The organism is Thermobaculum sp. T2p (genome assembly GCF_059335935.1).
This window is the reverse complement of the sequence record NZ_JANZYQ010000020.1, coordinates 1-57,671: the sequence shown is the minus strand read 5'-3', so window position 1 is coordinate 57,671 and position 57,671 is coordinate 1. Positions and strand designations below refer to the sequence as shown.

Here is a 57,671-nt window from a genome sequence, read left to right as displayed (position 1 = left end):
CCGCGCCATAGGTTTTAGGCCTTCTCCTAACCTCCCAAAGAAGAACGATAAGCATCAGATTCCTCCTACAGTAGTTGATGGCGATGGTCTATTTGCCTTAGCTTCTCAGGATAGCTGGTGGGTATCCACTCCTCAGGTCCAAATCCTTACACCTCATCCTGGGGAGATGGCGCGACTTGTAAATAAGCCTGTTTCTGAGGTCGAGTCTGATAGGTTTGGGCTGTCTGTATCTTCTTCTAAAGAGTGGGATAAGGTGGTGCTTTTGAAGGGTGCTTATCCATTGATTGCAAAACCTGATGGTGAAGTATACCTGCTAATCGAATCTCATCCAGAAGTCTCAAGCGCAGGTACAGGAGATGTGTTAGCAGGACTATGTGGATTCTTTCTTTCTCTAGGCTATCCTGCTGCTGATGCGGCTCAAGCCGCACTGGTGTTAGGATCTAGGGCAGCTAGTATAGCGAGCGAAACAGTTTCTAAAAATTGTGTTGGTGCTACGGACTTGATAGATGCTCTTCCCGCTGCAAGAATGTCTTTGTAATTGATTAGGAGAGCTTAGGCGCTATGCTAGCCGAGAGAGTTAAGGTAGCAAAAGGGCCCACATGGGTAGAGGTGGATTTGAATGCTGTAAGGCATAATCTTAGACTCTACTTAGATAAATGCCCAGGGTCGAGAATAATCGCCGTGGTTAAGGGCGATGCCTATGGGCATGGGATTGTAGAAATCTCAAAGGTCGTACTAGATGCTGGTGCGTGGGGGCTAGGAGTTGCACGAGTAAGCGAGGGCCTGTTGCTAAGATCTAGTGGCATAGATGCTCCCATAATAGTTTTGGGCTATTCTAGTGAGCAGGAGATACACCAGGCTGTGGCTTCAGATCTTGCTCTCAGCGTCTCCAACGAAAAAATGCTCGATTGGATTCTAGCAACTGTTAGAGAGATTGGTAGGACCCCACGCATTCATCTTGAAGTAGATACTGGTATGCGTCGGTTGGGGGTCAAGTTTGAAGATGCTGCCCAAATAGTCCACTATATTCACAACACGAATAGTGTCTACCTAGAAGGTATCTTCACTCATTTCGCTAGCGCCGATGACCCTGAGGGGTTTTTGTTTAGGCGCCAACTTAGTATGTTTCAAGACCTTATACACCTTATCAGGGAGAGAGGCGAGCTTCCTCCCATAGTGCATGCTGCCAATAGTGCGGCTGCTCTCTACGCTCCAGAGAGCCACTTTGATGCCGTCAGAATTGGTATTGGGCTGTACGGTGTTCAACCTCTACAATTCAAGACTTATCCTCTTAGACCTGCTATGGCTCTTCGCTCAATAGTTGCCAGGGTGCTTGACGTACATGCAGGTGAAGGGGTAAGCTACGGACATACGTATATTGCCAAGGAAAGCCATAAGGCAGCAGTCATACCTTGCGGTTATGCTGATGGCTATCCGAGGATTCTAAGCAACAGGGGAGAAGTCATCGTAAGCGGTGTGAGGTGTCCGGTTATAGGTAGAGTCTGTATGGATAACCTTATAGTGAGACTACCTGAGGGGGTTGATACTAGAGTTGGTGACGCAGTAACGCTCATCGGGAGTCAAGGGGACGAGACGGTTGACGCAGGCTACTTGGCAAGACTTGCAGGAACTATACCTTATGAGATCCTTTGTGGGATAGGGCGAAGGCCAGAGAAGATATATATAAATTGAACAGGAGGTAGTATTTCATGCTTCGACGTAGAGATCTAAAAGGTACTGAGGAAGGTAACCAACAGCAAACTTCACAGACCGAAGCTCAGAACCAAGAAACCACTCAGCAGCCTCAGGCTCAGTCAGCATCTTCGAATATTAGTCCCAGTGGGCTCTCTTGGCGGCCGATGAGACAGACCAATGAGGATTGGCGTCCTCAACGTGCAGGTACACCTACAGGTGATGAGAGCGTCATCGGCCCTGATGACTTCTTCAGCGGCAACTACAAGTCTGAGAGGGGAGTAAGAGTCCAGGGTAGAGTAGAGGGTTCTATTGAATCCAAAGGGCATATATTCATAGAAGAGCAAGCTCAGGTCAATGCCGATCTAGTTGCAGAAGATATAACAGTTGCCGGAAGATACAATGGTAAGGTTGAATGCAGGCGCCGTTTCGAGATCACTCCAACAGGTATAGTAACGGGCGAGATAAATACTGACCTTCTAGTAGTACAAGAGGGTGGTTACTTTGATGGTAAGCTGAAGATGAAGGATAGATCAGGTCGTGTGGCTCAGGCTCAGAAGCAACAAGCTCAGGGTGCTGTTCAGAGACAGGCGCAGAAAACAGATGACCAATCTCCGGCACAAGTTTAGGTATTGCAAGATTGGATTGCAATAGACTGGATGTATAATCTCTTATGAAGAGCAGTAGAGATCTATTATTACCTTTCGTTGTCTTCACAGCAGGCGCGACTGTCATGGCAACTGAGATGGGAGCATCGCGCCTGCTTGCCCCGTATTTCGGCGACTCCCTGATAATCTGGGCTAATCTTATAGGCATGATCCTTATATATTTGACCCTGGGTTATGCTCTGGGTGGAAGGTTCGCCGATAGGTATCCTTACAAGTCAGGTCTTTACAAACTTACAGCTTGGTCTGGTTTTCTAATCATACTTATACCTATACTATCTCGTCCCTTGCTAAGGTGGTCCACTGAGGGATTTGCTGAGCTATCGGCAGGTATATTCTTTGGATCTTTATTTTCCATACTTTTATTGTTTGCACTGCCGATTACCATGCTGGGAGCAGTGTCTCCTTATGCAATGAGGGTTAAGATAGAGTCGGTATCAGAAGCCGGACACACTGCTGGCTACCTATATGCAATCAGCACCTTGGGATCTATCTTTGGCACATTTGTACCTGTACTTCTCTTGCAGCCTTGGATTGGCACAACAAGGTCCATCTGGATATTTGGGTTCGTTCTACTAGCAGTTTCCTTACTAGGTTTGGCTAAGGAGCTAGGGAGGAGGTCTATCCCATATGCAGTCATGCTTGCTCTTTCTATTTTTTTGATGGTTCTCTTCGACACTAGCAGGATAAAGGCTGCAGAGATGGGCCAGCTCCTCTACGAAGGGGAGTCAATGTACAACTACATACAAGTTGTAAGAGATGATAATGGTTGGGTCGATTTAATCCTCAACGAAGGTCATGCTACTCACTCTAGATATAATCCTAACCAGATACTGACTGGTGGGCCTTGGGATTACTTCATGCTTGCTCCTCTCTTCAGGCCTGAAGGGTTGGATACGCCCGTGCGCGATGCCTTAATGATAGGTCTTGCTGCTGGGACCATGCCTAGACAATATTCAATTGTCTATCCTGATACACACATAGATGGCGTGGAAATAGACGGTCGTATTGTGGAAGTTGGGCGCAAGTATTTTGATATGAACGAACCTCAACTCAATGTAATAGTTGATGACGGTAGATATTTCCTTAGGCGTACAGATAAGAAATACGACATAATTGCAATTGACGCATATAGGCAGCCTTATATACCCTTCCATCTTACTACCCACGAATTTTTCGAGGAAGTTAGGCAGCATCTCAAGCCCAACGGTATAGTGGTTATAAATGCTGGTAGAGCCCCAGGGGATTACAGGTTGGTAAATGCATTAGCCAGTACTATGAAGTCGGTTTACCCAAACGTTTTTGCAATCGACACGGCTGCGTATCTAAACACTCTGATATACGCAACCAACCAGCCGATGACTATTCAACAGTTCTGGAATAATGCTGAGAAGGTGAGGGATCCTTACCTTACTACTATTCTCGAATGGGTAAGATCCAGTGGGAATATGCGAGAGTTATCTATGACTGAGAGACCGTTTACCGATGACTGGGCTCCGGTCGAACGTGTCATAGACCAGATGATATACAAGTATGCTATAACTCAGGGTAAGGAATGAAAGCCTTACTCTCCTTCCAATAGCTTCGTTTCCTGGATAATGATCTGTGCTGTCTATCTTTATAAATACGACTGTGCCTGTTTTTATTATAGTGCTTGCGGGGATGGTAGCTGCTCGTTATGGGGTTATGCACGCTCAATCCCTTGCGAGACTGTCTCTATATGTTCTTAGCCCCGCCTTAGTGTTTACTAGCCTGGTTAACACATCGGTTACCCTATCGAACATCCTAAGAATAGGTTTATCTCTGTTGATACTTGCTATCTTCACTTATCTATTGGGTACTTTGGTTTGTGAATTACTGGATGTTGAGCCCTACACCAAGTCTAGCTACCTTTTATCTACGATTCTGATGAATTCTAGTAATTTTGGATTACCGGTGATTCTATTTGCTTTTGGTGAAGATGGACTCGCAGTAGCGTCGATCTATTTCGTTGTTCAGTCCCTGCTTACTAATACCTTGGGGGTCTATATTGCCTCTAGGGGAATGGCAGACCCAAAATCTGCTTTGATGAACACTTTCAAGCTACCGACATTATATGCAATAATTGTATCCTTACCCTTCCTGATCTTTCATTTCCCTTTGCCACAAGTAGTTAATAGGCCAATAGATCTCCTAGGTAATGCTGCAATACCTATATTGCTTCTAATGTTGGGTGCTCAGCTTAGGTTGCATCTAAAGGCTATAATCTCCCCATTGTTTATAGCTGCGTTGATTACACGCTTAGTGATCTCTCCTCTGATAGGCTACATGATAGGACGTGTAATGGGGCTTGAAGGCTTGATTTTACAAGTCTTTGTGGTGGAATCTGCCATGCCTACTGCTGTAAACACGATCATGCTGGCAACTGTCTTTAAGTCAGATACCGACTTTCTTTCTAATGTCATAGCATTTTCTACACTGGTCAGTATGATAAGCTTGACGCTACTTATATCACTATTAGGAGCTGTAGGATAAAGGTGTTGATAGAAATAATCCCATTCGCTGGAATAGCATCCGAAGAAATTATATGTGGTATAACACCGCCCACTGACGGCACAAGCAAATCTATTGATATGTCTTCTGATGAATCTATAGCTAGTTTGCGTGAATATCTAAATCTACAAGGTAGTTGGTGCTTAGCATGGCTTCACCAGGTACATGGAAACTCGGTTATCTGTATAGAGGACCAACCTCATGCTGAACTTATGGTTTTCGAGGGGGATGCACTGGTAACTGGTCACGAGCGAGTCCTGCTAATAACGCGTCATGCTGACTGCCCACCGTTGCTTCTTTGGGACCAGGAAGGTGGGGCAGTTGGAATCGTACACGCAGGTAGGCGTAGTACTTTCTCGGGTATAGTTCGCAAAGCTATAGCTGCTATGGTTGACCTTGGGGCTAATGTAGAGCATATAGTCGCTTCCATTGGTCCTGGAATAAAGTCCTGTTGTTACGAAGTTGGCGAGGAAGTATATTACTCTTTTGAAGAAGATTTAAGACCTATGACCTTTGAATTGCGGCGTGGAAAGATCTACTGTGATCTACATCGACTGCTGAGTTATCAGCTACTTGAGGCGGGTATTAGAACCGTGTTTGGAATAAGAGAATCAGAATGTACTTGTTGTGGTCCAAGAAAACTTCACAGCTATCGTCGAGATGGCACTACTATGCGATTTGCCGCTTTTGTGGGTAGAAGGGCATGAAGGAAATAGATGTATATAGGAACGCTCTAGAAGTTATAGAGAAGTGCAGAGATCGTGCGGTTGCTAGTGGTCGCTCGCCAGATGCTGTGACAATAGTTGCGGCAGCCAAAACTTTTCCTGTCGAGCATGTGCTACCTGCCATCGAAGCTGGAATACGTGATGTAGGCGAAAACAGGGTGCAGGAAGCTGAGGCTAAGTGGTCGGATCACTATATTAGAGATACCATTAGGTTACACATGATAGGCACTCTGCAGAAAAACAAGGTCAAGAAGGCAGTTAATCTATTTGATATCATACATTCCTGCAGTTCGGTAGAACTGGGACTCAGGATTTCGAATTACTCCCAAGATGGATTATTTCCAATTCTCCTCGAGGTTAACTTAGCCAATGAACCTTCCAAGACTGGTTTTCTAGTCTCAGAACTCGTACCTGCAATAGAACAGTTGGGACAGGTACCTAACCTTAAGTTGCTGGGCTTGATGGCTATCCCTCCATACTCACCTAATCCAGAGCGGTCCAGGCCTTATTTCGCTCAGCTTAAGAAGCTGAGCGACGACCTATGCTCAAGGTATGATTTTTTCGGCCCTGAGCTTTCTATGGGTATGTCCGAAGATTATCTGGTAGCAATAGAAGAAGGAGCTACTATGGTCAGGATAGGTAGAGCTATATTTGGCCCAAGAAGTTAGCCCATTAGTAAGGCAGCTTCGTCGTTAGCCGGCCTTACCTGACCATTACTGAGATATATCCACTCCATGATCTTAGGTTCGTTGTCGATCTTATAAGTGAAGGTGACCAGGTAGCTCCCATCTCCCTGAGGTATTGCTTTCCACTCACCTGGACTGAAAGTGTAGCCTCTGCGCTCCATACTCATCCAGTAAACAGTTATCAAGTTTACTATGGAGTACCCTCTCTCGTTTCTGAACTCCTTGGTGTGTGATACGATCTTCCTCATCTCTGATGGATCTATTTCGTGCTCTTCCTTTTCTTTCTGCGGATTGGCGCCTATGGTAGGTATGGCTACCAATCTCATGTTCAGCTTGGCAGCCGCCTTTGAGGCTATAGTGTAAAGCAATTTTTTGTCGTCTTCGCTGATCTCTTCGGGGAGCGAGTCTATGATGCTTAAAGCCATCTGCAGACTATTAGGCTCAAACTCTCTTTGCTTCTCATTTTCATCAGAGCTTTCAGTATCCGAGGATATTTCTCCAAGGAATATCTGAACCTGTCTGTGTAAAGAGCTGCCCTTGAGTGAGCCCTCTTTGACTGCGGTGAGCAGCTCTTTACGCTGGGCATCGTCTGGTATTCTAGCCAATTGGATAGCATCTGCTATTCCGATCTGCTTCTGCTCTACAGCTTGACGTATATCGTCATGCTCGAGCAGCTGTAGCCTTCCATGAACATGTGCTACGCTTCTTCCCGACAGCCTGGCTAGGTCCCTGTAGCTGAGACCAAATTTGTGTATAAGGGTTTTGAATACTCTTGCCTCTTCGAGTGCGCCAAGGTTTTTGCGCTGTAGGTTCTCAGCAAGAGATATCATAAGCTCCTCTTGCTCGTCTTTGGGCTCTATAATCCTTACAGGTATCTTTTCCATGCCAAGAAGCTGGCATGCTCTGTATCTGCGCTCGCCTGCAACTATCTGGTAAAAACGCCCTGTATCCTTGACGAGTATTGGTTGGAGTAGCCCATGTTCCTTTATATTCTCCGCAAGCTCTTCGATGCTAGACTTGGAGAAGCCGCTGGAAGTTTGACTGCGGGGCTGGGCCGGGTTAGGTCTTATTCTTTCGATTTCTACTTCGACTACCTGAGATGTCTGTAAACTGGGATCGTCTTCCGATACCGGCATTATTATGGATCGCAGTGATGTAAACGTAGCTTGGGCGTTTTCAGGGGTTATTCTTGCTCTCTTGTTACTCATTGCAGGCACTCCTCCAGTTCCTCTGCTAATTGTCTGTAAGCTATAGCTGCTGGTGTATCTCCAGCATACGCTAGAAGGCTTTTCCCAGTCATGGGGGCTTCTTTTACCTTGACGTTTAGTCTTACCACAGTATCAAAAACTTTGACCATACCGTTTAGGGCAGATCTGGCGGCAGATATCACGTCTCTAGCGTGTACAGTTCTGATATCAGCCATGGTGAGTAGTACACCATCTATCCTTAGATTACGATTCAACTTGCGTTGGACTTGCGAAACAGTCCTTAGCAATAGATCTACACCTTTCATCGCTAGATAGTCTGCCTGCAGCGGGATAATAACCGAATCGGCTGCAGCAAGGGCGTTTATAGTCAGGAGCCCCAATGAAGGCTGACAGTCAATAAATGTGACATCGTATTCTCGCCTAACTTTCTCCAACATCTCTCTAAGGACCAATTCTCCCAAAGTTGCTCGGAAAAGGTCTAGTTCTCCTTGGGAGAGCTCTATATTAGAAGGCGCTAGGATCAACCCCTGCTCAGCAGGGAGTAGTATGTCCTTGATAGTGGGGTGAGAGGATTCTTGAATCGTAGCATACAAGACATCATATATAGTCGGAGATAGGGAGTCGGGCTGAAATCCTAGGGACAAGGTTAGACTTGCCTGAGGATCAAAATCTACAAGCAGTACACTATAACCCTTCTCCCTAAGCGCAGCTCCCAGGTTGAGAGCAGTTGTAGTTTTCCCCACTCCGCCTTTCTGGTTAGCTATGGCGATTACCTTACCCATTAACTCGCTTGTACCCCATCAAGTGCGCCGATTCTAGCATAGCAATAAGGATTGGTAAAGCGAAGAGTAAAAAAGTCATAAACTAGTGCCCTTTGATTTTTGACAACGATGCAATTATAGAGATATATTGCTTCTGCTGTGAACATCGAGCGAACAATGTCTGGTCTACGTGTGAGTTGCCTTGCCAGCGGTAGTTCTGGTAACTCCTTGCTGTTGCAATGGGAAGGCAAGGCTATATTGATTGATGCAGGCATATCTGCTCGTAAATTGACTACTTATCTCCTTGAAAGAAATGTATCTCCAGAAAACCTTTTGGGTATTTTCGTCACTCATGAGCATTCGGATCATATTTCAGGTATAGAGCTACTTGCTAAAAGATTTGATACCCCAGTGTTGTGCACTGAAGAGACCAGAAAAGCTTTATCCTGGCTGATTGATGGGGTTGAGTACGAAGTTTACAAGAAGGAGCAATCCATAGAAATAGAGGGGCTAGAGATACAAGCATTTTCGCTGCCTCATGATGCTGCTGATCCAGTTGGTTATCAGATCAGATATGGTGAGTATGCGGTGTCGCTGATAACCGATCTGGGGGCTCCAACAATAGATGCTGTATCTGCAGCCAGGACGAGTGATTTGGTTGTAATTGAGGCAAACCATGATGTTGATAGATTAATAAGTGGCCCCTACCCTTGGCATCTAAAGAAGAGAATTATGAGCGATAGAGGCCATCTCTCTAATCTGCAGGCAGCTCAGCTGATATCTTCTGCTCTAAGATCAAGACCACAGCAATTTTGGCTTGCACATCTATCAAAGCGCAACAATACGAAGACGTGCGCCAGAGATGCCGTTTTGTCGTATCTAAATAAATTAGGAATCTCTATCGATTTATACGTAACTGAAAGGGATAGGCCAAGCTTAGTCTGGGAACCCCCCTTAGCACCGGCAGTTCAGCTATCCTTGTTTGTGTCCCCCAGACAGTCTGAGGAGAGTATAGAGCCTATTATCTTCTGATATCCTGCCAGGAAGGCTTTGCCATCCACGATCTTCTTACCCTGCATCTGCAGCTGTTCTAACAGGAGAGCTCCTTCCCCACATGTTACTATCGGCATCTTGGTTTGTAAGTCTCTGGTTACTTCACCGGGCTTGCCCTCAAGAGAGGAATTGATTGCTCTAGCTTTATAGATTAATATTCTCTTATCTCCCCAGTACGTGTAAGATACTGGCCATGGATTAAATGCTCTGACCTCTCTCTCAATCAAAACAGCAGGCTTATTCCAATTTATGCAGGCTGCTTCTTTGCTTATCTTAGGGGCATATGTAGCAGCTGAATGATCCTGTTCTACCGGGGTGATCTTCCCTTGTATCCATTTATCCAAAGTTTGGATCAGCAAGTCCGCGGCTATTTTTGCTAGCCTCTCGGAAAGCTCTCCTGCTGTCTCGTGATCTTTTATCCCCACCTCTACCTGGGCTAAGATAGGTCCATCGTCCAGTCCTTCGCCCATAAGGATAAGCGTCACTCCTGTTTTGCTTTCCCCTGCTAGTATGGCACCTTGTATAGGGGCAGCACCCCTATACTTGGGCAGTAATGAAGGATGTACATTGATCCAACCTAGTGGCGGTATCTCGAGAGCTTCCTTAGGAATAATTAGACCGTATGCTGATAATACGATCAAATCTGGTTTATAGCTTCTAATGCCTGCTATTACGGAACTATCTCTAATCTTTCGGGGTTTTTCTATTGGAAGCCCAAGCTGTTCAGCTGCAAGTGCTACAGGGGAGGGGCGACTTTTCAGACCCCTGCCCGCGGGTTTGTCAGGCTGAGTATAGACCGCTATCAGGTCGTGTTTCCCTAAGTTGGCTAGAGCTTGAAGTTGTGGAACAGCGAAATCAGATGTACCAAAAAACAGCAGCCTTTTTCTATCCATCATCACCCCGATGTTAAAATGATCCGTTAGTGATTTTACAGGAAAGGAGCGAAGTGTCTAACGGTACGAATAGAGTCCTGCTGCTGATCATCTTACTGATTGCATTTTCCCTGCGAGTGTATGGAATAGGCTGGGATTCAGGCTTTTATGCTCACCCAGATGAGAGGCACATTATTGATGTTGCGGTCAATAGAGTACATTTCACATTAGATCTCGGGAAGTTGTTAGATGCGGATTCTAGTCCCCTAAACCCGCGCCGGGTAGAAAACGGAGTTAGGTTAAGCTATTCCTACGGTACCTTGCTTATTTACTTTCTAAAGGCTGTGTCTAACTTAGTTGCCAAGGTTTTTGGGCAACAGTACGCTGAATTTGAATCTATATACGTAGTGGCTAGGTCTATAAGTGCGATAGCAGACACGTTCACGGTTCTGTTTATTTACTTATTAGCTTCACGGTTATTTGGAGCAAGAACAGGAATTATTGCTGCCTTATTGTCAGCTTTGTCTGTGATTCAGATACAATTTGCTCATTTTTATGTGGCAGAACCTATGATGACCCTCTTGTTGATTATAAGTTTGTGGTTCGCAGTATCTGCCATTCAGGATCGTAAGAATTACAAGTTTGCTTTAAGTGGTTTGTTTCTTGGATTTGCAATAGCTACAAAGCCAAGCGCTGCAGCATTTTGCCCTGCATTATTGCTATTACTTGCCATAAGAAGTTCGAAGTCAAGGATATTAGGTATAGTCCCTTCAAGGGAGAGTGTAGTCGCTACTTTGCTGCTTGTAATAAGGCGTCTAAAGTATGTTTTACCAGCTGCTGTATTAGCATGGGCAGTATGGGAGCCTTATGCGTTGCTGGATTTTCGTACCTATGTGCAGAACATCATCGCTGAGAGCCAGATACAGCGAGGAATAATAGATGTTCCTTATACAAGACAGTACATAGGAACAATACCTGGCTGGTACCATCTTGTGCAGTATACACGCTGGGGAGTCGGAATACCTTTAGGTATAGCAGTAATATTTGGCTTGTTTTGGGCCCTTTTTAAGGTTTTGAGATCTGGGGATTCCAAGTATGCAGCCTTGTTGATCTGGATTACCCCATACACTGCTTCTATACTCCTACTTGAAGCCAAGTGGTTGAGGTACATGCTCCCAATTCATCCAGTGCTTCTGATATTAGCCAGTGCAGTTTTGTCCAATTACCTTTTACACACAAGATTTGTTACCAGGATTAGTCCCGAACCTGGTATCTTCATGGTTTTGAAGCGAGTTATACCATATCTTGCTATTTTCTCTGTGGTAGTGGGAACGTTATTGTGGGCGCTGGCCTTTGAACGCATATATACTCAGCCGCATGTGTGGGTTACGGCTTCGGAGTGGATATATAAGCACATACCTCCAGGTTCAACTATAGGTACAGAACACTGGGATGATCGTCTTCCTCTCCCTATTGAGGGTAATAGTCCGAGTACCTACAACTATTACACTATAGCTATGTATGATGATCTACCACCTGATGAAAAGCTGCAGCAGATAGAAGATGTACTACGTAACTCGGATTATATAGTGCTGGCCACCAACAGACTCTATAAATCTATCCCTATGTCTCCCTGGCGCTATGCAGTTGCTACTAGGTATTATCAGCTGCTCTTTTCTGAGCGCTTGGGGTTCGTTAAGGTTGCGGAATTTCATTCTTCTCCTTCGTTAGGTACTGTACCTATAGACGAAAGTAGCGCAGATGATAATGTTGCTGTATATGACCATCCCCCGGTTGTGATATTCAAGAAGGAGAGACAGCTTTCAGACTGGGAACTCAGAGCGCTTTTTGCGGACTCTTTGCTAGCGCCTTGGAATCCTTCCAGACATGGCAAGGTCGATAAGCCGCTAATGATTAATCCTCTGACCACCTTGTCTTCAATAGGCTTACCCTACTATAAGGGAACAATTAATAACACCTTGATTTCTCCGATAGCTTGGTTCTTTATCCTTGAATTACTAGGCTTGCTAGGATGGACTCTTTTCGCTCAATTCGTATCTGCAGCACAAGATAGTGGCTGGATGTTGTCTAAGCTCCTGTCTATAGTAATTATTGCCCTCGGTGCCTGGTTGAGCACGTCTATTGGACTGATAACATATCCATCTAGCTTGTGGGTAATAACGATCGGCTTTATGCTTTTCTCCCTCTCAATTGCTGTTATTAACTCTAGATCCTTAGTAAACATCCTTAGATCCAGGATCAGTAGGATAATGCTGTTAGAGGGCTTATTTTTGTTGCTTTTTGTTGTTGGCCTGCTTATGAGGATAGCTAATCCTGATCTGTGGCACCCCATATTCGGTGGTGAAAAGCCAATGGAACTTTCATTTATCAATGCGATTCAAAGGAGCTCCAATTTACCCCCTTATGATCCCTGGTATTCTGGTGGGTATATTAACTACTACTATTTTGGCCAGTGGCTAGTTGCGGTTCTCATGAGGCTGACGTTCGTGGGGCCAGCCTATGGCTTCAACATCGCGGTAGCGTGGATCTTCGCCATTACGGGTACTCTTGCCTTTACATTTGGTTATGAGATTTCCAGAAGGTTTTTTGGAGAGACTTTTTCGCAAATAGTTGGCTTTTTGAGCACCCTATTTATGGTTGTAGTAGGTAACTTGGATGGCCCAGTGCAACTTGTACAGTCTTTTGCCAACGGCAACCTGTCTAACTTCCTGGAAAGCTTTGACTTTTGGAGGTCTACGCGCATTACTGGTGGGAACATAATTCATGAGTTCCCATTCTTCACGTTTTTGTATGCTGATCTCCACGCACATATGGTAGCTATGCCTGTGGCGCTAGGGATTCTGATCTTGGCAGCGTATTATGTTTTCATTTCTGCCAGAAAGACCAGATTGATTGTGGTCATCCTGGCATCGATGCTTGGTAGCGTCTTGATAATGACTAATCCCTGGGATTTTCCCACCTATAGTGGGTCTTTCCTGCTAGCTGTATCTATGTGCGCTGTAACCTCATGTACAAATTTACCTGTTAAGCTACTTAGGGCGGTATCTGATAGTTTGACCTTTATACTCCTATCAGTTACTATCTGTGTACCATTCTTCGTGCACTTTAAGAGTTTTTACTCTAGTTTTGGCGTGGTACATGAATCTGTACCCATTACGTTGATCCTGATACAGTTAGGGTTATTCTTCTCAATTGTTCTATCGTATGCCCTGGCAACTCTACTTAAGGATACTTATCTCAGGTACACATTGGTGATAGCTCTAGGTGCTCTGATAATTGGCCTTTCTCTAAACAGGCTATCTCTGGGGCTTTTGGTAGCCTTGTTCATATGTTCAATCTCCTGCCTTTGGCAGAGTAGAAATAAACAGCCATTGGCCATCTGGCTTGGATTGACTTCCGCTGGGTTAGCTATTTGGGTGCTTATAGAGATCTTCTACTTGAGAGACTTTTTGGATGGATCAACCGCATATCGTATGAATACTATCTTCAAATTTGGACTACAGAGCTGGATCTTGTTGGCTCTTGGATGTGCTGGATTGTTACCTGTTGCTTATAGGAGTATTAGGAGAAGCAGTCTAAGAGCTAGCTACTTAGGGATTTGTCTGTTCCTGATCTCTTCATCGCTCATATATACCGTCGCCGGCTCTTATTCTCGCTTGTCTCAGCGCTTTCCGGTGCCTCCAAGTAATGCTGGACTAAATGGAGAGGCATTTCTTACTACCGCTACTTTGACGAATGTTTCAGGGCAGACACTCAGTTTTAAGTATGATTATGATGCTATACAGTGGCTTAGGAAGAATATTGCTAGGCCTGATGTGTTGGTAGAGGCAAGTATTGGTCCATATAGAGGATTTGGTTCTAGGATATCCATGTTCACTGGCTTGCCCGACGTAATAGGTTGGGATAATCACGAGAGTCAACAGCGATATCCCGATCAAGTCTTTAGTAGGAGCCGTGATATTAGGAATCTCTATGATACATCAAGTGTTAAGACTGCTCTGGAGATCATATTGAGATATGACATAAAGTACATCTATTTGGGCCCGGTCGAGAGGTTGCACGAGTTTGATACAGGCGAGAGGTATGCCTCACAACAGGGGCTTGAGAAGTTTGACCGAATGGTTGGCCCCTATCTGAAATTAGTATATAGCAATAGAGCTGTAAAGATCTATGAAGTAAAACCTTCCTGGCAGTGGCCCGAGGAGAGCTAAGTAGGTTTGAACAGTGACTTAATTTATTGTCTCCAATGGTACGCGACTTTGTTGTTGCTAGGGCTCATGAGTATGCCCATAACCTACGCTTTGTTTCGGTTCATGCCCGATCGTGGATACGCTGTATCTAAGCTCGTTGGCTGGCTATTTGTGTCTTGGGCTACATGGTACGGATTATACTGGGGAATATGGGACAAGAATAAAGGCCTGGTAATCTCTGTAGCAATTTTATTTTTCATCTCCGTACTGATAGCTATTGCGTTCTTTAGGTCTTCACTCAATAGAATCGTCCTGTTTCAAGGGTGGAAATATTATTTATCCTTGGAGCTTATATTTATCCTAGCCTTTTCTTATCTGGCGATCTTACGAGCCTTCGTGCCCGAGATCTCCCAGACTGAGAAGCCTATGGATTTCATGTATCTACAGACTTCATACCTCAGCGAAGGTGTACCTCCTAGGGATCTATGGTTTGCGGGATATGGAGTTAACTACTACTACTTTGGTTATTACATGGTTTCGATCTTGTGTCGTCTCTCTGGAATTTCCCCCACAGTGGGCTACAACCTGGGTCTTGCAACTATCTTTGCTGTCGTGGCAGTGATCACCTTCAGTATAGTCATCAATCTCATCAGAGTAGCTAGGCCCAGATCTTCCTGGATTGCTATGGCTGGAGCTACTATCTCTCTGCTATTGCTTCTTTTTGCTGGCAATCCCGTAGCCTCCGTCTTGGCGTGGGCAAATTTTGATACTCCTGGAAGCTTTGACTGGTTTTGGAAATCCACAAGGGTCATTTTCGACTTTATTCCCGGCCGAAATGGCCCCCAACAAACTATAGATGAGTTCCCAGCTTTCACTTTCCTGCTAGGAGATCTACATCCCCACCTAATGGCTATGCCCTTACTTTTGGGTGTGATCTATTGCTCGGTATCTAACCTCTACCGACAGAATAAATCTACACTCCTAGGTTTGCCTGTCCTTTTACTAGGGATATTAATTGGGGCTTTGTATATGACCAATAGCTGGGATGTCCCTGTAGCATTATTAGTTTTCCTTCTGTCTATAGTTACTATTGGTATGTACGCGCAAGTCCTAATGAGATTCGCATTGAGCATTATCCTAGTGGCATTTACTTCCTTAGTAACGGCTTATCCCTTTATAAGGCATTTTGACCCGCCCGTAAGTAGCCAAAGTTTTATTCCTCCTCCGATAGAGGCGATCCCTGTAATCAACATTATTGGTCATTACATAGGGGTGGTTTGGTGGGATCATACTGATTTACTGGAGTTCGTGAAGGTCTGGGGTTGGCATATAGCTTTTAGTTTGTTCGTACTAGTTTGCTTTACTAACATGCTTAATAGAGGGGATTTAAGAATTCTTGTGCCCATACTGCTTGTGAGTCTTATAGCGGTGGTTTTTGGTGCGCATGCAATGTTACTTCTTCCCTTGATAGTAGCTACCCTAATCTTAGGATATAAGTCTTCTTCTATAGGCTTTAGATATGCTTGCTTTCTATCTGCAGTTGGATGGCTATTGGTGCTTTTGCCGGAGTTTTTCTATATCAGAGATGTTTTTGAGGATCGCATGAACACGGTTTTCAAGTTTTACTATCAATCCTGGCAGATACAAAGTATATCGGTTGGATGCACAACCATGTTTGCGCTTGATGTCTTGCGATCACGTATTTCCAGGTTAACGATTATGCGAGTTATAGTACCTGTAATGTGTACTCTAGTTGTTTTCTCTGTGGGTTATTCCTTGACAACCTTCCGAGCTAGATCATTGGAAGGCATGCATGGATTAGACGGCACCGCCTTTCTGAATAACGAAGATCCCGATATGTATCAGGTAGTGAGATGGATAAGGAATAACACTAACCCTTCTACAGTTGTTTTGGAAGCCACAGGTGGCTCTTACACCAATTATTCCCAGGTATCTACGTATGCGGGAAGGCCGACTGTCTTAGGATGGCAGGGGCATGAATTACAGTGGCGTCTTGGGCAACCAGATGCCTTGAGGAAGTTGTCAGAGAGGATAGAGGATGTAAGCAGAGCTTACTCCGGGTTAGATAGAAATGCCTTGCTCAAACTTTTGAGAAGGTATAATGTTAGCTATGTTGTTTATGGTAGTTTAGAGCGTCAGATGCAAACTGAGGAAGGCATGGATCCTAGAGATCCTTTCAAGGGGAAGCTCAGAGCTGTCGCTCGATTTGGTGATTACGTCATATATAAATCTCCGTAACAGGATTGGCTAGTAGAGCTGGTGAACACTTGACTAAGGGACAGCTATTTGCTAATTTGTATAGCGCGAGGTTCAAGGTGTCGGGGTGTGGCGCAGTTGGCTAGCGCGCGGCGTTTGGGACGCTGAGGTCGGAGGTTCAAGTCCTCTCACCCCGACCAGTGTCGCAAGTGCGGGTGTGGTGAAGCGGTATCATAGCTGCCTTCCAAGCAGCTGGCACGGGTTCGACTCCCGTCACCCGCTCCAAGACCTGCGAAGGTTTTCGCAGGTCTTTTTGTTTACCATAAATTCCTTGTAGCCCTTGTTATATCTCGTCGTCTGTGATAATCTCCTAATGTAGCCCCGTAGGGAGTGCCGTTGTCGCTAGGGATGTTCTGAACCAACACCCTAACTGAGGGAGCTGATCGCTCGAGAACGTGCGTAGGCGCGAGGAGCCATAAAAGGCTCGCCTAGCGGAAACGCTGAAAGTTCGAGAGGTAGGCACCCACCTGCGAGCCTTGCAGGTTCAGGAACACGGTGACGACGGCACTCGGGGTATTTTTTTGTCCAAGGTAAAATGGTAGTTACTATCTGTGGGAACGACCATACTAAACTGAACGAACGACTTAGGTCTATCCTTTCCGAACTGGAAGAGGATACGGATGTAGTTGAACTGGAAGCTGCGGACTTATCCATCAGAGACCTCCGGGATTACTGTAATACTATGCCTCTTTTTGGAGGCAAAAGAGTTGTGGTAGTCAAGGGAATAGGTAACCTATCTCCCTCTGGGGCTTCCAGCAACGCGGATCAAGAAGATTCCGAACGAAAAACTCGAACCTCATCAAGTCAACTGGTTAAAGACTTGGAAGATTATCTACCGCAGGTACCAGAGACTACTCTGCTTGTGTTTTTTGACAGGTATCCAATAGGTACATCCGGTATAGGTCGTGTACTCCGCAAATACAGCTCTTTCGAGGAGTACCTCTTGCCGGATCAAGCCGAGCTTCCCTTATATATACAGAAGGCTTTTGAATCTAATGGCTACAAGATAGATTCGGACTCTGCTGAGATATTAGCACAGGCTGTCAGTAATGATATTTCCAGGCTTCAATCTGAGATCGATAAGCTGAAAATGTATTGTAAGGATAAACTCAGGGTTGATCCTGAGGATATATACCTTCTAGTGGATATGCCACCTGATGTTGCTGTTTGGGATATAACGGACGCCATCTATGCTAAGAATGCGGGGAAAGCTGTCCAGTCATTTCGTGCATTATTAGAGAAGGGTGTGGCTCCTCAACAAATTATCGGTGCTATATCATCTCAGATACGTAACCTGGTTATAGCTGACAGCTGTAGAGATAAGGGAAGTTTGTATCTACAGCAGGTTGCTGGTATGAAACCGTTTGTAGCCAGGAAGTTATCGGCAGCGCTCAGCACTTTTAAGCCTGGTCAGCCCAAGAAGCTTCTCGAGCTGCTGTTACAGGTTGATCTGAGCTATAAAACGGGAAAGGCCGAGTTAGACTCGGCCCTTGAGCTATTTATACAGCAAGCTTGTGCAAGACGTTTCTAAGAGGATGCAGAGCTGCGTGCGGCAGCTAGTGCTTTCATTAGTCTACTCTTGCGCCTGGCAGCGTTATTCCTGTGAAGTACACCTTTGGAAACTGCCCTATCCAAGGCGCTAATCGCAGCTGCTAGGTTCTGCTCAGCAGTTGCAACATCTCCTGCCAGCAAAGGTCTACGTACTTTGGATATCATAGTACGGACGCGGTTCTTTATGGACTTGTTTCGCAGCCTACGCTTCTCAGAAACCCTGTGAGCTTTCTCTGCTGATCTCTTGTTTGCAAGTGACCTCTGGTGATGTCTGCTCATAACTCCCTTTCACAATCAGTAAGATTTGTTTCTCGGAAGATAATTATGCCATGAACTAACCTTGCCAGTATACCAAACGAGCTCTCATTGCTCAACTTGACGCGATATACTTTTGACAGGTTGAATTAATAGTTGCCTACCAAGTGTTTCGGAGAACTCGCATTGGACCAGCACTTCATTAGGAACTTTTGCATTATAGCTCATATTGACCACGGTAAATCCACCCTAGCTGATAGGCTATTACAAGTCACTGGTACTATCAGTGAACGTGAAATGGTTGAGCAGGTTCTTGACACGATGGACCTAGAGAGGGAGAAGGGCATTACTATCAAGGCTAGGGCTGTCAGGATGTATTACAACGCCAAGGATGGAAATAGATATCAGTTAAATCTTATAGATACTCCCGGCCATGTAGATTTTTCCTACGAGGTAAGTCGAAGCTTGGCGGCCTGCGAGGGAGCAATACTAGTAGTGGACGCAACCCAGGGCATTGAGGCCCAAACCCTTGCAAACGTCTACATGGCCCTTGAGGCCGATCTTGAGATTATTGCCGTGGTCAATAAGATCGATCTCCCCAGTGCCAATGTCGAGGGTGTGATGGGTGAGATAGAGCAGCTTCTCGGCATATCACGAAGTGAGATACTTGCGGTATCTGCCAAGACTGGCTTAGGCGTAGAGAATTTGCTGGAAGCTATAGTGCACAAGGTCCCTCCTCCAGAGGGTGATCCCGATTCCCCCCTTAGAGCATTGATATTTGACTCACATTACGATCCTTACAAGGGCGTGGTGGCTTATGTCAGGATTGTTGATGGGAAGGTATCCAAAGGTGATCAACTACGACTGATGTCAACAGGAAAAGATACAGAGGCTCTTGAGCTTGGGTATTTCTCTCCAGATCTGACAGCCTCTCAATCTCTTGGTACTGGGGAAGTGGGCTACATAGCAACAGGGCTCAAGATTGTATCTGATTGTAGAGTGGGAGACACCATCACTTGGTCGCGTAACGGTGCCACTGAACCACTACCTGGATACAAGCCTGTTAAGCCTATGGTATTTGCCGGAATATTCCCTGTCGAGGGGGAGGATTACTCAGAGCTTAGAGATGCTTTAGACAAGCTAAAGTTGAATGACGCATCTCTTACTTATGAACCCGTCAACTCCGCTGCTCTTGGGTTTGGATTTAGAGTTGGGTTTTTAGGTTTGCTTCATATGGAGATCGTTCAAGAGCGACTGGAACGTGAGTATGGCCTGGATCTGCTGATAACCGCTCCAAGCGTAGAATATGAGGTGGAAACCACCGATGGACAGGTATTGTCTATACGTAATCCTAATGAGATGCCCCCTGTACAAAAGATAAAAGAGATAAGAGAACCTTGGATGCAGATCACAGTGGTGACTCCTTCTGACTATATAGGTGCTGTTATGGATCTAATTACTCATCGACGTGGTGAGTTTAGGAACATGGAATACCTCGAAGAAAAACGTGTAATGCTTACTTATGATCTCCCGCTAAGTGAACTGGTTTCAGATCTATACGATCAACTCAAGTCTAGAACCCAAGGTTATGCCTCTTTGGATTATTCATTCGTGGGGTACAGACCAGCCGATCTAGTAAAACTAGATGTACTAGTGAACGGTCAGGTAGTGGATGCTTTGTCATTGATAGTCCACAGGGAGCAGGCCTATTCCAAGGGAAAAGCCCTTGTTGAGAAGTTGAAAGAGCTTATACCTAGGCAGCTGTTTGAGATACCGATACAGGCAGCTATAGGTAGTAGGGTTATAAGCAGAGAAACCATTAAAGCTATGCGCAAAAATGTGCTCGCTAAGTGTTATGGTGGAGATGTAACTCGAAAACGCAAACTGCTGGAGAAGCAAAAAGAAGGTAAGGCTAGAATGAAGATGGTAGGGAGTGTACAGATCCCCCAAGAAGCTTTCATGGCAGTTTTGCGCCTGAATGATCAGGAGGAATCTCGTACATGATTGCTGAAAAGAAGCTGGTAGTCGTAGGGTTAGGGCCGGGTGATCCTGGTATGTTGACCATAGCAGGTAAAAAGGCCTTGGAAGAGGCTGAGGAAGTCTGGGTAAGAACTAGAAAACACCCTACTTTAGATCACATCAACTTGGGAGATAAGCTTAGGAGTTTTGATGAAATCTACAATACTTTTGATTCTTTAGATGAAGTATACAGGGCTATAGCGGAACAATTACGGGATCGTATACTTGCTGGAGATATATCTTACCTGGCATATGCTGTACCTGGCAGTCCTAGCGCAGGTGAGAGGTCGGTCAAAATATTGCGTGAGAGCCTACAAGATACTCCTGTAAATCTTAGAATTCTGCCCTCTGTATCTGCTTTAGAAGCTATTATGATCGAGTTGGGGCTGGACCCTATAGATGATGGCCTGCAATTAGTAGATGCCTCCGAGCTCGAGTGGCTGTATGAGCTATATCCCAGCACTAAATCTCAATATTTAAATCCAACTATACCTCTCTTGGTGACAGGTGTTTGGAATCAGAGCCTTGCTTCAATTACCAAGCTATTTCTCCTTTCTGTCTATCCTCCGGAATGGCCGATCAAGGTAGTTCGTGCTTCTGTAGATAGTTCGCATCACCAGTTACAGTTAGTAGACCTGGATAAAAATGCTAAGGTGGATCATTTAGCATCTGTCTATGTACCTCCCCTGGCCCCTGACTCACCTGGATCTCACTTCTACCAGCTCACGTATATAACTGCTAGACTAAGGGGGCCAGGTGGGTGCCCTTGGGATAGAGAACAGAGCCATTACTCTATCAAGCGCTATCTACTTGAAGAAGCTTATGAAGTGATAGAAGCGTTGGATAAGCAAGATGTAGACGCCTTGGAGGAGGAGTTGGGAGATCTCTTGTTGCAGATTTCCTTACATAGTGAGATAGCTTACTCTGAGAGTGAGTTTGAGATCGGCGATGTCATCCGCTTTCTAACCAGCAAGCTTATTCGTCGGCACCCGCATGTGTTCGGAGATATCCAGGTGGAAAACGCTTCGCATGTAACCAGAAACTGGCAAATGATAAAGAAATCCGAGCGCTCACAGAAGGGAGAGGAAGAAGTCTCCGTCCTAGATGGAGTTCCACGTGCGTTACCTGCGTTGGCACGTGCTCAAAGCATCAGCGTCAGAGCCGCAAAAACGGGTTTTGAGTGGGATGATTCTAGACAGCTGTGGGAGAAGGTATTAGAGGAGCTCGACGAAGTTAAGGGCTCCTCAGCGGATGAATTGCCGATGGAGCTGGGAGATTTATTGTTTGTACTTGTGAACTGGGCAAGGTTTCATGGTATAGATGCAGAGGAGTCTCTTAGAATAGCAACCGATAAGTTTGAACAGCGCTTTCGCGAGATGGAGAAGAGAGCTCGTTCCCAAGGAAAAGAGCTCGAACAACTATCCATCGATGAGATGAATGCTCTTTGGGAAGAGATCAAGGAACAAGAGAAAAATGTCAAGTTGGAGGCCTAATTGAGTAAGACTTGGACGTGTGGTGAGCTAAATACCAAACATGTTGGACAAGAAGTCACACTCTACGGTTGGGTCAATAGCCGTAGAGATCATGGTGGAGTGATATTTATAGACATACGAGATCGTTGGGGAATCACTCAAGTAGTGTTTAGCCCGGACAATCCGGAGGCGTTTCGGCTGGCAGAGACCGTTAGAAGCGAGTGGGTGATCTCGGTGACTGGAACTGTCCGCAGGAGACCACCTGGTACAGAGAATCCTCGTATGTCAACTGGAGATATAGAGGTGGCTGCATCCGGGTTAGAGGTGTTGAATAAGTCTGCACCTCTGCCTTTCGACCTGGATAGTGATAATCTGCCTGATGAGGCTGTTAGGCTCCAATACAGGTATTTGGACTTGCGGAGACCCAAGATGCTTCGTAACCTTCAATTGAGGCACAAGGTCACCAAGTATATCCGAGACTACCTAACGGCCAGGGACTTCATTGAGATCGAAACTCCAATCCTTATCAAGAGCACACCCGAGGGAGCTAGAGACTATTTAGTCCCCAGCAGGTTATATCCAGGATACTTCTACGCGTTGCCTCAGTCTCCCCAACAATTGAAGCAATTGCTAATGGTTGCTGGTGTAGAGAGGTATTTCCAAATAGCTAGATGTTTTCGTGATGAAGATCTGAGAGCAGACAGGCAGCCCGAGTTCACGCAGCTCGACTTGGAAATGTCCTTCGTAACGCAGGAAGATATACTTCAGCTTACTGAGGATCTTTTTACCAGCCTAACCGAGGAGCTTACAGATAAAAAGATCCTGTATAAGCCCTTCAAGCGTATATCCTACGAAGAATCCTGGAATAAATACGGTACTGATAAACCAGATATTAGATACGGTATGGAGATATCGGATATTAGCGATATAGTTGCTGGTACGGATTTCAGGGTGTTTAAGGATACTTTGGCTGCAGGAGGAACAGTTCGGGGATTTGCGGTTCCGGGAGCAGCCTCTTTTACTAGGAGACAGCTGGATGACTTGACAAATCTTGCGAGGTCTTTTGGTGCGAAGGGACTAGTATGGTTTGCAATCGATGACCTAGCAAGAGGTGTTGAAGGCGTCCGTTCTCCTGTAGCTAAATTCTTCTCTAATGATCAGATAGCCGCTATTGCTCACAATCTCAGAGCTAACAATGGCGATCTAATGCTTATCGTAGCTGATAAGACTTTACAAGCTCTCGATGTACTTGGTAGGCTAAGGAGCCATATGGCACACGAGCTTGGCTTAGTAGATCAGGATGTCATAGCCTATGCGTTTATAGTTGATCCACCTCTCTTCGAGTGGAACGAAGATGAGGGAAGATGGGATCCAACCCATCATCCGTTTACTGCTCCCTATCCAGAAGACGAACCTCTACTCGATAGTGATCCAGGTAAAGTCAGAGCTATGGCTTATGACATTGTCTGTAACGGATATGAGCTAGGGAGTGGCAGCATTCGTATTCATAAGAGAGATCTGCAGACGAAGATTTTTGAGATTTTGAATTACACACCAGAAGATATAGAGCAGAGATTCGGTCCTCTACTGAAGGCATTCGAGTATGGTGCTCCTCCACATGGAGGTATAGCTCCTGGTATCGATAGGCTTGTAATGGTTCTTGCCGATGAGCCAAACATACGTGAGGTAATAGCTTTTCCCAAGAACCAGGCTGGAGTTGATCTCATGCTGGATGCTCCGTCGCCGGTAGATGAAGAACAACTTAGAGAGCTACATATAGAAGTAAAGCTTCCACAGCCTGAAAGTTCTACAGCTGATAGCAAGATTCAGTAAAAGGCTAGCTATTTGCCAGTGTAACCTAGATCCCTAAGTGCTTGCTTAGCTATCTCGGCTTCATCCCAGGGGATGAAGCCGTTTTTCGTCTCTATAGTTGTTTCATGACCCTTTCCTGCAAGCAGTACCGTATCACCGCTGCGTGCCCTGGATAGGGCTTCGTATATTGCAGCTTTTCTATCTGGTATACAGAGGTAGTCTCTACCCTCGACAGCGCCCATGCTCCGAGCTCCCTCAGCGATATCAAGCAGTATCTGCATTTCGTCTTCACCACGAGGGTCTTCGTTGGTTAGGATCGTGAAGTCCGCATATTTTGCTGCTATCTTTCCCATTGGGGCCCTCTTATATGGGTCCCTTTCCCCAGCACTGCCAAATACGGCAAACAACCTTCCACTGGTACGTTGTTTGAGCGTTCTCAGTACTTTCTCTAGAGAATCCTCCGTATGAGCGTAATCTATCACCACTGTAAAGGGCTGACCCATGGAGATCACTTGCATCCTGCCTGGTACTCCAGTGAATCTTTCCAGGGCAGACCTGCAGATATCTATTGGTATGTTTTGTGTAATAGCTACGCCGATTGCTGCAAGGGCATTGTAGACGTTATAGTCACCGGCTATAGGTAAGCTTATCTCCGTGCTAATGTCCTTGTAAAAGACTCGAAAAGTTACCCCTTCTTTTGTCCTTTGTATGATGTTTCCTATAAGATCTGCATTCTCATCTTGCTGGGAATAGGTAAGCACTTTCCCTTTCGTTGAGTCTATGTACAACTTAGCGTTGGGATCATCGAGGTTTATCACACCCCATTTGCCACAACCTTTATCTGAATGGTTGCCAAGGAGCTGAAATAGTCTGGCTTTATCCAGTCTGTACTGCTCTACAGTTCCATGAAGCTCCAAATGTTCGCTAGTCACGTTAGTGAAGACCGCTACGTCATATGCAACGTCTTCCAGCCTATGCAGTTTCAGGCCATGTGATGAACTTTCAATAATGGCATACTCTACTCCTGCCTGTAGCATCTTATATAACAGCTCATGTAATCTGTCCGGTTGAGGAGTAGTGCTATGTTCCTCATGCTTCCATTGATCTTTGGCTATTTTGTAATCCACAGTTGTAATAAAGCCTGTTGAGACATTTGCTGATTCGAGTACTGAGCTAATCATGTAGGTGGTTGTGGTTTTACCATTAGTTCCGGTAACACCTATGACCCTCAGTTTGTGACTTGGATTGTCCCAAAATTCTGCCGCTAACCTGCTAAAGGCTAGGCGGGCGTTGTCTACTACAATTACCGGGATCTGCAGATCTGGCTGGTAACTTCCTTCGACTACGACAGCCTTCGCCCCCTTTTCGATTGCATTAGGAATAAATTTTTTACCATCAACATGGAAGCCTGGCAGCGCTACGAATATGCTGCCAGGCTTCATCTCTCTAGTATCCGCACTTATTCCTGTTACAACTGTATCATCACTATAGTTGCCAATAACATGAGCCTTTGGGAGAGCTTTAACGAGCTTGTTTAAGGGCACGACCTTGTCCATGCCTCTATATATCTCCTGAGTACATAGCTTCGTTTAGAGCTTCCTCCGCTGCTGATTGTAGATCCTCATTGCTCGAGTTAGCTATGTGTCTGAGCATTCTCTTTGCCTGTGGTGTTCCTATTTGCCCCAATGCCCATATAGCAGCATGGATAGCCTCTTTATCTGTGTCTTCTTGGGTGAGTCTGATGAGGTCAGGGACCGATTCTCGTAGCGCCATCTCCCCAGCGGCTCTAGCCGCCTCCTTACGCAATTTGGGATGGGGGTTACCAAGCTCCTTTATTATCATTGAGGACCATTTGGTGTTCATTGATCTGCCCATGGCGATGAGAGCACTAGCTTGCTCCTCGTATCCCCCTTCCCAGTAGAGACGTTCTATGTAATCATCTGCTATGGGGTCTTCCTCAAAGAAGGCTAGTGCCTCTAGGGCTTTTCTTTGGAGCTCGCTGCCATCATCAGCCTGTTGTACTACCTCTTGTAATACTTCTTGCAGGCGATTAGCATGTTCGTCATCTAGCTCTCCAACAGCTGACTTGTAAGCATAATTACTCAGCACTGCTGCTGCTGAAACCCTAACTTCCAAAGAGTTGTCGTTTAGCAGGATGCCTTCTAATTTTTCGAGAATGAATGGGCTGTCCTCTTCCCATAGCCCTTCAACTGCTTCTTTCCTAACTGCCGGATGATAGTCTTCAAGGGCAAATAGAAATATTCGCTTGAAGTTGTACTGGATGTCATCGTTAGCCAGCTTCTGTAATCGTTTTATTAGCTGCACTCGCCTTGAGGCAGGAGCTCCATACCAGATGGATTCGAGCTCCTGCATTTGATCCCAGCTTAGATCCGATAGATATATCAGATCTTGCTGGTGCATTGGTCCTTCTGTGGCTAGTAGTCTTTTGAGACTGTCTGTCAGCCCCACTTTATGAGATTCCTCCAGTTTCTAGGGGGTATAAGTTGCCAACCCCGATTCATCCTCTTTGAACTGAGGATACTGTGAGCTATTTATGATAGAACTCAGGTACTTTCTAGATATGGGCCGCTCGATGTTTACCACCGGCATGAGATCGTCGATTAGGGCGGTGTATTCACCATCTGCCTTCTCCCCAACGATCTCGAACGCCATGGCTACTATGACATCAAGCTTCTTACGATCAGAATCTGATAACCTCTTCTTTCCATTGAGTGCTCCGACTCTGCTCTCTGATAGTAGCCAAGTATCGTCCACAGCGCATTCGAACACTATTGGTGTAAACACCCACCTATCTCTACGCGAGTCGTATTGGAGTATCCTCTCCTCCCTTGCTGGTTGTCTCTCGTACTCTATTGTAAATGCATTACTGGATTCTCCCTGGACCAGGTAGAAGATAGCCCCAGGAACCAATGTGCTCTGGAAGAGCTCATCCAGACCACCAATATATGTTCCCCTATTGCCACCACCAAGCCTGAGTTCTGCCAAGTACTGTGCGTAACTCTGAGGATCCTGTATGCGCAAGACTATTACGTTTTGATCCTCCAGTAATGGCTTTGGCATTAGCTTCTCCATGGCCGGAGAGACGGGTAGTACGCCGTTCTCGTATTCATAGTAGGTCAGAACATGCTTTACTTGAAGCCTTGGAGTGCCATCTGAACCCTCGATTTCAGTTATATCTTCGTCGTCTATTAGCTCCGGGTCAGACATGAACCGATAATCTTGGGCTATCTCGGAGGGCTTCCTAAATGGTTGCCCTATGGGCGGCAGGTTAGTTACCGTCCAAAGTCTATCGTCCTTTGTCCCTACGAACTTGAATTCTTTCTTTTCACGCAGAAGCCTGTAGTTGATAGTGAATCTTTGAAGGTTATAGTCACCCTCCTGTAGTGATCTGCTAAGCGCATCCGAAAGAATTTCCTCATCGGATATAGGCTCGCCACGCTCCTGGATATACTCCCTGATATCTCTTAGCTGCCCCTTGCTTAGCCTCTCAAGTCTGTCTTCAACGAAATACTCATCTCCAAATATGGCGAACCTGAAGTCCTGTGCAAGATAGTCCTCTAGTTTGGTCTTAAATGCATCATGATACTTAGCAATAATGTCTTGTAGATCCTCATCGAGATCTACTAAGGTATCATCCACTCTCAAATACCTGATCCGTGAAGGCGCTTCCTCAGCCTCGACTTCAGGAGCAACTACCTGTTCCTGAGACTCAGCAGCGGGGGCCTCAGTTTCCACTTGTACCTGTTGAACAGGGGGTGTGGCTAGTATATCTTCGGGTATCTCTTTAGTCAGCCCTCTAATCTGCAGCTCCTCTTCTTCAGAGGGTTGTCGCGCGCCTTCAAACAATCTGCTTCTAAATGTGTGGACTGTGTCTACAGATGCCGGCTTTGGAGGTCTACCTCTTTTAGTAGTGACTATATAGGTGTTAGAGTCTGAGGTCTCGAAGGCAAATACATGAGAGTTGATGCTGGCTGACCTGAGCACCAATTCTCTAGCTTCTGATTGATCCCCCTCTATGATCTTTTGGTTGACTAGATAATCTACTAGAGCATCAACATCCTGTCTTATGGGGGCATCCTCTGCGTAGAATCTACCTTTGATTAGTAGTAGTTCAAAGATAGTACTAGCTATCCTGGACTCCTGTTCCGTTCCCTGCCATTGTATATCGGTTGTTATAGCCATGATGCTACTCAGACCTCCGCAGCCTTTCTATAACTATCTGTATGTACCAATCAGTAAGAGTGTCTATATTTTGTGGATTGCCTGATTCGGCCAATTTCTGGATCAATGTGCTTATATCTTCCTCTTCAATTCGGAGATCTATAGTCTCCTCCAAGTTTAGGTTCCTCCTTAGAAGCTTTTAATCTTTATTTTACCTTTTTACGAAATTTATTTTACTTCTCCTGTTGTGTTTGCTGCAGGTTGTACTGCAGCTTCGCTACAAGTTGTGAATAGAAGTGCCTGGGAGGAGTTAGGCGGATAAATTGGGCTGTTTCCGGACTACCCGTAACTAGCAGGTGATCTCCATACTCAACGGGTGTATCTACCAGACCGTCTACAGATAGCAGGGCCTCCTGAGGTCTGGCTAATGTCAGGTCTATGTCTGAAGTGCTGGGAAGAATTATAGACCTTACAAAGCTTAGGTGAGCAGCTATAGGAGTAAGCAGTAGCTCACTAAGCTCTGGTGAGAGTATGGGGCCTCCGGCTGCAAGAGAGTAGGCTGTAGAGCCGGTTGCAGTAGCTGCGATGATCCCGTCCGCCACGTATTTTGCTAATAGCACACCATCGACAAACACTGTTATAGCTAAGGAACGGGGCTTGGTTCCTCTAGCTAGAACTGCATCGTTTAGTGCTATATACCTACCGATACAGCTATTATCTCGCATGTGAGAGATCTGAATAGTATGCCTGTGTTCAATTCGATATTTACCATTTACGACCTTATTGAGAGCCTCTTCCAGCATTTGTGGCGGAACCTCGGCTAGAAAACCAAGTCTACCAGCTGCGACTCCTAGAACTGGAACCCTATGCTTGAGTCCTATCCTCTGCGCACGTAGTACGGTACCATCGCCTCCTATGGCTATTATGAGTTGAGGTGGTTCGTAAGAATCAGGTTCAATTTCTCTAATATTGAGTATATGTTGCACTTCGAGGCCGTAACTATGTAGTAACTTGATGGCCTTGTCAGCTAGCTGCGAAGCGTCCTCGCTCATTGGGTGACTTAGTATAAGGACACGGTTAATCACTAACATGTTCCTTTGAGGTTTTTATCTTTTCAGATTCAGATATAGCGGCTTCTATCATCATAGGTGCGTTAGAGTTCAGCTCATACAATTTATTGAACCAAGCGATAAACTCTACGTTTCCGGCAGGACCTAGTATCGGCGATGGGACAATTCCTTTCAAGGAAAGCCCCTCTAGCTTAGCAGACTCAACTATTTTATGAAGTACCTCGCGATGTACTTTCGGGTCTTTCACTACACCTTTCTTTACTTGGTGCCTACCTGCTTCAAACTGCGGCTTTACAAGTAGTAGGTAGTCTGCATGTTCTTTGGACAATGATACTAGCTTGGGGATTACTAGAACCAGAGATATAAAGGAAAGATCGGCTGTGACTATATCTACTAACTCAGGTAGTGAGTCAAGAAATCGTATGTTGGTTCTCTCCAGATTTACTACTCTGGGGTCTTTGCGCAGTTTCACATCTAGTTGACCGTATCCTACGTCCACTGCATATACTTTCTTAGCTCCTCTTTGCAGGAGCACGTCGGTAAACCCTCCAGTTGATGCTCCCGCATCTAGCGCCACCTTATCTTCAACATCTATTTGGAATCTGTCCAATGCATAGGCTAGCTTATAACCGCCACGACTTACATACGGGAAGGATTCCTTGACTATTATCTTAGTTCCTCTCTTTACCCTTTGATCTGAGCTACGAGCTCTCTCCCCATCTACCGTCACTAATCCAGATGAAATCAATGCTTGCGCTTTCTCCCTGCTACTTGCTAGACCAAGCTCCACCATGAGTTTATCTAACCTGATGCTATCCCGATTGCTGGGTGTGCTCAATCGCTTACTGCTCCTTGATGTCGTATAAGGCTCTGCAGGCGATAGTTATTGCAGTGGCAGATAGCTATAGCAAGAGCATCAGCAGCATCGTCTGGCTTTGGAATAGATTCTAATCTCAGCAGGTTCTTGATGAACTGCTGTATCTGCCTCTTTTCTGCACCACCGTAACCTATGATTGCTTGCTTTACTTGCAGCGGTGTGTATTCGAATATAGGTAGGTTGTGCTCTGCTGCAGTGAGCAGTATCACACCCCTAGCATGTCCTACGGCTAGAGCGGTAGTTGTTGCTCTTGCGAAGAATACCTCCTCCACGGCTACATGCTCAGGCTTCAACTCCTCTATCAGTTCGCCCAACTGCTCATGGATCATTAGCAGCCTATGTGGAAGAGGGGTCTTTGATGGGGTGCGTATTACCCCGTATTTTTCGGGCTGGTAACTCTGGCCATCGAAAATTACCAGCCCAAACCCTACTATAGCTGTTCCTGGATCTAAACCTAGTACTCTTATACTCACGCTCTAACTCGTGGCGTTCATGGCCACGTCTGCTTCGGTCTTCATGTTAGTATAGACCTCTTGAACATCATCAAGGTCTTCAAGCCTCTCAATGAACTTGAGTATGCTTTGGGTATCTGTATCCGAAGGCTCTACGTAGGTGTTAGGTATATATACCTTCTCGGCGGATGCTACTTTGAACCCCATCTGCTCCAGGGATTCTTCAACGGACTTTAAGTCCTGAAATTGAGTATATACCTCTACTGTTCCATCCTCTAAGGGGGTCACGTCTTCAGCGCCTGCCTCTATAGCGGCCAGCGCTATATCATCTGCAGTATGTTGGTTATCTGGCTCTACAACGATTAATCCCTTTTCATCAAATATCCAGGATACTGACCCAGATTCACCCAGTCTGCCACCTGATCTGTTGAACACGTTTCTTATTTCAGATACAGTTCTGTTTCTGTTGTCTGTAAGGGTTTCAACCAGAACCGCAACCCCTGCTGGACCGTACCCTTCGTAGGTTATCTCTTCGTAATTTGTAGCATTGCTGCCTTCTCCAGCTGCTCTCTCTATGGCTCTCTTTATGTTATCAGCAGGCATATTGATACTTCGGGCCTTCTGTATGGCTAACCTCAGCCTATAGTTGGCTTCAGGGTCGGGTCCACCCTGTCTAACTGCTACTGCTATTTCTCTGGATATCTTAGTAAATATCTGCCCCTTGCGCGCATCTGTAGCTTCCTTCTTGCGCTTGATCTGGGCCCACTTTGAATGGCCCGCCATACACGTTCACCTCCCTGTTTTTGCATGTAGAGCATTACTACTAACTTTTCTCATTGTATTCGAATAATAATTATATCAATAACCATCAATAGCCTTTTCTAACCCGCATGCTTTGCGTCCATCAACACAAGGATCATATAATCATCTAATAAGCCTATTAGTGAGGAAAAACTTTTGAGCGCTCACATCTCCGAGGAAAGACAGCATTCAGTAGAAACCATGCTTTCCCAAGATGTTGGGAAGACTGTTGTTGTAGTAGATTTTGGCTCCCAGTATAGCCAGTTGATAGCTCGCAGGGTAAGAGAGCTGAGGGTATATTCACACTTGGTACCCTACGATACTACTTGGGAAACTGTTTCCAGGTTGAATCCAGGGGCTGTAATTCTATCGGGTGGGCCAAGTAGTGTCTATGATCCAAATGCTCCGAGATTGCCCGATTGGATACTTGACTCTGGCCTGCCTGTGCTAGCTATCTGTTATGGACTTCAGCTGATTGCGCACGAGATGGGTGGTCAAGTAGTACCAGCCAATGTCAAGGAGTATGGTCCAGCAGAGCTGCAGGTGGAAGACGAAAATTCTCCTCTATTTGATGGATTACCTAAATCCCAGCGCGTATGGATGAGTCATGGAGACTCGGTTATCTCTCTACCAGAGGGCTTTTGGTGCATAGGCTCTACGGCCGCTTCGCCCTATAGCGTAGTGACTAATGGCCGGATATATGGCTTACAGTTCCATCCTGAAGTTGTTCATACTCATTACGGTCGTGAAATAATATCTAATTTTCTTTTCAAAATAGCTGGACTAGAGCCTCTATGGACTCCATCTCATTTCATAGAGGAAGCTATTCAGAGAATAAAAGACGAGGTTGGTCAAGCCAAAGTTATATGTGCGCTTAGTGGTGGGGTGGATTCATCCGTAGCTGCCACCTTGATCCATAAGGCGATAGGAGATCGTCTAGTATGTATATTCGTTAACAACGGCTTGCTCAGATTGAACGAAGCTGAGGAAGTTCTTGGTGTACTTCGAGATCAGCAGCACTTGAACATTAGATATGTGGATGCTACTGATAAGTTTCTGTCAGTACTGCATGGAGTAACTGATCCCGAGGAAAAACGTAAAAGGATAGGGGAATGCTTTATTAGAGTATTTGAGGAGGAAGCCTCTAAACTAGGAGATATAGAGTTCTTGGCGCAAGGTACCCTTTATCCGGATGTGATCGAGAGCGCCACTGCCGATACGAAAGCAGCTGCCAAGATCAAGACTCATCATAATGTCGGCGGTTTGCCTCCAGATCTAAAGTTCAAGCTTCTGGAACCTCTGAAGTACCTCTTCAAGGATGAGGTTAGGGAAGTAGGCAAGAACTTAGGTCTACCAGATCACATAGTTTACCGGCATCCCTTCCCAGGTCCAGGTCTCGCTGTGCGTATTATAGGTGAGGTTACGCCAGAGCGCCTCGATATCGTCAGAAAGTGTGATGCCATAGTACGCCAAGAGATCGAAAAAGCTGGAATGTATAGAGAAATCTGGCAAGCCTTTGCTGTTCTAACCCCAATACGCACGGTAGGGGTTATGGGGGATGCTCGTACTTATGGATATTTGGTAGCGGTCAGAGCAGTTACCAGCGAGGATGCCATGACTGCGCACTGGGCAAGAATACCCTACGATGTGCTTGATAGTATAGGATCTAGAATAGTAAACGAGGTTCATGAGGTCACTCGCGTAGTGTACGACATAACTAATAAACCTCCGGGGACTATAGAGTGGGAGTGATGAGTTCAAGTACCGAAAGAGTTTTGGTAGTTGGATCTGGTGGTAGAGAGCATGCAATAGTCGATGGCCTTATAAGGACACATCCAACTATAGAGGTGTTTGTTTACCCAGGTAACCCAGGTATGTGGCAGGTGGCACAGAGAATCCACCCTAAGGAGAACTCCATAGAGGCATTGGTCCAAGCCTCGGTGGAGAAGGGAATAGGCTTGGTAGTCGTTGGGCCAGAAGCTTACCTAGATCAGGGTATTGTTGATGCCTTCACTGCCGCAGGTATCCTATGTTTTGGCCCAACTAAGGCAGCGGCTAGACTTGAGACCAGCAAATCTTGGGCAAAGCAGGTCATGAAGCTTGCTGGAGTACCTACAGCTGAGTACAGAGAATTTAGCGATCCAGAGGAGATAAGATCATATATCAGTTCTCTTGGTAGGAGGGTGGCTGTAAAGGCTGATGGTCTAGCTGCTGGCAAAGGTGTTTTGGTTACGGATAATCCTGTAGAGGCTGCTGAGTTTTCCGAATTGTATCTATCTTCACCAGGATCAAAAGTGATTGTTGAAGAGGCTCTTAGCGGTAAAGAGCTAAGTCTTTTCGCCCTGGTAAATGGGGATATGGTTGTTCCTTTCTCTCATGCCCAGGATTACAAACCAGCTTATGATGGCGATAAGGGGCCAAATACCGGTGGTATGGGCGCAATATGTCCTGCTGACTCCCCATCTGCGCTAACAGAGGAATTGATCGAAGAGATCATAACTCCTGTAGCCCATCAGATGAAGACTATGGGTGTACCGTTTTGTGGGGTGATATTCGCTGGGCTAATGTTGACTGAAGATGGTCCGTACGTGTTGGAATTCAACGCCAGGTTTGGTGACCCTGAGGCACAAGTAATGATACCTCGCCTTGACGCGGATCTTTATGAGCTTATACATTGCATAGCAAGTGGACAAGAACCATCAACGCCTTTGGCTTTCAAGCGCCTTTTTGCTTGTGGCGTGACTATAGCTTCTGAGGGCTACCCAGTTGCTAGGGCGAAACCAGAACCTATTACCATAGGCGACTTGCCTGAAGGAACGTATTTATACCACGCTGGCACTTCTTTTGACAATAATGGTAACCTGATAGCGACAGGTGGAAGGGTATTTACTGCTGTAGGTTTGGGCAATGATCTCGATGATGCAAGAGATAAAGCTTACTCCCTGGCATCGAGAGTAAGCTTCAAGGGTGCTTGGTATAGGAGAGACATTGGAAGCAACTGGATTGACCTAGCTTGGAGGCGACGAGCGGAATCGAACCGCTGATCGAGGTTTTGCAGACCCCTGCCTTACCACTTGGCCACGTCGCCTTAGGCTATATGCAATTTAGCAAAGGTTTGGCTCTAGTGTCAAAGTAGGTTGCCAATATAAGGAGTGTCTATCATATGACTAAAAAGAGTAAGAAGAGCGTAAGATCGCAGTCAAAGGCTAGGAGAACTAGATCTGGCTCCACCGCTTCTCCTAGACTTGGTAACGTAGGTTCAGCTTCAGCCGCTCCTGATGCGGTGCAAAGCTCTGTAAGCGAACCTACACCACGACAATCTGTGTCTGAGCAATCAGATTCCGCAGGTAGAGTTGTTCCCAGAAGACCAACAGCAATGGTCTCCTCTGTAAGCCAAGAACAAATAATGCAAGAGCTGAGTTACGTACGATCAGACCTAAAGAGATTGCTGCTAACCATGATTGTGGTGTTGGGCTTTATGGTATTAGCAGGTGTGATTGTTTCCTACATGTAGGATCTGGGATGCTAGCTTAGGCAAGATCAAAGGCTGCATACCTAATAACTAGGTATGCAGCCTTTGATTAAGCTTATTCCTCTTCGATTTCGTCTAAGTCTTCGGCCTCTGCTATAGCTGAGGTAGAGGTTATAGGAGTTTCCTCTTCCTCTAGCTCTTCTTCGAGTTCAAGTTCTTCAACCAGCTCCTCTTCTTCAGTGATAGCAGCTCTACTTACTGCACGAGTCTCTATTGCTGGTCTAGATGTCACAGGTGGGAATGGTAACTTACCATGTGTGTCGGGGCTACGATAAGTTTCGCTAATAATAACTTGTACGCTGTCTTGGCTGATATGCATTACGGTTACAGAATACTTGTTGCCGTGAGCCATCAGCTGTATCAGTCTGTTAGCTCTATCCGCAGGTACTACCCCCAGATATTTGCCTGATGCAGTAAATACCCTTAAGTAAGGACCATCTACTGACATCTGTAGCGGGTCACCAGGCATTAGAGTAGCGAACTCTGTGAGATCCGGAGTATCTTCAAGAGTAACCACTCCCGACCTTCCGGGCTGCATAACGAATGTCCTAACGTTTACTGGGCCGTTATCGGTTGGCTCAACCTCTTCCTTCCCTAAAGCCTCGATACTTGCCTGGATACGCGTAGCATTCCTCTTAGCGATAGCATTCGCTGGGTCTATCTTTAAGGTTTCATTGTATGCTTGTAGGGCTTCCTTGAGTCTTCCCATCTCATTGTAAGCCCTACCTATCCTGTTATGAGCAGATACATCTCGAGGATCTATTTCCAGTATCTTCTGATTTACCTCAATAGCTTCCTGCCATTTGCCCTGCTCGCTTAGGTCAATGGCTCTATCTGTCAATCTAGCCTTTTCTCTTCTCTGTTGTGGACTTAACGGCTCACTTTGAATGGTCAATTCAGATACTCCTTACACAGCAATTTTCAAGGCTGGACTATCTACGAGCTCGGCCTGCATGGACCAAGCAGTAGTATGAGTTATCCTTACTGGAAGTGTTTTCCCAGTTAGATCCTCTTCAGAATCTACGAATACTAGCTTGTTGGTTCTTGTTCGACCCTTCCACTTACCTTTTTGTTTTTCTTCGAATAGCACCTCTTGTATGGTACCTTCCAGTTGTTTGTTTATCTCCGCAGAGATCCTCTCATGCTGCTCTTCCAGTATCCTGAATCTTCTCTGCTTCTCCTCGAGGGGGATGGGGTCACCCATCTCATATGCCTTAGTGCCCGGTCTTGGTGAATAACATGCTATATGTACCTGGTCTAGCCTCAGTTGCTCCAGGACATCGTAAGTCTTCTGGAATTTCTCTTCTGTCTCATTTGGAAAGCCAACTATTATATCAGTGGCTATACTTACCCCTGGAATGATAGATCTGACCCTATTGATAAGGTCTATATATTGTTCAATCGTGTATCCGCGTCTCATTGCGCGCAGCACGTCGTTGTCGCCGGCTTGGAAGGGTATGTTGATATGTTCACATACCTTTGGCAAATCAGCAACAGCGTGGAGGATCTTATCTGTCATAGTCCGTGGATAAGAGGTTAGGAATCTTATACGCTCGATGCCAGGAACCTCGTGAACTGCATAAAGCAGGTCAGCTAGATCTGGTCTGTTAGGTAGATCTTTGCCATAGTGATTAATTGTTTGCCCTAGCAGGGTCACTTCCTTCACGCCTCTGTCTGCAAGAAACCGGACCTCCTCCACCACATCGGGTATAGGGATTGATCTCTCCCTACCTCTTCTGTAAGGGACCACACAGAATGTACAGAACTTATTGCAACCCATTATCACAGGGACAAACGCAGTTACCCCTGATGTGGAGGAGAGATCATATAGCTGTGTCCCCCATTCATCTTCTACTGGAGGTATTGAAGCTAATAGCTCGTCTATATCTCCTGCAGGTACGAAATGATCCACCAGCGGAAACTGCCTATGCAATAGGGCTGTATCGGAGTGCACCATGCACCCCATCATCACGATGATAGTATCTGGTCTCTGCCTCTTTAGTTGGCTTAGCGCGCCGAGTTTGCCCCAAGTTCTTCTCTCGGCGCTCTCTCTCACACTGCATGTGTTAAGAATTATGACGTCGGCTTCGCTGGGTTTATTTGTTTCTTTGTAACCAGAGTGTTTTAGGGCGTCTGCTGCTCTGCGGCTATCTGCAACATTCATCTGGCAGCCGACGGTCCATATATAGAAGGTGTTTCCTGGCATAGCTAACCTCTATTCTCGCCTGATAGATTATGAAATCTCAACAGATGAAGATTATATCTCAGTCAAGTTTAGGGGATCAAACTATATAGATCTGCTTTACTATAATAGCAAAAACTGGGCTAGTTGATTCTTATCTGTATGAATGGGACAAGCATCTCCTGCGGAGTTAAACCTCCGTGCTTACCCCTATGGTTAGGATTTCTGTTCTCCGGGGCATGCTCGTAGCGCAAGACTCTTTTACCCTTTGGGATCAACAAGTAAGTTCCCATCCTGTCCACTATGCTTGCATTTTCCGGCATACTCCCATATAGTCCCAGTTCGAGAACTTCCCGAGTGTTGAGTATGAAGGTATCTTGTCCAAAATTCTCTTCAAGGAAAGCTTGTAGCTCTAACTCTCTATTAGGCTTGGAATAGAGAAGCACCGCTCTGTCTAGACCAGCAGGAGGAGCTGCGAGCATGTTGGTTAAATCTGGATAATCGTTGAGCCATTTCCAGGAGTTGAAGTCAACATCACACTGACCATGGTCGGCGGTTATGATTAGTAGCACCTTCCTTCGCGTTATTTGGGGTAAGAGAATATTGGTGAGAGCCCAATCTAGTAGACCTATCTCGAAATCATGTTGTTTGCTAGATGTACCATAAAAGTGACTGATTGTATCGACCCCTGGCCAGTATGCTTGTACAGTGCCTTTATCAGTAATGCTGTTAATGGATTCTACAAGGTTGTAGAAGAAGTCGGAGATTGAGAAGTAAGGAACGTAATAAGCACCTCTATTGTTCATGCGTGATAGGGGACTTTTCATAAACTGCCAATGATTCAGCAGGATAGCGCTTATGCCATGCTGTGTTAACAGCTCGAATACTGTTGGATATTCTATGAGGGTCTCGGGTTGTACTCCAGCTAGCTCTAAGCTTGAGTTGGTAGGGGATGCTGTGAAATATAAAAGGTCAATAATTGTCCCCAGCCTGTGCTCAAAGAACCTTTGGGATATTATCCCGTGTTCTGATGGGGCCAAAGCAAAACCTAAGGTTGTAAGGGCAGTCACCGTTGTGGATGGGAAGGTAGATGTTAGCTGGTTTAGAACAGCTCTACCGTCTCTAATCATAGAGCTTATTCCAGGAGCTGAACTATTAGCGATTGCTCTCTCTAGCTGATGGTAACCTAAGGCGTCTATGAGTAGAGTGACTATTACATCAGCTTGCTCCCAGTAATGGGCGTTTATCACTGATTCATCTAGAGGTGGAGTACTGATTTCTATATCAAAGTGCCTCAGTATGCTTGCTGGGATATTGGTTATACCTCTACCGCTGTAATTTGGAAGTATGGTGTCTTGGTCTATAGAGATTGCTTTGTTCAATTTCTAAACCAGTAAATCAATCTAATGGGACTTGCGATTTCGATTTTCTTATAAATTCTACCCTAACTCGCTAGAGCTTTTTCTTTAGGTATCTCTATGGTTACGGTCTCCATCCAAGCACTAGCAGGTATATTAGGTCTTTTCTGAGATGCCTTTCTGAGGCTGTGTATCTCGTCCGAAGTCATGTCCATTATCATGTGTTTCAGGGCCAACCTGGCTGTGCTGACTGCAGTACTGCGGGTACCAGATACAAATAGCTCGCCCGGAACTCCTGGTACGCTTATTTTATAGAGGTTAGGCACGTCAGGCTCGCTTTCTACTATTACTATGAATGAGATCGTTTGCTCCGCAAAAAAATTCTCTCTCGTGCTCATGCTTAGATGCTAATTGTAATGTTGACATGATGCTAGATCACGCACGAGAGAGAACTAGATCTTTGATCTTTTTTTGATACGAAGACTAGAAGACTAGAGAAAGCCCTCCATCTACGATGATGGTTTGCCCTACTATCATCTCTGCATCCGGGGTACACAAATATTTTATTACGTTAGCTATATCTTCAGGAGTAACCATCCTTCCTGCTGGAGTTCTCTCTCTGCCAGCAGTTAGCATCTGTTCTGCAGATGCAAAGTACTTTAGAGCCTCGGTTTCTACGACGCTGCCTGATACACAGTTTACTATTATCTTCTTTGGGGCCAGCTCAACTGCCAGGTATCTAGTCAAAGCTTCGAGCGCTGCTTTAGAGACACCCACGCTAGCATAGTCGGGCAATACTCTGAAGGACCCTAGGCTACTGATGCTGATGATTCGACCTCCCCCGCGCTCAAGCATATAAGGAACTGTTTCCTGAGCCAGGAATAATAAAGCTCTGGTGTTGATGTTCATAGTCCAGTCCCAACCACTCTCTTCTAGCTGGAGGATGGGTTTGTTGGATCCAGATGCAGCATTACTTATTACAAAATCTATGCCTCCTAACTCATCTAGTACTTGCTGGACCATGCTCTTGATCTTCTCGCGGTCTCTAACATCTGCTTTTATGGCTATAGCCTCTGCTCCCAGAGCTTTGAGCTCTTCCAACGTCTCATCAGCCGGTCCCCTGCGTCTGAGGTAGTTGACTGCTACTTTTGCTCCCTCCTGAGCAAACATCTTCGCTATCGCTTTACCAATACCTCTGGTTCCTCCGGTGACCAATGCTACCTTGCCTTCAAAAAGCATTATCTAACTCTACCTCCCAAAACTTTGATAGGATCCCCATAACTTCTGCGGATTGTAGTGGTAGGGCTTATCTCAGGTCAAGTGCTATTCTTTTATAGATGTTATCACAATGGGTAAAAGCTTAGTTCTATGAAAGGAAGATGGTTTATGAGTCAAGTACTTAGCTACACTGAACTCTACGCCTTTTATCAGGATGGACTGCAAGAATATCTGAGAGATCTGCAAATGTTGGTGAATCAAGATAGCGGCACAGAGTATAAAGAAGGCGTAGATAGGGTAGCTGATCTGTGCATTGATAAGCTGACATCATTTGGGTGTAGTTTTGAGAGGATACCAAGTGAGGTATATGGGGATACGATTATAGCTAAGGTAGAATCGTCTTCCAGGCGCAAAGTGCTTTTAGTAGGGCATATGGATACAGTCTATCCAAAGGGAACAACTGAGTTACGTCCATTCACTATAAAGGGCCAATACGCATACGGCCCTGGCGTAGCTGACATGAAATCTGGGCTTCTCCTAGGAATCTATACTCTGAAATTGTGTAAGCACATAGTGCAGAATCTGGACAAAGAAGTAGTAATGGTGCTCAATAGTGAAGAAGAGGTGGGTTCTCCCTTTTCTGCAGAGATAATTAGAAATGAAGCCAAGGGTGCTACAGCTGCCTTCGTCTTAGAACCCGGTAGACCTAGGTCCTCTGTAGTAGTAGCTCGTAAAGGCGTATATAACTATGAGCTTATAGCTAGGGGCAGGTGTGCGCACGCAGGTGCAAACCCTCAGGACGGTCGCAATGCTATCGTGGCTCTAGCTAAGGCTATTACGGAAATAGCTCAATGGGATAAATACCCTAAGGGTGTGACTCTTAATGCTGGGACGATTAGTGGAGGTACCAAGCCAAACGTAGTACCTGACTTTGCGAGTGCCTATCTGGATGTAAGAGTGCGTCGGGCTGCTGATCTTGAAACAGTAGAGGAGCATTTTACCCAGATTTCTGAAAGACTATCCAAGGATGGTGTGACTGTGCATTTCTATAGAGTTGGATCGTGCTTCCCTCCAATGGAACCATCTGAAGGTAATCGGAGGCTTTACGAGCTAGCTAAGGATTTAGCCAAGGAGATTGGATTTGAGCTGGGTGCTGTTGAGACTGGAGGAGCGTCTGATGCAAATAACATAGCTATGATGGGGGTTCCAGTCCTAGACGGATTGGGCCCGGTAGGAGAAAAAGCTCACAGTCCTGACGAGAGGATGTTTGTACCAAGTATAACTGAAAGAGGTGCGTTGCTTTCGTCGCTTATTTTAAAGGTCTGAGTCATGAGAGGAGATACAATACTCCTCTCATGACTCAGTTTGCTGTCCTACCTATTCGGGGTTAGCGGAATGAAAGATTTCCCAGCTATCGATGAGGAGTTCTTAAGGTTGAGAACGCTGATTTTGGCAGCTACCTTGTAAGCTATGTTCCTGATGGCCTCTGCCTGGGGTGAATCGGGAGCAGTTACCAGGATAGGTTGTCCTGAGTCTCCTCCCATTCTGATGGCTGGATGCAGAGGCACCTCTCCTAAGAAATCTAGCTTGAGTCTCTTTGCAGTCTCCTCGCCGCCGTGCCCAAAAATGTCAGTTCTCTCGTTGCAGTGAGGGCATATGAAGTAACTCATGTTCTCTATTAGTCCCAGGATTGGTACGTTGAGCTTCTTGAACATCGCTATGCCTCGTCCTACATCTGCGAGGGCTACGTCCTGGGGAGTCGTCACAATCACAGCTCCTGAGAGAGGCACAGATTGAGCCAGAGTTAGGGATGCATCACCAGTGCCTGGTGGAAGATCAACTATCAGGTAGTCCAGTTCTCCCCAATCGACTCTCATCAGGAGCTCCTGGATCATCTTGCCCACCATTGGTCCTCTCCAAATAGCTGGAGTATCGGCCTGCATGAAGAACGCTGTGCTTATTAGCTTTACTCCATGGCTTTCGGCAGGGATTAGACGTTCGCCTTCCTGTGCTGGTGGTATCTCTACTCCGAGCATGATGGGAATATTAGGACCATGTATATCTGCATCCAATAGCCCTACTCTAGCACCACTCTGTTGTAGCGCTACGGCTAAACCAACGCTCATAGTGCTTTTGCCTACTCCCCCCTTAGCGGAAGCAACTGCGATAGTGTGAGCCACCCCTGGAAGTAACTGCGTCATGGGTCCAAATCTTCTGGGAGTAACTCTTGAATTGAAATCTATCTTGACTTCCTTTAGTTCATCAAGCCTAGATAGTGCTTGCCTAATATCGGACTCGATACGGGATTTCAATGGACATGCAGGTGTAGTAAGTGTGATCTTGAGATATAGCCTGTCTCCCTCTAGCTTGAGCGTATCTACCATCTTCAGGGAGACTATATCTCTCCCTAATTCAGGATCTTGCACGGTAGATAACACTTCCAATATATTCTTTTCATCTAGATGGGTACTATTGTTGCCGCCAAACATATACATCTCCTAAGACCGTTCGAAAGGCAAAATTGTATTTTCGGTCCAAGCTATTCTATATGGCTGTTCATATTGCAGCAAGCATAGTAACCTTATAAACGGAGGTAAGTTGTATGAGTTATATTGATTTTGAGCAATTTTCTGAAGTTGACATAAGGGTAGGAAGGATTATAAGTGTTGAGGCTTTCCCCGAGGCTAGAAAGCCTGCCTACAAGCTGACGATAGATTTTGGTTCTTCGATAGGAACTAAAATGTCTAGCGCGCAGATAACTGATAACTACTCACCAGATGATCTGGTAGGTAAGTTGGTGTTAGCAGTTTGCAATCTACGGCCCAAAAGAATAGCTGGTTTTGTCTCAGAAGTGCTCGTACTTGGAGTGCCAGATGAAAATAACAATGTAGTGCTTGTGTCTCCTGATAGGGAAGTGCCGCTAGGAGGAAAGCTATACTAGCAACTAGTACCGGAGGATTCCCGTGAGGATTTTAGCTATAGATGTAGGTACTGGCACTCAAGACATACTCCTGTTTGATACCGAACAGACGGTTGAAAATGCTCTGAAGGTTGTCATGCCCTCACCAACTCTAATAATCTCTAGGAGGATCAAGCAAGCTACCTCAAAAGGACACTCGATACTTTTCTATGGTTACCAGATGGGAGGGGGACCATCAGCTTGGGCTCTTAGGGATCATGCGTTAGCAGGACTTCCAGTTTTTGCCACCCCTGAAGCTGCGCAGACACTGGATGATGATCTTTTGAAAGTTGAGTCTCTAGGTGTAAAGATAGTCAGCGAGGACGAGGTGAAGAACCTGAAGGTAGATGTAGTTATTAGGTCGGGCGATGTTATGCTGGAGCAGATCTTGAGCGCCTATGCTTTCTTTGGTGTAGAGACTAAATTTGATGTGATCGCTGTAGCAGTATTTGATCACGGGAAAGCTCCGCCTGATATCAGTGACAGGAAGTTCAGGTTCGATTACATTCACAAAGTTATAGCTAATGGGGAAGGTCTGGCTGGTTTTGCGTATCGTATAGACGACGTCCCACAAAGTATGTCAAGGCTTGCAGCGGTTGCTGCCCAGCTAGGAGGATATACCGACGCGATAGTGATGGATACTGCTCCAGCAGCAATCCTTGGTGCTCTTGAAGATCCTGCCAGCAGGCCAGACGATCAGTGTTCATCGGTAGTAGTAAATGTTGGCAACTTTCACTCCTTAGCTTTTCATGTAGATAAGCAAGGAGTCTTGGGTTTGTTCGAGCATCACACAGGAGAGATTAGCCCTGGATTTCTCGAGGAACTACTAGTGGAGCTAGCTTCTGGTCAGCTTACCAATCAAAAAGTCTTTGATTCCATGGGGCATGGTGCTGAGATCTTTAGAATTCCTGATTCAGGATCTACAAAGTATGTGGTGGTAGGCCCACAACGAAATGTATTGTATGGCTCCGATCTCAAGCCATATTTCGCTGTTCCTCATGGAGATCAAATGCTCGTAGGATGTTACGGGCTATTGAGAGCAGTGGCGCATAGGTTTCCTAATTATCGTGAAGAGATAATAACTAGCCTTGAGCGTAAAGAAGTTATCCAACCCGACTGGTGAGGTATGGATCTGCAGACTTTCAAGTTCCTGCTTTCTGATGCTGGACAGAATCTAATCGCGGAGCTCAAAACTCTTATGTCCAACGATATCGGTGAGCTGCGATCCCAAGAGATTCTAAGATCGAAGTATCCTTCTTGGTCGGTGAGTGCTGCTGTAGAGCTTCTGCTTTTAAGACACAGAGCAAGGGATAAATTCAGTCGGGCGGACAGCATGTTCTTTACTAGGGTAGGGTTAGAACAATCCTCTTCTGAGGTAGTATCTAGATATAGAGCTCAACGTTACAAGCTGTTTGAGAATATTGCTGATCTCTGTACAGGTATAGGGGGAGATTTAATATCTCTTGCTAAGGGTAGATCTTGTACTGCGGTTGATATCGACCCTGTACATCTTATGATGGCAGAGGTGAATGCTAATGTCTACGAAGCTCGACCCTCAGATACTGTACTGGCAGATGTTAGAGAGTTAGCATTCGAAGATTTTGAAGCCGTATTTATAGACCCCTCTAGGAGGGCACAAGATAAAAGAATACTAGACCCTAGATTTGGGGAACCTCCACTTGATTGGTGCCTTTCGATATCAAGTAGAATCAAGAACATTGGGATCAAGACTTCTCCAGGTCTTGATAAGGCTATAATCCCTGATGGTTGGGAGGTTGAGTTTATTTCCCTTAGAGGAGATCTGAAAGAGGCTGTCTTATGGTCACCTAGCATGTCTACTGCGAAAAGAAGAGCTACTTTATTACCGGGAGAACATACACTAGCGGCATCAAGCGTTGCACCAGTAGTTGTGGATCATCCGGGTAGATATATTTTAGATCCAGATCCGGCTGTTACGCGTGCAGGGTTGGTCTCAAACCTTGCCCGAGAGATAGATGCCTGGATGCTAGACGAAAGAATAGCGTTCTTGTCTGCTGATAGTTACATCTCCACACCTTTCGCTAGGACTTGGGAGGTAGTGTACTCGGGAAGATGGAGCTTAAAGCAACTTAGATCGGTTTTGATTGATCTTGATGCTGGATCCATAGACATAAGGAAGCGTAGATCTCCATTAGATACTGATCAGCTTCGTAAGAAGCTTGGTGCAGCACTGAAAGGGAACAAACGGTATATGATTTTCCTAACCGAAATTAGAGATAAACCTTGGATGTTTATTTGCAGTTAGGATTGGGCTTAACCTGATCTCTTTTGAAGAATGATTGCTATCCAATCGGATTCTTGTATTAGATCTATTGGTTTAAGGCCATGGGCTGTTAGTGATAATGCAACCTCATAATACCTCTCCTCGAGAATGCCTGATACTACTAGATAACCCTTATCCGACATTATCTCCTGAAATCTAGGAGAAAGATCTATTATCACGCTTGCTATGATGTTGGCTGCTATGAAGTCGTATTGAGCAGCTGCTTTCTCTATAGAACCTTCCAGGACTTGTACCTTATCAGAGATACCGTTTCTCTCGACTGTAGACATGGCTGCGGATACTGCTACTGGATCTATATCTACTGCCAATACCTGCTTTGCTCCAAGCTTGGCCATAGCAGCAGCCAGGATTCCAGATCCTGTTCCAAGGTCGAGACAAATAGATCCTTCGTGCATATATTTCTCGATTGCATCCAGGCATAAACGAGTAGTTGGATGAAGTCCTGTACCAAATGCCATCCCAGGATCCAGCTCTATAACTATCTCGTTATTTTGCGGATTGTAATCAAGCCATGCGGGCTTGATTACCAATCTCTTACCTGCATGGATTATTGGATAGTGAGCCTTCCATGCGTCCATCCAATCTTGTGGGGATATTTCTCTTATTTGTGGAATTCCTACAGGTCTGATCTGATTTAGGTGCCATAGCGATTTAGTAATTTCATCGATTGCCTGCTGAGAATATTGATCTTCTGCTATGTAAGCTGAAATTATAACTGGCTTTGTTGTATCGATTACATAATTGCCCCAGCTTAACTCATCAACTATTGGTTCCTGTATAACCACTGTATGCTGGTAGCCGTATCTAGAGAAAATCTCTATTACAGAGTCAACGGCTTCTCGGTCAGCCTCTACCTTGATCTCTATCCAATTGATGTCTTTACCTTTATTGGCTTGCGTTGTTTCTTCTATACCCAAAAAGCAACTCCTATTTCTTGTCCTAGTATGTTCTAAACCAAGAGAGCGCCAACTTGGCGCTCTCCTAGTAATCACGGGACTAATTTTACTAGCTTTCTTATGACAGTAGGCTCTGCTCAGTTTCCTTGTCGAACACGTGAATCTTGTTAGTGTCGAACTTGACTGCTACGGTCTGTCCCGGCTGGAAGTGCATGTCTGGGTGTACCCTGGCAACAAACAGCTCGTCACCCGCCAAGAGGTGTAGTATTGTCTCATTACCTAGAGGCTCAACCACGTCTACTTTAATATTTGCCGTATCCTCGCTTGGCGCTTCTGGATAGACCTCGATATTCTCGGGTCTTATACCTAGAACGATCTCCCTATTGTTGTAACGACCAACTGCATCCTTCATTCTTGGAGGTACCTCAACAGTGAAGGCATCATGATTTAGATATACACGATCGCCTTCCATAGATACTCTTACATCAAAGAAGTTCATTGCTGGGCTGCCTATGAACCCAGCCACGAACATGTTAGCAGGTCTATCGTAAAGCACTTCTGGCGTATCTATCTGCTGAAGCACTCCATCCCTTAGGACCGCTATACGGTCACCCATGGTCATAGCTTCTGTTTGGTCGTGGGTAACGTAAATTGTAGTAGTCTGTACTCTCTGGTGGAGTTTAGATATCTCGGCTCTTGTTTGAACTCTTAGCTTAGCATCAAGGTTTGACAGGGGCTCGTCCATAAGGAATACCTGTGGCTCACGCACTATAGCTCTGCCAAGTGCTACTCTCTGCCTCTGGCCGCCGGATAGAGCCTTGGGCTTTCTGTCCAACAGGTGCTGTATACCGAGCATACGAGCTGCCTCTTTGACGCGCCTGTCTATCTCAGCCTTCGGCGTCTTTCTCAACTTTAGTCCGAATGCCATGTTATCGTAGACGCTCATGTGCGGATATAAAGCATAGCTCTGGAACACCATTGCTATGTCTCTATCTTTGGGAGGAACGTCGTTCACTCGTCTGTCACCTATGTACAGGTCGCCAGAGGTAACGTCCTCAAGTCCTGCTATTAGTCTAAGAGCTGTACTTTTACCACAACCCGATGGCCCTACCAAAACAAGGAACTCTCTGTCCCTCACCTCGAGAGTTAGGTCATTTACCGCTGTGACATTGCCAAACTGTTTAGTTACATGGTCGAATACGACTCCAGCCACCCTAATCCTCCTTAGATAAGGTTGTATTGTAGATACTGGTTATATAGATCATATATAATTTTGAGCCTCTTTGCGGAAAAGGATATACCTAGTTTGGGAATCTGTCAAGTGTTAAGCAATGTTTAGTTGTTATGACGCGGAATGAAGTATAACTATCTCTTTTGCTGTAGGATTTAGAAAAGGCAAAAGACTCATGGCGATACTTACAAAAGACGAGAAGAAGCGTGCCGCAGTGGTATCTGTAAGTGCGGCTATAATACTAACTCTAGCTAAATTGCTAGTAGGTCTAGCTACTGGTAGCCTTGGCATGCTGTCAGAGGCTGCTCATTCTGGATTGGATCTAATCGCTTCCCTTATAACCTTTTTGTCTGTTAGGATAGCTGAAGCTCCCGCAGATAGTGAACATCCTTATGGTCATGGAAGGTTCGAGAATCTTTCTGCCGTTGTTCAGTCAATTCTCCTCAACTTTACAGCGCTCTTTATCATTTATGAGTCAATCCAGCGCATATTTGTAAATGAAGCCCTAGTAGAGCCTAATGCTCTGGCTTTTATTGTAATGGGGCTTAGCGTAGCAATCGATTACTGGCGATCAGGGATGCTCGCTCGAGTCGCTAAGAAGTATCATAGTCAAGCTCTTGAGGCTGATGCCCTGAACTTCAGAGCTGATATGTTCAGCTCGTTAGTCGTGATATTAGGTTTGGCTATAACAGCGTATGCTCAGACCTACGTGGGTGTGAACTCTTTCCTTTACAAAGCCGATGCGGTAGCTGCCGCTATAGTTGCGTTGTTCATAATGTTTATGAGTATCAGACTTGGGCTAAAGGGTATAAAGGTGCTGTTGGATACTGTACCCTCTGACCTGCAAACTCGCATGACTGAAGCTGCCGCATCGGTACCTGGAGTTTTGCGTTCTCAGCCAGTCAGGTTAAGAGAATCGGGTGATAGATTATTTGCAGATGTAGTAGTAACTGTCCCCAGAACTATAACTCTGTCGGAAGCTCACGATATAACTGAGAGAGTCGAGGAATCTCTTCGTCGGGTAGAACCTAGAACAGAGGCGGTTGTTCATGTGGAACCAGGCGTTACTGATCAAGAGACCGTGCTGGATAATATAAGGGCTATTGCTCAGCAGATGGGCATAAGGACTCACCATGAAGAGGTGCATCAGGTAGAGGGTGGACTAGAGGCATCCTTACATATAGAGGTCCCTCCTGATCTTACTTTACGGGATGCTCATTCCCTTGCACATAGGCTGGTGTCAGCTTTGCGCCATGAAACGCCCAGCCTTTTGAGGGTGGACACGCATATCGAGGTGATATCCGAATCTCCTGGTGAAAGAGTCGAGATAAAGCGATCAGATACCGATCTCAAGAGAAAGCTAAAGCTACTGGCTGAAAGTGCAGTCCCAGGATGCCTTTGTAAGGAAGTGAGAGTGTACAGATCTGATGAAGGCCTGCAGGTAGTGTTGCACTGCCAGTTTCCTGGTGACCTCTCAATATCTAACGTACACCTAGATACAGAGAAGATCGAGCATGTTGTTAGAGACGAAATCGGAGAGGCTACAAAAGTCATAGTACATGCTGAGCCTGATTAGTCTCTAGACTCCCTTATTCTCGCAATTAACAAAGCTAAAACGAACATTAGTAACGCGATTACCAATGTTCGAATCAAATCATCCCATGGCATACTTATACTCCTAGTTACGAACTCCTAGTTACGAGAGCATGTTCATTCTATACTGGACATATGAATAAGGATAACATGATGTTACCAGGTATGGAAAACACTAACGAGCAAGAGGATATACACTCTCAACCCTTAGCTGCTCGAATGAGACCCAGAAATATTGATGAGATAGTGGGGCAGGAACATCTTCTCGGTCCAGGTAAGCCACTGAGAGCAGCAATAGAGCGAGATTCCATACCATCCATCATACTATGGGGACCTCCTGGTACTGGGAAGACCTCTCTCGCTATGGTCATAGCCCAAACAACATCCTCAAATTTCGTGCATCTAAGTGCTGTTAGTGTAGGAGTCCCAGAGCTGCGTCGTGTGATAGAAACCGCGATTGGACTGAAACGCAACCTGGGAAAGAGGACGATTGTATTTCTAGACGAGATACATAGATTTAATAAAGCTCAGCAAGATGCAGTACTGCCTCATGTTGAAAATGGAAGTATTACCCTGATCGGAGCCACCACTGAGAATCCCAGTTTTGAAGTAAACTCTGCTTTGTTATCTAGGTGTAGAGTATATGTGCTCAACCCACTGAGTGAGGAGCATATCAAGCTGATCCTGAGGAGAGCGATAGAGGATAAGGAGAGAGGTCTAGGTTCATACGCTCTACAGGTGGACGACGATGCCTTAGAATTTCTGGCAAATCTGGCTAACGGTGATGCCAGGATAGCCCTGACTGCTCTGGAAATGGCGGCACGTGTTGCTAGCGGCGGTCGTATAGACGTGGACCTGATCAGAGAAGTGGTCCAACGTAAGGTACTCCTCTATGATAAATCTGGCGACCAACACTATGATCTTATTAGTGCCCTTCACAAAAGCATAAGAGACTCAGATCCTGATGGTTCACTTTACTGGTTAGGTAGGATGTTGGAGGCAGGAGAGGACCCACTATATATAGCTCGAAGGCTCATCCGGATAGCCACTGAAGATGTCGGTATGGCTGATCCGAATGCTCTTGTTGTTGCCGTAGCAGCACAACAGGCTGTGCATTTTGTGGGTATGCCCGAAGGCAATCTGGCACTTGCTGAGGCTGTTGTATATCTTTGCAAGGCCCCTAAGAGCAATGCCCTCTATCGTGCTTATGAGAAGGTCAAAGAGGATATCGAGACTACGAGAAATGAGCCTGTGCCGTTGCATCTGAGGAATGCTCCTACATCTCTTATGAAGGCTCTAGGATATGGCAGGGGTTATAAGTACGCCCATGATTTCCCTGATGCTAAGGTAGATCAGGAACACTTACCAGAGCCATTGAGAGGCAGGAAGTATTATATACCAGACGATAGTTCTACTTCCTAGGAGCTTGTTCATGGAGTGGACCCTTACGCAGGGTCCACTCCATGAAAATATTTCTAACTTGCCTTTACAATCCCGACCAGCACTTCTTGATCGTTTATCTCCAGCTTCTCTTGATATGCACCATCTGGACTGCCTTGCATGTTAATAGACTCAGCTAGAGTTTCGTTTTTAATGTAGTCTGCATACTTGTCAACCGCCCTCAGGACTTCGTCTTCTCCTTGCAGATAGATACGTATGCGATCCTCTATCTCTAGGCCAGCTGACTTGCGCATACTTTGTACATGCCTGACTACATCACGCGCTATTCCCTCATACAGGAGGTCTTCCGTGATTTCAGTGTCAAGAGCTACTACATAACCATTGGCGCTTGCGCTTGCCAAGCCAGGGCGATTGTTTTCACGAACTAGGATCTCTCCAGGTTGAAGTTCTATCCTTTGTCCTTCCACATCGATTGATACCGCTTCACCCGATGCTACCTTTTGAGCGACAGAGAACGCATCCATTGCAGATAGGGACTGTCGGATCTTAGGTACCAGCTTGCCATACTTGGGTCCTAGAACTGGTAGATTAGGTAGTATTGTGTATTCGACTAGGTCTCCAGCCGAAGCAACAAGCTCCATCTCTTTGATGTTGAGCTCATCCAGTATCTGATCCTGAAGCCTTTTAACATACTCAGCTGACTGTGCGTCAGGTGTTTTGACCAGTATGCGTCTTAGAGGTTGCCTTACTTTGATATTCGACTCATTTCTAGCTGCCCTACCTAGCTCCACAACCTGGAGTACTGCTTCCATAGATCTCTCCAGCTCTATATCTAACATCTCAGAGTTAGATACTGGGAAGTCACAAAGGTGGACGCTTTCTGCAGCATGGGAATCGTGGGTTCTAACAAGATTCTGATACATCTCTTCGGCGATGAATGGTATGAACGGAGCTACTAGCTTGCTCAAAGTAACCATGCAGTTGTAAAGTGTGTAATAAGCTGCCTGCTTATCGGCATCGTTTACACTCTTCCAGAAACGCCTCCTGTTACGCCTTATATACCAGTTAGAGAGTTCGTCTATGACAAATCTCTCTATCTTCTTTGTGGCGTTCATCATGTCATATTGATCCATGAAATACCTGACATCGTTGATGAGAGTGTTGAGTCTGGAGAGTATCCATCTATCCAGCAGCGTCAAGTGATTTTTGTCAAATTCTGTAGTGGGAGTGTAGTTGTCTAATCTAGCATAGGTTACAAAGAAGCTGTAGGAGTTCCATAGCGGGAGGATAAATCTTCTTCTTACCTCGTCACCTATACGGTAACCAAAGTTTAGGTTCTGCGCCGGGTTGTGGGTACAGAACAACCAGCGCATTACATCCACACCCATCTTATCTGCAGCATCATCAAACCATATGGCGTTACCCTTGCTCTTGTGCATCTCTTCGCCCTTCTCATCTCTCATTAGGGCGTACCCTAGCACAGTCTTGAATGGGGGTTTGCCTTCAAGGGTAGCACTCATCGTAAGTAGTGAGTAGAACCAGTTTCGAAATTGCCCCGGGAAGCTTTCAGTTATGAAATCTGCAGGAAACCATTCTTCCCAGTATTTACGGTCATGGCGATAGCACAAGGTTGAGAAGGGTACGATGCCGGCGTCCAACCATGGATTACCAACATCTGGAATACGGCTAACTTTTTCTCCACAGTTTTTGCATGCTATCTTGACTGCATCTACCCAAGGTCGATGTGGGCTATGGCCTTCGAACTGTTCCCATCCTTCGACAGCTCTTTCCCTTAGTTCGATTTCGGATCCTATGACCTCGAATGTACCACATTTCTGACATTCATATATCGGAAGAGCCAGCCCCCAATATCGCTTTTTGCTGATCATCCAGTCTTCCATGTTTCTCAGCCAGTCCAGCTCTCTATCTTTGCCAAAGGACGGGATCCAATTTATCTGCTCTGTTATATCCATAAGCAGTGGGCGCAGCTCATCCATTGAGATGAACCATTCATCCACTAGCCTAAAAACGAGCTCTGTACCACAACGCCAGCAAACTGGATATCTATGCAAGTAGTTTTGAGTTCTATATAGTATTCCCTTTGTCCTGAGGTTATCTGCTATGTCCTTGGCTACATCATGTACGTATTTGCCAGTAAGCTGGCCGAAGCCTTCCAAGAACACTCCTGATTCATCGATTGGAGCTATTACCGGCAGGTCGAACTCTTTGGAAAGAGCGAAGTCCTCTTGACCGCAACCAGGAGCTATGTGGACTATTCCTGTACCTTCATCTGGGCTAACCTCGTCCCAAGCTATTACTCTGTGTTCTTGTACCTGTACGGGTAGCTCATCAAATGGTCCCTTATACTTCCACCCCAGTAGATCCGACCCTTTGAGCTTTTCGAGCTCCTCGTAATCTCCCTTGATAGCATTCTTTACGGCATCAGCGGCAAGATAATAGATCTCATCTCCTTGTCTGATTTTTACATAATCTAGATCTGGGTTGACAGCTGCAGCTACATTCGAGGTCAGTGTCCAAGGAGTTGTGGTCCACACAAGCAGATGCTCGTTATCTCGGTCTAGCAGAGGGAACTTAACGAATAGGCTGAGGTGCTGGATCTCTCTGTAACCCTCAGTAACTATCTCATGTTGAGAAATACCTGTGCCGCATCGAGGGCACCAAGGCATAACATCATGACCCTTGTAGATCCATCCTTTTTCGTAGCACTTCTTCAGGAATCCCCATATGGTGTAATTGTTCTCGTCCGACATAGTAAAGTAGGAGTTGTCCCAATCCATCCACTCAGCCAAGCGAATGGATTGCCTGGTTATAATGTCAGCAAAGTGTAGTACCCTTTGCTTGCATTCTTCTACGAACTTGTCTATGCCGAACTTCTCGATATCTCGCTTAGTCTTGAGGCCAAGCTCTTTTTCAACCTCAACTTCGACCCATAGCCCTTGGCAATCAAATCCGTTCTGATATCTCTGACGATGACCAAGCATTGTATGATATCTCTGTACTACGTCTTTATAGGTCCTACCCCAAGCATGGTGCACACCCATAGGATTATTGGCTGTTATAGGCCCATCTAGGAAAGAGAATTTTTCTGGAGAGTTATCATTCTTATGTAGATATTTCTCTAGTATTTGGTTTTGATTCCACCAGTTTTGTATTTCGTGCTCTAACTTGACGAAGTCAGATTTATTCTCTACCTCTTTGAACATAGTGAAACCTCCTTGTTGCGGAGTACTCGTTAAATTCAAATGGCTCGTCCTCAGCTGAGGACGAGCCGATCATTACCAGCCCGCGGTACCACCTCTGTTAGCGTTGCCGCTCTCTCAGTGGATGCGATATCACATCCTGCCACTGATAACGGGTGGCAAATCCGTCCGCGTCTACTGCGCTTTCGCGGTTCGGGCGGAGGCTCTGGAATGATCTTCAGCTCGCCCCACGGCATCTGGCTCTCACCTTACCCAGACTCTCTGTGCCGCGTAACTCGAGCCTACTAGGTTTCCTTCACAGCCTTTAGACGATTCTACTTTTGCTAAAAGCATATCAGGAACCTTGCTCACTGGGCAAGATGTAAACATAGTCAGGACGTATGATATGATTTTAAGTGAAATAGTGTAGCCTGAGAGTTGAGTCCTTGGAACCGCTAGTTCTTGTACTTAATTACAATTACGAACCCCTAAACGTCTGTAATGCTAAGCGTGCCCTCGTAATGGTCTATAACGGTAAGGCCGAAGTTCTGGAGCTCAATGGACATATTATCCATACTCCGTCTAGCAGTTATAGGTGTCCTTCGGTAATCAGGCTATCTCACTTGGTGAAGCGTCCCAGGCCAAGACTTCGACTTACTAGGAAAGAAGTGTTCGCTCGCGATAATTACACATGCCAATATTGTGGTAAGCGCACCAGGGATTTAACGTTGGATCATGTTATACCTAGATCTAGAGGTGGAAGGCATACTTGGACCAACTTGGTAAGCGCTTGCAGAGCTTGCAATCATCGTAAGGGTGGTAAGAGCCCCGAGGAGGCTAGAATGAGGCTTCTGAACGAGCCAAAGGAGCCCCGTGTTAGCCCTCACTACATACTCCTACAGAAAATACAGCACAGTATAAACGAAGAGTGGCTCAAGTACCTACCTTCGAGTTGGTAGTACTGATATCCTTTTGATTAGGTTCTATCTCCTTATACTTTCCAAATATCTTAGAGATTCTTTTTGCTTGTGAGGTGATATTGGTGCTGGATCTTAGACTTATAAGAGAGCATCCAGATATAGTCAAGACAGGCCTCAAGCGTAGAGGTTCAGATGCTCCTATAGACGAGGTGATTGCTCTTGATTCCAGAAGGAGGAAGATACTTACAGAGGTTGAAGGACTTAGATCCGAACGCAACAAGGTATCAAAGCAAATACCTAGAATAAGTGATAAGACCGAGAGAGAATCTCTTATATCTCAGATGCGTCAGGTAGGAAACCAAATTGAGTCTCTGGAAAGTGAGCTGCGTGAGGTCGAGTCCAAGCTACATACGTTGTTGCTACAGATACCCAACATTCCCGATCCTGAGGTCCCTGACGGTAAAGATGAAAGCGATAACGTAGTTGTACGTCAACATGGGGAGCCTAGGGAGCTACCTTTTGATGCTAGGCCCCATTGGGAGATAGGCGAGAGGCTTGGGATAATAGATTTTGCTCAGGGACAGAAGATCAGTGGATCGCGTTTCTATGTACTTCATGGGGATGGAGCGAGGTTACAAAGGGCTCTCATAACTTGGATGCTTGATCTCCGTAGGCAAGAAGGATACAAGGAGGTTTACCCTCCTGCAATAGTAAAAGAAGAGACTTTATGGGCATCGGCTCACTTACCTGATTTCGAAGATACAATGTATCATGATGTCGAAGACGATGTGTGGTTTATCCCTACTGCTGAAGCCCCTCTAACCGGGATCCACATGAACGAGATAATACCAGTAGAGTCTCTCCCCATTAGGTATGCTGCTTATACACCCTGCTTTAGAAGGGAGAAGATGAGCGCAGGCAAGGATGTGAGGGGTATCAAGAGAGGACACCAGTTCGATAAGGTGGAGATGTACCACTATACCCTCCCAGAGGACTCTCCAAAACACTTGGAAGAGCTTGTGAAGCACGCTGAGGATACAGCTATCAAGCTTGGGCTTACCTGTAGGGTCGTAGAGCTTTGTACTGGAGATCTAGGATTTAAGTCGCGCAGGACTTTTGATATAGAGGTTTGGTCGCCTGGTGTAAAGGAGTGGCTTGAAGTCAGCTCTTGCTCCAATGTAGGAGATTTTCAGGCTAGAAGAGCAGGTATTCGCTTCAAGCGTACGCCCAAGTCCGAGACTGAGTATGTGCATACACTGAATGGGTCTGGGCTAGCACTTCCAAGAGTGATGATCGCCATTCTCGAGAACTATCAGCAGCCGGATGGATCAGTCGTTATACCTGAAGTTCTAAGACCATATATGGGTGGACAGGAGATCATTAAGAACTAACCTACCTCCACATTTAGCATTTGGTTTTGTTAAGATTATTGGGTGTGGAGAGGTGGCAGAGTGGTTTAATGCGGCTGTCTTGAAAACAGCTGGGCGATGAGCCCCGGGGGTTCGAATCCCTCCCTCTCCGCCAAGAAACCTTTGACTGACTGGATCAAGTTTGTTAGCATATAATCTGTGTGGAGGAGTCGCATAGTGGTCTAGTGCGGCCGCCTGCTAAGCGGTTTCGGGGGTTGATGCCTCCGACGAGGGTTCGAATCCCTCCTCCTCCGCCTTGCTAGCGTCCGAAGTCACTTCGGGCGCTATTTTTTGTTCATCGACATCTTCTTCTCTGACCAATCTGAAAGGATCTCCAGTAAGGTAAGTTGGGTTCTTGCCCTCTACAACCCTTCGGAGCAAGATGGCAAAATCTCTACCTACCTTGGGCCATGCCATTTCCTTGCCATATTCGTAGGCCCTTCTCTCTAGTTCTGCTTTTTCTTCGGGATGGTCAAGTATATAGTTGATTGCGTTGGCCAAACTTTCTGCGCTTCTGAATTCTGCGAGAATCCCTCGATGCTCTGCCAGTGCCTCCGTAGCATGTATGTAGGGTGTACTTACTATGGCCTTTCCAGATCCTAATGCGTAGGTAAGTGTCCCACTTGTTATCTGATTTCTGTCTAGATAAGGAGTAACATAGACATCCGCAGCCAGCAGATAGTCTACAATTTCCTTCTGCTCAAGGTAGTGGTTGACGAAAGCGACGTGTTTAGACACCCCCAGATCTTCTGCTAGCTTTTGCAACTGATTACGATAGCTCTCACCTAGAGTTCTTCTGAGATCTGGGTGGGTTTCTCCCACTATCAGATAAAGGACGTCAGGATGCTTTTTAATTACCATTGGAAGTGCTTGGATAACATATTCAAGCCCTTTGCCTGGACTGAGTAGACCGAAAGTCAATATGATGGTTCTGTCCGATACCCCTAGCTGAGCCTTAAGTCTACGTCTACCTGAAGGCTGTATCTCTGGCATGCCATGTGGTATATAGACTATCTTCTCAGCTGGGATTCCGTAGTCCTCGACCAGCATGAGTGCTCCGACCTTGACCATGGCTACTATTGCCTGGCTCTTGTCTGCAGCATTTCGGATGGCAGCCCTTACTGATGGATGTGGGTGAGGTAGTATGGTATGAAGTGTAGTTACGACCGGCTTTCTGATGTGATCCAGGAACAGTGCTAGATAATCTTCACGTAGATATTGGTCCCACACACCAAATCGACCAAATTCGTGCTGTACGCTGACAACATCTATTTGCTGCTTGTTAAGAAACTCAGCAGCTTCAGCATAGGTCTCTGGTTGGCCTTGATCTATACGAAATATCACCTCTCTCGGGTAGCGGTGCAGTCCTCCAGGCTCATTTATAGCCACTACCTTGAAGTCCTTTATCCCTGGGGCCTTACATACAGCCTGTGCAAGGTCCCTAGTGAAAGTGGCTATCCCGCATTGTCTTGGAGGGTAACTACTTACAAAAGCGACGGTGATATCTTTCTCCCTTGTTCTAGTGTTCCCAGATCTCATGTTGACCCCTTACTCTCTAGGAGTGAAATAGTTTATGTTCAATAACGTAGAAGTCTTATAGCATCATATTGAGTTACATTCAACATAGATATAAAAAGGCTACTGCCTACATGATAGTAAAAACTATGAAATCCAGAGCACCTAACTCGACTAGTAATATCTTGATTAGAGTTGCCCCTAACCAGACACTTTTCGGTTAGGGGCAACTCTGTAACACTAGGCTCGACTAGCTTCCAATTGAAATCTGGGTAGTATCTCTTCTGAGAACTCAGTCAATCTCTCTATCTCATAAGCCACTCTGGGAATATAGATAATGAAGTAGTTTATGCCTGCGTCTATGAGCTCCTGAGCTCTCTCTACAAACTGTTCTGGGGTGACTACCCAGAAGCTCTTAGCATACTCTTCTAATGGTTGACCTCCTCTAGCCTTGGCTGTTGCGGCTTCTGCATCCTTTTCACTTTCAATTAGATGTACGTTAATGCTTGTGGACTTGATGATCTCGTCGTAGTTTCTGCCTAGCTCCTCACAGTGCTGCCTGAGCACCTCCAGCTTCTGGCGCACTACTTCCACGTTCCCGCCACCTACATTGCAGGCGTTGGCGTACTGGGCTACTAGTCTGAGGGTGACCTTCTCCCCTCCTCCACCTATCCAGAAGGAGGGATGAGGTTTCCTGACTCCCTTGGGCTCGTTGATGGGACGATCTATCTGGTAGTACCTGCCCTCAAACTGAGGGTAGT

47 protein-coding genes, 5 tRNA genes, 1 pseudogene and 1 other annotated feature (1 of these 54 running past the window's edge) are annotated in these 57,671 nt (G+C 45.7%); of the genes and pseudogenes, 29 read left to right on the top strand and 24 right to left on the bottom strand.

Annotated features, from left to right (window positions below):
• The 7 genes in view from N2245_RS09950 to N2245_RS09920 are tightly spaced (at most 46 nt apart) and all read left to right on the top strand, a layout consistent with a single transcriptional unit that may run on beyond the window.
• On the top strand, positions 1-538 hold the end of the coding sequence (locus N2245_RS09950) for an NAD(P)H-hydrate dehydratase (protein ID WP_494536579.1). The gene continues 1,016 nt to the left of window position 1, outside the view; 538 of the gene's 1,554 nt are visible here — the last part of the coding sequence; its start codon lies off the left edge, out of view; it ends in the stop codon at positions 536-538.
• A 23-nt stretch (positions 539-561) separates the two neighbouring features.
• Positions 562-1,692, top strand: coding sequence for an alanine racemase (gene alr, locus N2245_RS09945; protein WP_494536578.1), 1,131 nt, complete (start codon positions 562-564; stop codon positions 1,690-1,692).
• 17 nt (positions 1,693-1,709) lie between these two features.
• Positions 1,710-2,321: a bactofilin family protein gene (locus tag N2245_RS09940; protein WP_494536577.1), complete on the top strand. Its 612-nt coding sequence runs from the start codon at positions 1,710-1,712 to the stop codon at positions 2,319-2,321.
• Positions 2,322-2,365: 44 nt separating this feature from the next.
• Positions 2,366-3,916 carry a spermidine synthase gene (locus tag N2245_RS09935; RefSeq protein WP_494536576.1) on the top strand — a complete coding sequence of 517 codons (1,551 nt, stop codon included), beginning with the start codon at positions 2,366-2,368 and terminating at the stop codon, positions 3,914-3,916.
• Between the two features lie 46 nt (positions 3,917-3,962).
• The gene (locus N2245_RS09930) at positions 3,963-4,871 is read left to right on the top strand and encodes an AEC family transporter (RefSeq protein ID WP_494536575.1); all 909 of its coding nucleotides are present in this window, start codon (positions 3,963-3,965) and stop codon (positions 4,869-4,871) included.
• A gap of 2 nt (positions 4,872-4,873) precedes the next feature.
• A complete protein-coding gene (gene pgeF / locus N2245_RS09925; protein ID WP_494536574.1) occupies positions 4,874-5,596 on the top strand; it encodes a peptidoglycan editing factor PgeF in 723 nt (240 codons plus the stop codon).
• Positions 5,593-6,282 (top strand): YggS family pyridoxal phosphate-dependent enzyme, encoded by a 690-nt coding sequence (locus N2245_RS09920; RefSeq protein ID WP_494536573.1) that lies wholly within the window; start codon positions 5,593-5,595, stop codon positions 6,280-6,282. Before pgeF ends, N2245_RS09920 begins: the two co-directional genes overlap by 4 nt.
• Here N2245_RS09920 and N2245_RS09915 read toward each other — a convergent pair.
• Both N2245_RS09915 and N2245_RS09910 read right to left on the bottom strand, forming a co-directional pair.
• The gene (locus tag N2245_RS09915; protein ID WP_494536572.1) at positions 6,279-7,508 is read right to left on the bottom strand and encodes a ParB/RepB/Spo0J family partition protein; all 1,230 of its coding nucleotides are present in this window, start codon (positions 7,506-7,508) and stop codon (positions 6,279-6,281) included. The genes N2245_RS09920 and N2245_RS09915 overlap by 4 nt on opposite strands.
• On the bottom strand, positions 7,505-8,290 hold the full coding sequence (locus N2245_RS09910) for a ParA family protein (protein ID WP_494536571.1): 786 nt from the start codon (positions 8,288-8,290) through the stop codon (positions 7,505-7,507). The genes N2245_RS09915 and N2245_RS09910 overlap by 4 nt, the downstream gene beginning before the upstream one ends.
• A 156-nt stretch (positions 8,291-8,446) precedes the next feature.
• Between N2245_RS09910 and N2245_RS09905 the strand changes: the two genes are divergently transcribed.
• The gene (locus N2245_RS09905) at positions 8,447-9,301 is read left to right on the top strand and encodes an MBL fold metallo-hydrolase (protein WP_494536570.1); all 855 of its coding nucleotides are present in this window, start codon (positions 8,447-8,449) and stop codon (positions 9,299-9,301) included.
• Here N2245_RS09905 and fmt read toward each other — a convergent pair.
• Positions 9,238-10,218, bottom strand: a complete 981-nt coding sequence (fmt, locus tag N2245_RS09900) for a methionyl-tRNA formyltransferase (protein ID WP_494536569.1) — start codon at positions 10,216-10,218, stop codon at positions 9,238-9,240. The two genes, N2245_RS09905 and fmt, sit on opposite strands and share 64 nt — an antisense overlap.
• 50 nt (positions 10,219-10,268) lie before the next feature.
• Between fmt and N2245_RS09895 the strand changes: the two genes are divergently transcribed.
• From N2245_RS09895 to holA, 5 genes are all read left to right on the top strand, one after another.
• Entirely contained in the window at positions 10,269-14,426 is a 4,158-nt protein-coding gene (locus N2245_RS09895) for a DUF2298 domain-containing protein (protein WP_494536568.1), read from the top strand.
• A 6-nt stretch (positions 14,427-14,432) separates the two neighbouring features.
• Entirely contained in the window at positions 14,433-16,664 is a 2,232-nt protein-coding gene (locus N2245_RS09890; protein WP_494536567.1) for a DUF2298 domain-containing protein, read from the top strand.
• An 81-nt stretch (positions 16,665-16,745) separates the two neighbouring features.
• Positions 16,746-16,822 (top strand) — tRNA-Pro (locus N2245_RS09885).
• A gap of 11 nt (positions 16,823-16,833) precedes the next feature.
• Positions 16,834-16,907: transfer RNA gene (locus tag N2245_RS09880), tRNA-Gly, on the top strand.
• A gap of 310 nt (positions 16,908-17,217) precedes the next feature.
• Complete coding sequence (gene holA / locus N2245_RS09875) at positions 17,218-18,213, top strand: DNA polymerase III subunit delta (protein ID WP_494536566.1); 996 nt, start codon at positions 17,218-17,220, stop codon at positions 18,211-18,213.
• Here holA and rpsT read toward each other — a convergent pair.
• Positions 18,210-18,512 (bottom strand): 30S ribosomal protein S20, encoded by a 303-nt coding sequence (gene rpsT / locus N2245_RS09870; RefSeq protein WP_012874899.1) that lies wholly within the window; start codon positions 18,510-18,512, stop codon positions 18,210-18,212. The genes holA and rpsT overlap by 4 nt on opposite strands.
• 162 nt (positions 18,513-18,674) lie before the next feature.
• Between rpsT and lepA the strand changes: the two genes are divergently transcribed.
• From lepA to aspS, 3 genes are read left to right on the top strand one after another with little or no spacing between them, the layout of a single operon-like run.
• A complete protein-coding gene (lepA, locus tag N2245_RS09865) occupies positions 18,675-20,492 on the top strand; it encodes a translation elongation factor 4 (protein ID WP_494536565.1) in 1,818 nt (605 codons plus the stop codon).
• A complete protein-coding gene (mazG, locus tag N2245_RS09860; RefSeq protein ID WP_494536564.1) occupies positions 20,489-22,000 on the top strand; it encodes a nucleoside triphosphate pyrophosphohydrolase in 1,512 nt (503 codons plus the stop codon). Before lepA ends, mazG begins: the two co-directional genes overlap by 4 nt.
• A complete protein-coding gene (aspS, locus tag N2245_RS09855) occupies positions 22,001-23,812 on the top strand; it encodes an aspartate--tRNA ligase (protein ID WP_494536563.1) in 1,812 nt (603 codons plus the stop codon). It abuts the gene before it with no gap.
• Between the two features lie 8 nt (positions 23,813-23,820).
• Here the strand turns inward: aspS and N2245_RS09850 are convergent, their stop codons facing one another.
• From N2245_RS09850 to N2245_RS09815, 8 genes are read right to left on the bottom strand one after another with little or no spacing between them, the layout of a single operon-like run.
• Positions 23,821-25,347, bottom strand: a complete 1,527-nt coding sequence (locus N2245_RS09850) for a UDP-N-acetylmuramoyl-L-alanyl-D-glutamate--2,6-diaminopimelate ligase (protein ID WP_494536562.1) — start codon at positions 25,345-25,347, stop codon at positions 23,821-23,823.
• Between the two features lie 4 nt (positions 25,348-25,351).
• Positions 25,352-26,260, bottom strand: coding sequence for a HEAT repeat domain-containing protein (locus N2245_RS09845; RefSeq protein ID WP_494536561.1), 909 nt, complete (start codon positions 26,258-26,260; stop codon positions 25,352-25,354).
• Positions 26,261-26,281: 21 nt separating this feature from the next.
• A complete protein-coding gene (locus N2245_RS09840; protein ID WP_494536560.1) occupies positions 26,282-27,994 on the bottom strand; it encodes a hypothetical protein in 1,713 nt (570 codons plus the stop codon).
• A 4-nt stretch (positions 27,995-27,998) separates the two neighbouring features.
• Complete coding sequence (locus N2245_RS09835) at positions 27,999-28,148, bottom strand: hypothetical protein (RefSeq protein ID WP_494536559.1); 150 nt, start codon at positions 28,146-28,148, stop codon at positions 27,999-28,001.
• Positions 28,149-28,206: 58 nt separating this feature from the next.
• Positions 28,207-29,058: an NAD(+)/NADH kinase gene (locus N2245_RS09830; RefSeq protein ID WP_494536558.1), complete on the bottom strand. Its 852-nt coding sequence runs from the start codon at positions 29,056-29,058 to the stop codon at positions 28,207-28,209.
• Positions 29,051-29,881: a TlyA family RNA methyltransferase gene (locus N2245_RS09825; protein ID WP_494536557.1), complete on the bottom strand. Its 831-nt coding sequence runs from the start codon at positions 29,879-29,881 to the stop codon at positions 29,051-29,053. The genes N2245_RS09830 and N2245_RS09825 overlap by 8 nt, the downstream gene beginning before the upstream one ends.
• Positions 29,878-30,387 (bottom strand): crossover junction endodeoxyribonuclease RuvC, encoded by a 510-nt coding sequence (ruvC, locus tag N2245_RS09820; RefSeq protein ID WP_494536739.1) that lies wholly within the window; start codon positions 30,385-30,387, stop codon positions 29,878-29,880. The genes N2245_RS09825 and ruvC overlap by 4 nt, the downstream gene beginning before the upstream one ends.
• Before the next feature lie 9 nt (positions 30,388-30,396).
• Complete coding sequence (locus N2245_RS09815) at positions 30,397-31,155, bottom strand: YebC/PmpR family DNA-binding transcriptional regulator (RefSeq protein ID WP_494536556.1); 759 nt, start codon at positions 31,153-31,155, stop codon at positions 30,397-30,399.
• A gap of 219 nt (positions 31,156-31,374) precedes the next feature.
• Here N2245_RS09815 and guaA point away from each other — a divergent pair, with 219 nt between their 5' ends.
• A complete protein-coding gene (gene guaA, locus N2245_RS09810) occupies positions 31,375-32,925 on the top strand; it encodes a glutamine-hydrolyzing GMP synthase (RefSeq protein WP_494536738.1) in 1,551 nt (516 codons plus the stop codon).
• Positions 32,925-34,217 carry a phosphoribosylamine--glycine ligase gene (purD, locus tag N2245_RS09805; RefSeq protein ID WP_494536555.1) on the top strand — a complete coding sequence of 431 codons (1,293 nt, stop codon included), beginning with the start codon at positions 32,925-32,927 and terminating at the stop codon, positions 34,215-34,217. Before guaA ends, purD begins: the two co-directional genes overlap by 1 nt.
• Here the strand turns inward: purD and N2245_RS09800 are convergent.
• A tRNA-Cys gene (locus N2245_RS09800) sits at positions 34,188-34,261 on the bottom strand. The genes purD and N2245_RS09800 overlap by 30 nt on opposite strands.
• A 75-nt stretch (positions 34,262-34,336) precedes the next feature.
• Between N2245_RS09800 and N2245_RS09795 the strand changes: the two genes are divergently transcribed.
• Positions 34,337-34,687 (top strand): hypothetical protein, encoded by a 351-nt coding sequence (locus N2245_RS09795; protein WP_494536554.1) that lies wholly within the window; start codon positions 34,337-34,339, stop codon positions 34,685-34,687.
• A gap of 73 nt (positions 34,688-34,760) precedes the next feature.
• On the opposite strand, the gene N2245_RS09790 is transcribed toward N2245_RS09795, so the two are convergent.
• The 5 genes from N2245_RS09790 to fabL all read right to left on the bottom strand — a co-directional run bounded on the left by N2245_RS09790 (position 34,761) and on the right by fabL (position 39,484).
• Entirely contained in the window at positions 34,761-35,600 is an 840-nt protein-coding gene (locus tag N2245_RS09790; RefSeq protein WP_494536553.1) for a tetratricopeptide repeat protein, read from the bottom strand.
• 12 nt (positions 35,601-35,612) lie between these two features.
• Complete coding sequence (miaB, locus tag N2245_RS09785) at positions 35,613-36,911, bottom strand: tRNA (N6-isopentenyl adenosine(37)-C2)-methylthiotransferase MiaB (protein ID WP_494536552.1); 1,299 nt, start codon at positions 36,909-36,911, stop codon at positions 35,613-35,615.
• Between the two features lie 119 nt (positions 36,912-37,030).
• Positions 37,031-38,269: an alkaline phosphatase family protein gene (locus tag N2245_RS09780; RefSeq protein WP_494536551.1), complete on the bottom strand. Its 1,239-nt coding sequence runs from the start codon at positions 38,267-38,269 to the stop codon at positions 37,031-37,033.
• A gap of 62 nt (positions 38,270-38,331) precedes the next feature.
• On the bottom strand, positions 38,332-38,643 hold the full coding sequence (locus N2245_RS09775) for a hypothetical protein (protein ID WP_494536550.1): 312 nt from the start codon (positions 38,641-38,643) through the stop codon (positions 38,332-38,334).
• Positions 38,644-38,728: 85 nt separating this feature from the next.
• Positions 38,729-39,484, bottom strand: a complete 756-nt coding sequence (fabL, locus tag N2245_RS09770; RefSeq protein ID WP_494536549.1) for an enoyl-[acyl-carrier-protein] reductase FabL — start codon at positions 39,482-39,484, stop codon at positions 38,729-38,731.
• Positions 39,485-39,631: 147 nt separating this feature from the next.
• On the opposite strand from fabL, the gene N2245_RS09765 reads away from it, so the two are divergent.
• Positions 39,632-40,789: a M20 family metallopeptidase gene (locus N2245_RS09765; RefSeq protein WP_494536548.1), complete on the top strand. Its 1,158-nt coding sequence runs from the start codon at positions 39,632-39,634 to the stop codon at positions 40,787-40,789.
• Positions 40,790-40,836: 47 nt separating this feature from the next.
• On the opposite strand, the gene N2245_RS09760 is transcribed toward N2245_RS09765, so the two are convergent.
• The gene (locus N2245_RS09760) at positions 40,837-41,952 is read right to left on the bottom strand and encodes an Mrp/NBP35 family ATP-binding protein (RefSeq protein ID WP_494536547.1); all 1,116 of its coding nucleotides are present in this window, start codon (positions 41,950-41,952) and stop codon (positions 40,837-40,839) included.
• Between the two features lie 113 nt (positions 41,953-42,065).
• Here N2245_RS09760 and N2245_RS09755 point away from each other — a divergent pair, with 113 nt between their 5' ends.
• From N2245_RS09755 to N2245_RS09745, 3 genes are read left to right on the top strand one after another with little or no spacing between them, the layout of a single operon-like run.
• Complete coding sequence (locus N2245_RS09755; RefSeq protein ID WP_494536546.1) at positions 42,066-42,404, top strand: tRNA-binding protein; 339 nt, start codon at positions 42,066-42,068, stop codon at positions 42,402-42,404.
• 22 nt (positions 42,405-42,426) lie between these two features.
• Positions 42,427-43,545, top strand: coding sequence for a DUF1786 domain-containing protein (locus N2245_RS09750; RefSeq protein ID WP_494536545.1), 1,119 nt, complete (start codon positions 42,427-42,429; stop codon positions 43,543-43,545).
• Between the two features lie 3 nt (positions 43,546-43,548).
• Positions 43,549-44,706 (top strand): class I SAM-dependent methyltransferase, encoded by a 1,158-nt coding sequence (locus N2245_RS09745; protein ID WP_494536544.1) that lies wholly within the window; start codon positions 43,549-43,551, stop codon positions 44,704-44,706.
• Between the two features lie 8 nt (positions 44,707-44,714).
• Here the strand turns inward: N2245_RS09745 and prmA are convergent, their stop codons facing one another.
• The gene (prmA, locus tag N2245_RS09740) at positions 44,715-45,662 is read right to left on the bottom strand and encodes a 50S ribosomal protein L11 methyltransferase (RefSeq protein WP_494536543.1); all 948 of its coding nucleotides are present in this window, start codon (positions 45,660-45,662) and stop codon (positions 44,715-44,717) included.
• Positions 45,663-45,759: 97 nt separating this feature from the next.
• The gene (locus tag N2245_RS09735) at positions 45,760-46,854 is read right to left on the bottom strand and encodes an ABC transporter ATP-binding protein (RefSeq protein ID WP_494536542.1); all 1,095 of its coding nucleotides are present in this window, start codon (positions 46,852-46,854) and stop codon (positions 45,760-45,762) included.
• Positions 46,855-47,047: 193 nt separating this feature from the next.
• Between N2245_RS09735 and N2245_RS09730 the strand changes: the two genes are divergently transcribed.
• Positions 47,048-48,448, top strand: coding sequence for a cation diffusion facilitator family transporter (locus tag N2245_RS09730; RefSeq protein ID WP_494536541.1), 1,401 nt, complete (start codon positions 47,048-47,050; stop codon positions 48,446-48,448).
• Positions 48,449-48,615: 167 nt separating this feature from the next.
• The gene (locus N2245_RS09725) at positions 48,616-49,887 is read left to right on the top strand and encodes a replication-associated recombination protein A (protein ID WP_494536737.1); all 1,272 of its coding nucleotides are present in this window, start codon (positions 48,616-48,618) and stop codon (positions 49,885-49,887) included.
• A gap of 53 nt (positions 49,888-49,940) precedes the next feature.
• On the opposite strand, the gene ileS is transcribed toward N2245_RS09725, so the two are convergent.
• Positions 49,941-53,090, bottom strand: coding sequence for an isoleucine--tRNA ligase (gene ileS / locus N2245_RS09720; RefSeq protein ID WP_494536540.1), 3,150 nt, complete (start codon positions 53,088-53,090; stop codon positions 49,941-49,943).
• A 53-nt stretch (positions 53,091-53,143) separates the two neighbouring features.
• Positions 53,144-53,395, bottom strand: a binding site (T-box leader).
• A 117-nt stretch (positions 53,396-53,512) separates the two neighbouring features.
• On the opposite strand from ileS, the gene N2245_RS09715 reads away from it, so the two are divergent.
• The 4 genes from N2245_RS09715 (at position 53,513) to N2245_RS09700 (ending at position 55,649) form a co-directional block, all read left to right on the top strand.
• Positions 53,513-54,025: an HNH endonuclease gene (locus N2245_RS09715; RefSeq protein ID WP_494536539.1), complete on the top strand. Its 513-nt coding sequence runs from the start codon at positions 53,513-53,515 to the stop codon at positions 54,023-54,025.
• 83 nt (positions 54,026-54,108) lie between these two features.
• Positions 54,109-55,377, top strand: a complete 1,269-nt coding sequence (serS, locus tag N2245_RS09710; RefSeq protein ID WP_494536538.1) for a serine--tRNA ligase — start codon at positions 54,109-54,111, stop codon at positions 55,375-55,377.
• A 46-nt stretch (positions 55,378-55,423) separates the two neighbouring features.
• Positions 55,424-55,510, top strand: a tRNA-Ser gene (locus N2245_RS09705).
• Between the two features lie 48 nt (positions 55,511-55,558).
• A tRNA-Ser gene (locus N2245_RS09700) sits at positions 55,559-55,649 on the top strand.
• Between the two features lie 187 nt (positions 55,650-55,836).
• Here N2245_RS09700 and N2245_RS09695 read toward each other — a convergent pair.
• Together N2245_RS09695 and N2245_RS09690 are read right to left on the bottom strand one after the other, a co-directional pair.
• Positions 55,837-56,934: pseudogene (locus tag N2245_RS09695) on the bottom strand (glycosyltransferase family 4 protein); the annotation flags it as partial.
• A 216-nt stretch (positions 56,935-57,150) separates the two neighbouring features.
• Positions 57,151-57,671: LLM class flavin-dependent oxidoreductase (locus tag N2245_RS09690; protein ID WP_494536537.1), on the bottom strand; the 521-nt coding region annotated here is incomplete at its 5' end.

Bases quoted from the DNA above. Each gene is read 5' to 3' on its own strand.
- mazG (WP_494536564.1), top strand. From the start codon at position 20,489: ATGATTGCTGAAAAGAAGCTGGTAGTCGTAGGGTTAGGGCCGGGTGAT.
- N2245_RS09840 (WP_494536560.1), bottom strand. From the start codon at position 27,994: ATGGCTATAACAACCGATATACAATGGCAGGGAACGGAACAGGAGTCC.
- N2245_RS09920 (WP_494536573.1), top strand. From the start codon at position 5,593: ATGAAGGAAATAGATGTATATAGGAACGCTCTAGAAGTTATAGAGAAG.
- fmt (WP_494536569.1), bottom strand. From the start codon at position 10,218: ATGATGGATAGAAAAAGGCTGCTGTTTTTTGGTACATCTGATTTCGCT.
- holA (WP_494536566.1), top strand. From the start codon at position 17,218: ATGGTAGTTACTATCTGTGGGAACGACCATACTAAACTGAACGAACGA.
- N2245_RS09760 (WP_494536547.1), bottom strand. From the start codon at position 41,952: ATGTTTGGCGGCAACAATAGTACCCATCTAGATGAAAAGAATATATTG.
- N2245_RS09910 (WP_494536571.1), bottom strand. From the start codon at position 8,290: ATGGGTAAGGTAATCGCCATAGCTAACCAGAAAGGCGGAGTGGGGAAA.
- N2245_RS09755 (WP_494536546.1), top strand. From the start codon at position 42,066: ATGAGTTATATTGATTTTGAGCAATTTTCTGAAGTTGACATAAGGGTA.
- N2245_RS09935 (WP_494536576.1), top strand. From the start codon at position 2,366: ATGAAGAGCAGTAGAGATCTATTATTACCTTTCGTTGTCTTCACAGCA.
- alr (WP_494536578.1), top strand. From the start codon at position 562: ATGCTAGCCGAGAGAGTTAAGGTAGCAAAAGGGCCCACATGGGTAGAG.
- N2245_RS09915 (WP_494536572.1), bottom strand. From the start codon at position 7,508: ATGAGTAACAAGAGAGCAAGAATAACCCCTGAAAACGCCCAAGCTACG.
- N2245_RS09765 (WP_494536548.1), top strand. From the start codon at position 39,632: ATGAGTCAAGTACTTAGCTACACTGAACTCTACGCCTTTTATCAGGAT.
- N2245_RS09795 (WP_494536554.1), top strand. From the start codon at position 34,337: ATGACTAAAAAGAGTAAGAAGAGCGTAAGATCGCAGTCAAAGGCTAGG.
- N2245_RS09905 (WP_494536570.1), top strand. From the start codon at position 8,447: ATGTCTGGTCTACGTGTGAGTTGCCTTGCCAGCGGTAGTTCTGGTAAC.
- guaA (WP_494536738.1), top strand. From the start codon at position 31,375: ATGCTTTCCCAAGATGTTGGGAAGACTGTTGTTGTAGTAGATTTTGGC.
- miaB (WP_494536552.1), bottom strand. From the start codon at position 36,911: ATGCCAGGAAACACCTTCTATATATGGACCGTCGGCTGCCAGATGAAT.
- N2245_RS09850 (WP_494536562.1), bottom strand. From the start codon at position 25,347: ATGGACAAGGTCGTGCCCTTAAACAAGCTCGTTAAAGCTCTCCCAAAG.
- purD (WP_494536555.1), top strand. From the start codon at position 32,925: ATGAGTTCAAGTACCGAAAGAGTTTTGGTAGTTGGATCTGGTGGTAGA.
- N2245_RS09815 (WP_494536556.1), bottom strand. From the start codon at position 31,155: ATGGCGGGCCATTCAAAGTGGGCCCAGATCAAGCGCAAGAAGGAAGCT.
- N2245_RS09775 (WP_494536550.1), bottom strand. From the start codon at position 38,643: ATGAGCACGAGAGAGAATTTTTTTGCGGAGCAAACGATCTCATTCATA.
- N2245_RS09940 (WP_494536577.1), top strand. From the start codon at position 1,710: ATGCTTCGACGTAGAGATCTAAAAGGTACTGAGGAAGGTAACCAACAG.
- ileS (WP_494536540.1), bottom strand. From the start codon at position 53,090: ATGTTCAAAGAGGTAGAGAATAAATCTGACTTCGTCAAGTTAGAGCAC.
- rpsT (WP_012874899.1), bottom strand. From the start codon at position 18,512: ATGAGCAGACATCACCAGAGGTCACTTGCAAACAAGAGATCAGCAGAG.
- N2245_RS09730 (WP_494536541.1), top strand. From the start codon at position 47,048: ATGGCGATACTTACAAAAGACGAGAAGAAGCGTGCCGCAGTGGTATCT.
- N2245_RS09745 (WP_494536544.1), top strand. From the start codon at position 43,549: ATGGATCTGCAGACTTTCAAGTTCCTGCTTTCTGATGCTGGACAGAAT.
- N2245_RS09725 (WP_494536737.1), top strand. From the start codon at position 48,616: ATGATGTTACCAGGTATGGAAAACACTAACGAGCAAGAGGATATACAC.
- fabL (WP_494536549.1), bottom strand. From the start codon at position 39,484: ATGCTTTTTGAAGGCAAGGTAGCATTGGTCACCGGAGGAACCAGAGGT.